This is a genomic window from Streptomyces sp. HP-A2021, from assembly GCF_022807935.1.
Classification (GTDB): domain Bacteria; phylum Actinomycetota; class Actinomycetes; order Streptomycetales; family Streptomycetaceae; genus Streptomyces; species Streptomyces afghaniensis.
Window position 1 is genome coordinate 6,369,453 of sequence record NZ_CP094344.1, and the last position, 55,053, is coordinate 6,424,505.

Consider the following 55,053-nt stretch of genomic DNA (forward strand, 5'->3'; position numbering starts at 1 on the left):
TTGGCGGCATTGGCGAGGGCGGACTCGGACTGGCCGGTCGTCACGGTGAGCGAGTCGCCGGTGGTGCCGCGGTCGCCGTTGTACGTCACCAGGCCCGCACGGCCCCAAGCGCCCGCGGCGAAACCGAGATCGGTCATCCGGATCTCCTGTGCCGCACCGGACCTCAGCGGGGTGAAGCCGTCCCAGAGCGCGAGGTGACGCAGTGGCTCCGACGGGTTCTCGTAGACCACCACGAGCGTCCAGCCACCCCACGCCCCGGCCGTCGATCTGCCCATGGCGATGTTGATCTGCGCCACGGTGTACAGGCCCGGCCCGCCCTCCCGCACCAGCCGTGTCACGTCGGCCGAGGCCTGGAAGGCGTCCATGCCGTCGGCCACGCGGTGTCCGACCGTGGTGTCCGCGACCAACTCCTTGTACTCTCCGCCGGGTTCGGCGACCAGCACGCGCCCGTTGTCCTGCGGCGGCTTCTGTTCGCCCACGCGCAGGTTGCCGCCCCAGTAGAGGCGCGCGTACGTCACCCGGGAGCCGTTGGGGAGGCGGACCTCCGCGCGGGAGGAGTTGTAGGTGTTGGGGTCGCGGTCGACGTCGACGTAGAACATGTCGAAGTCGCCGTTCACACCGGACCCGCCTGCCTGGGCGTCCGGGCACGCAGGCCTCTGGGCCGTGCGGCAGGTGATCGATGCGTTGGCCGCGCGCACGATGCCGCCGTGCTGCAGTGCGCGGTACCGCTCGGCGAAGGCGAGGCTCTCGGCCTCCGGTGCGGGCGCGGCGGCCGGCGCGGCGGCCGGGGAACCGCCGGCCGCCCACATGGCGGCAAGGGCCAGGACGCCCACGGTCGCGCGGCGGAACACGGGGCCCAGAGAATGGCGCATGACCGGTCGTTGCCCTTTCGGAACAGGTGGCCGTGGCGGCAGCGCCACGAGTGCGATGTGTCCGCGCTGAGGAGTGCGTCGGGCGGTTCGCAACTCTAGTCAACAATCGGACATAGTCGAAGAAATTCGGTGAAGTCTGACAAGTGTGTCGGAATCGTGAAACCGCAAGTCCTCGCCGGTTCCGGCCGCCGCCTTTGATGCCGGCCCGGCGCCTCCACCCGGGGGAGCCCGGTGCCTTACTCCGGGAGGGGCCGACGAGGGGACGCCCTGACATACCGTCTGATCAGGGTGGGCGCGGCGAATGGGGGAATTGTTAAATCCCGAAAAGCGTATGAGCGGTTGCGGGAAGGCACGGGCGCTTTCACGGTGGGCTCAAGATCCAACGCCGTCGAAAGGAATCTCCATGTGTGCTCTGCCCGCACGGCGCATCGCGTCCAGCGCCCTGTGCGCCGCCCTTCTGGTCGGTATCACCGGCCCCGTCGCCATGGCGGCCGACTCGGCCCGCGGGCACGCTCATGTGGCGCCCGACACCCGGCTTCCCGGCGCGGACAGGCGTCTCGCGCAGATCGAGAAACTCAACTGGGGCGAGCTCACCCCCGTCGCCGACCTGCTGAACGCCGTGCTCCGGAGCAACGGCCGACTGCCCGCGGCCGAGGCCAGGAAGCTCGGAGCCGAAGCGAAGGCCGCCCTGGCCGAGGCGGCCGGCAAGGACGCGCGAACCCCGGCGACGTCGACGGTCGTACTGTTGCCGGCTCCCGCCCTGCCGGCCCTGCCCGCCCTGGTGTCCGGGGTGCCCGAGCGGCGCGCCGCCGACCCCGTGACCGACCTGCTGGACCTCGTACTGGGGGCTGTCGACGGTCTCCTGCAGGCGATCACCTCTGGTGTCGGCGGCATCCTTCCCTCCGTCGACGACCTGCTGAACGGGGTGGACGATCTCCTCGACGCACTGCTCGGAGGCGACCTGCTGCTTCAGGACGAGCCCGCTTCGTCGACTGCGTCGACGTCGTCCAGCACATCGCCCAGCACGTCGTCGACGTCGGCACCCGCGGCCGTCACGTACCCCAAGGCCACGGTGCTGACGCCGCTGCTGTCGCCGCCCTCCTGAGCCTGTCCAGTCGTGGTGCCGGCCTCACGGAGCGGCGCCACGACTGTCGTTCCTTCCGCTCTTCTTTCCGCGCGGCTTCTCGTATTCCTCCGGTTCCTTTCCGTTCCGCGACCCGGTCTGTTAATAGATCTCGTATGAGGTATCGGCAATCTTGGGCGTCTCCGGTTTCCGCCCAGGCCAGGGCTCGTTAGGCACGGCGACAGAATCCCCTCCGGCGACGCGCGTTGCCGAAGAAAGGAACACGATGAAGTCTCTGAAGGCTGCCGCCGTCTTTGCCGGGTCCTTGATCGCCGCCGGTTCCGCCACACCCGCGTTCGCCCAGGACGCCATGGTCGCCCCGAGCGCTCCGGCCGCTCAGAGCGTTCCGGACGTGCAGGCCGCTCCGGTCGCCCAGAGTGCTCCGGTTGCTCAGGCTGCTCCGGTTCAGAGCGCGCCCGTCGCCCAGAGCGCTCCGGCTGTTCAGAGCGCCCCGGTTGCCCAGCCTGCCCCCGCCCCTCAGCCGGCCCCGGTCGCTCAGCCGGCCCCCGCCCCCCAGCCCGCTCCGGTTGCTCAGCCCGCTCCGCAGCCTGCTCCGGTCGCTCAGCCGGCCCCCGCCCCGCAGCCTGCTCCGGTTGCCCAGCCGGCCCCCGCTCCGCAGCCTGCTCCGGCCGCCGAGAACACCCGCGACCTGGCGTCCACCGACCTCACCGGCGGCGTGAGCACCAGGGTTCCCCTCGATGTGAGCGCTCAGGGCAAGGAGTCGCTGGTCCACACGGCGAAGAACGCCGCCTCCGCGGTCAACGACGCCAAGCCGGTGCACGGCAACCTGTGGTTCTAGAGCTGGGACCACGTCGTACGGAGGGTCGGTCCTCGGACAGTTCGAGGGCCGGCCCTCCGCGTGTGTCCGGCCGGTGACGCGACCCGCTCCCCGCCGGGACGGACGCCGGCGATCACTTGTCTGGCCGCGCGGCGGTGACCGCGCGGGACGTCCGGCGGTTACGGCTACGACACCGGAACCGGACGAGGAGTGGACATGGTCGTCAGCATCGGCGGAGGACCGCCGGGGGGCGGGGCGCCGGCCCCGGCGCAACCCGGACCGGCGGGCAGCACGCGGCGGGAGGTGACGCGCGGTCTGCGTGCCTTCGCCTTCGCCGCGGCCCTGGCGGCCCCGGTGGCCGCCGCCTTCCGGCTCCAGCGCCCCGGACCCGGGAACGCCCCGGGCGACACCGCTGTCGACCAGACCTACCGCAACCGCCGCATCCGGGTGACGTGGATCCCGTCGGGCGGTTCGGCCGAGCAGGGCCGGTGGCACGTCACGGTGGACGGCCGCCCTCTGCATCTGATGCGCCGGGCCGACGGCACCTGGCTGAGCATGGTCGACCACTACTGCTCGTACCGGTCACCGCTCGAGGCCGCCCGCGCCGCCGTCGACGAACTCGGCCCCGGCCGACGGCTGCGTGACCTGGATCCGGAACCAGCAGGCGCGGGGCACGTGCACACGGGGGACCGGCATGGCGTACGTGCGTAGGGATGCCGGCACGCTCACCAAGGCCGAGAAGCGGCGGTTCGTCAAGGCGCTGCTGGAGGTCAAACGGCGGGGCGAGTACGACGAGTTCGTGCGGATGCACGTCGAGTACTTCTCCTCCGACGGTGAACACGGCCTGCGCGCCGCGCACATGGCGCCCTCGTTCCTGCCCTGGCACCGCCGGTTCCTGCTCGATCTGGAGCGCGCGCTGCGCCGGGTGGACTCCTCGGTGACCGTGCCGTACTGGGACTGGACGCGCTACCGCACGACCACCTCCGCACCCTGGACGGCGGACCTCCTCGGCGGCAACGGACGCCGTTCCGACCACCAGGTGATGACGGGTCCGTTCGCCTACCGGGAGGGCAACTGGCCCATCAAGGTGGCCGTGACCGATGCGGTGTTCCTCACCCGGGACCTCGGCCGCCGTCGCTCCCCCATCGACCTGCCCACGAAGAGCGAACTGGAGTGGGCGCTGAAGGACCCCGTCTACGACGTGGCGCCCTGGGACTCGACGGTCACGCGGGGGTTCCGCAACAAACTGGAGGGCTGGGGCACCGGCGCGGGCGGCACGTCCTGGCGCAACCACAACCGCGTGCACGGCTGGGTCGGCGGTGACATGCTCGGCGGCGCCTCCGTCAACGACCCCGTGTTCTGGCTGCACCACGCCTTCGTCGACCTGCAGTGGTACCGCTGGCAGCGCCGGCACCGCGGGGCCCGTTACCTTCCCGCGGCACCACCGGGCACCGGCGACGGGCAGCACGGCCGGATCGTGGCACGGCACCAGAGCCTGCCTCCGTGGGACGTGACGCCGGACGTACTGGAGGACGTCGGCCGGATCTACCGGTACGCGTGAGGTGACGAGGACTCTCACGCCGAGGTTTCTCACCCCGGCATGGGAGAGCCCCGGCGTTCGGGGGGGCCGGGGCTCTCGGGGCAGACAGCAGACGTCAGTGGCGGTGGCCGCTCTTCTTGCTGCTCTTCTTGTGGTCGTCCTTCTTGTGGCCCTCGTTCTTGCAGGTGTTGCCGATAGCCGGGTTGAGCAGGCCGACGAACTGGACGGTGTTGCCGCACACGTTGATCGGCACGTGGACCGGCACCTGAACCACGTTTCCGGACAGGAAGCCGGGCGAGCCGATGGCAGCGCCCTTGGCGCCGGCGTCCGCCGCGGCGAGACCGGCGCCACTGAGCACCACAGCGCTCGTGCCGAGAGCGACAACGCCAACCTTCGCGATGCGAGACATCACGTTCTCCTTAGTGACTCGGTGAGTGCGGCAGCAGTACGCGCGACCGCACTGCCCGTTTCAACGCGAGGACCCCTGACCGGTAACGAGGTTTTTCTCCGGATCACCCTTTTTGAACTGGTGCTCCGCCGTACGGGCGTTGTTCCCGCACGACCCGTGCCCAGCCGGGTCGCGGCGAAGGCGGCCTCCCCCCTTGTCCGGCGCGCGACGCGGCAGGGCGGTCGCTCGGTGTCGGCGCAGCGGGGTCGCAGTGGGATTTTTTGGAAAGTTAAGCGATTGGGCGTTTTGCGTATAAAACCAACCAATCTTCGCCTACAGTCTGCGACTGACAGTGACCGGTCCATCACGGATTGTGTCGACTCGAGAACGGAGAGGTAATGCGCAACTTCCAGAAGGCCGCGGTCGTCATGGCCATGCTCGGCAGCGTCAGCTTCCTGGGTGCCGGCGTCGGCCACGCTTCGGACGGGGACAAGATCAAGCTCGACAACGACCAGAAGCAGGGCTGCACCCAGAACGACACGCAGACCGGGCTCATCCAGCTGGACGACGTCAACGTCTCGGTCGGCCTCCTCGGCTGGTCTCAGCAGGACAACAGCGAGAAGGAGTCGCTGGCCTGCTCCCAGAGCTTCGGCAAGCACTGATCAAGTGATCCAGGGCAGGCCCTGGGGTTCGACCACGTGTCCGAACCCCGGGGCCTGCCCTTGTTCTGTCGCCGGTCGCACGAGACCTGCACAACAACGACACAATGTGTTTTTTCAGGAAAGTTACGCGATTGGGCGTTTTGCCTATCAAAAGCCCCGAACATCGCCTACGCTTATGACTGCCAGTGACCAGTCCATCACGGATTGTGTCGACTCGAGAAACGGAGAGGTAATGCGCAACTACCAGAAGGCCGCGGTCGTCATGGCCATGCTCGGCAGCGTCAGCTTCCTGGGTGCCGGCGTCGGCCACGCCTCGGACGGGGGCAACAAGGTCAAGATCGACAACGACCAGAACCAGGCGTGCGCCCAGAACGACGCGCAGACCGGGCTCATCCAGCTCGACGACGTCAACGTTTCGGTCGGTGCCATCCTCGGCTGGTCCCAGCAGGACAACAGCGAGAAGGAGTCTCTGGCCTGCTCCCAGAGCTTCGGCAAGCACTGATCATCCGCAAGCGCTGATCAGATGATTTGAAGCAGGCCCCGGATCTCGACCATGTGTCCGAGCTCCGGGGCCCGCTTGTGTGACTTCCGTTCGATCCACAGGTCCGGAACGACTCCGCCGTTCACTCGCGGGGTCGACTCTGAAGGAGAAGCAGATGTTCAACTCGAAGAAGATCGCAGTGATGGCGGCAGCCGGAGTCCTGGGGGGCTTTGCTCTGATCGGCGGCGGAGTGGTCCAGGCCGCCGCCCAAGGCGGTCCCGGCAAGTGCGTCGATGGCGGCAAGGGCCACGTTTACTGTGTGCAGACGAGCACGTACAAGGTGACCGAGGGCAAGGACGGCGGCGTCCGCGTCAGTAACGAGTCGACGCAGACCTGTCCGGCCTCGCACGGTCAGGTCACGTGTGTCGACAGCGTCGTCCCCCCTCGGCGGTAGGTTCTGACGCCTCGTCGGTCGATGCGGGCGCGATCGGCTCGTGGGCAGGGACTGCCTTAGCGGTAGTTGCCGGAAGTGGCCAGCCGGGTTCGGCCATCCGATACAAGCAACACCGCGTTAAACGCGGATTTTTTCAAGAAACTTGCGCGAGTGGGCGTTTCGCCCGTTAGAAGCCGCACCAGGGTCACCTACAGTTGGCGACTGTCGGTGACCAACCCATCACGGGTTGTGTCCACTCAAGAACGGAGCAGTAATGCGCAACTACCAGAAGGCCGCGGTCGTCATGGCCATGCTCGGCAGCGTCAGCTTCCTGGGGGCCGGTGCCGGCCACGCTGCGGACGGGGACGAGAAGGTCAAGCTGGAGAACAAGCAGAACCAGTCGTGTGAGCAGAACGACTCGACCAAGGGCCTCATCAACATCGACGACGTCAACATCTCGCTCGGCATCCTCGGTTGGTCCGAGCAGGACAACAGCGAGCGCGAGTCCGTGACCTGCTCCCAGAACTTCATCCTCGGTGGCAAGTGATCACTGATCAGGTGATCTAGGCAGGCCCCGGGGCTCGAACCAGGTGGTCCGAGCCCCGGGGCCTGTCGTCTGGCTTCTTTGTCGGCCCAAGCGTCCGGAACGACCCCGCCGTCCAGTCACGGGGTCGACCGTAAAGGAAAAGTAGATGCTCAACTCGAAGAAGATCGCAGCTACAGCGGCAGCCGGAGTCCTGGGGAGCCTCGCTCTGATCGGGGCCGGTACCGCCCAGGCCGCCGCCCAGGGTGGCCCCGGCAAGTGCGTGGACGACGGCCGGGGACAGATTCGCTGCGTGCAAGGGGACACGTACAAGATCACGACCGCCAAGGACGGCACCGTCCGCTTCGCCAACGAGTCGACGCAGACCTGTCCGACTTCGCACAGCCAGGTCACCTGCGTCAGCAACGTCGTCGTCCCTGGCAAGCAGTCCTGAAGTTCAACGAGGCAGTCGAGGCGCCCTTGTTCACGTCGCCGTCCGTGGCGTGAATCCACCGCTCACAGCGGTGGCCGGCCGGGACCCGTTACCGGGTCCCGGCCATCTCCGTGTCTTCACCCGGACGGTGCGGAAACGGGGCGCGGCTCCGGACGGGCGTCAAGGCAGCCGTCGCACCGGTGCACCCGCGAGGAACGCACGGATGTCCTCGACCGCCTGCCCGTAGTACGTCGTGTAGTTGGCACGGGAGACGTAACCGAGGTGCGGGGTGGCGAGGAGGCGGGGGGCGGTGCGCATCGGGTGGCCGGCGGGCAGGGGCTCGATGTCGAAGACGTCGATGCCGGCGCCGGCGATCCGGCCCTCGTGCAGGACTGCGAGGAGGGCTTCCTGGTCGACGATGGCGGCGCGCGAGGTGTTGATCAGGTACGCGGTCGGCTTGAGGAGGGCGAGTTCGGCGGGGCCGAGCAGCCCGCGGGTGCGCTCGCTCAGCGCGAGGTGGATCGAGACGAAGTCGCTGCCGGCGAGGAGGTCCTCCCGGGAGGGGGCGAGTTCGACGCCGATCTCGTCGGTGCGCTCCTCGGTGAGGTTCTGACTCCACGCGCTGACGTGCATGCCGAAGGCGAGACCCACCCGGGCCACGCGGCTGCCGATCTTGCCCAGTCCGAGGAGCCCGAGGCGGCTGCCGTGCAGGTCGGCGCCGACGGTGGACTGCCAGGGGCCGCCGGAGCGCAGGGTGTTGCTCTCCTCGACGAGGCCACGGGCGAGGCCGAGCAGCAGCGCCCACGTCAGTTCCACGGGCGGGGTGGAGGAACTGGCGGTGCCGCACACGGTGACGCCGTGCTCCTCGGCGGCCGCGTAGTCGATGACCGAGTTGCGCATACCGGAGGCGACGATCAGTTTCAGCCGGGGCAGGCGGGCTATCAGCGACCCGGGGAAGGGCACGCGCTCCCGCAGCGTCACCACGATGTCGAAGTCGGCCAGGGCCGCGGCCAGGGCGTCCTCGCCGTCCAGGTGGGTGTCGAAGGAGACGACCTCCACCTCGTCGGCCACCGGCGACCAGTCGGCGACCTCGGTCGCCACCCTCTGAAAGTCGTCCAGCACAGCACAGCGCAGCCGCACGTCATGCCCCTTCCTCGGCCCACGATGGGTTTCCGACCATGATCGCGCTTGGGCGGCGCCGCGGGAAGCCTGTCCCGGTCACCCGACCGGTCGGTCGGCTTCCTTGTGGCCTCGGTGGTCGCGACGGCGGTACTGGCCGCGACCCCGGGCCTTCCTCTGCTGCACTCCACCCGTGCCGCGGTGCGCCGCCGCAAGCCGTGGCGGCCGTGGTCGCTCGTCGGGCACGGGGTGGTCACCTTAGCGGTCGAGGACGCGGGCGAGTTCGGTGAGCGCGGCGGTCAGGCGGGCGGTCGAGACTCCGCGCTCGCGTTGGTAGGCGAAGACGTCGGGCGCCAGCGGGGCCAGCAGGGTGTCAACCAGTGCGTCAGGGTCGCCCACGTCGGCCTCGCGGAGGAGAGCCAGGACGTGGGCGCGCCAGAAGCCGTATGCGCCGGTTGCGTACCGCCTGGCGCCGGTCTCGGCGCCGAGTGCCAGGTGGACATGCTGGTCGAGCAGCTCGGCCATGGCCGTGTAGAAGGCGGCCAGCCGTTCGTGCGGCGGCGCTCCCGGGCCCAGCGGCGGCGGGCCCTGGAGCAACTCGTGTTGCAGGGCCTTTTCGTGTTCGTCCAGCAACGCGGTGGCGATGGAGGCGACGTCCGGGTACCGCCGGTACAGCGTCCCCCGCCCCACGCCGGCGGCCCGGGCGATGTCCTCCATCGTGACGGTGCGCGGGTCCTTCGCGGCGAACAACTCTGACGCGGCGGAGAGCACTTTCTCCCGGTTGCGAGCGGCATCGGCACGTTCCTTGGTCACGGGGTCAGCCTAAGGCCCTCTCCGGAATAAGTGGACGGCCCGTCCAGTTGCTAGTCTTCGACCGTGCAACCGGACACCGTGTCCGTTTCACTTGACCCTTGGAGGCGCCCTCATGAGCTCCACCCTGCTGCACCTCGACGCGAGCCCACGCCGCCGTTCCTTCAGCCGCGAACTCGGCGACGCCGTCGCCGACGCCTGGCGAACGGTGCACCCGGACGGCGTTTACCTCCACCGCGACCTCGCGCTCGACCCCGTCCCGCACATCGACGAAGCGTGGACCGAGCTGTGTGACTACGTCCTGGAGCACCAGATCACCGACCCCCACCGGTACCGGGAGGCGGTCCGCACTCAGGCCCAGGCCGAGTCCTGGGCCGTCGTCGAGCCCCTGTTGGCCGAACTGGTCACCGCGGACGTGGTGTTGATGGCCACGCCTATGTACAACTTCTCGATTCCCGCCTCCCTCAAGGCGTGGATCGACCAGGTGACGTTCCCGAAGATGTCCTTGGCGCCTCGGCGTTTCGTCGTCGCGTATGCCCGCGGTGGCGCGTACGGACCCGGCACGCCACGACAGGCATACGACCACCAGGAGCGGTACCTGCGCGACTTCGTCCGTGGGCACTACGCCGTCGACGACGTCGCGTTCGTCGGCACCGAACTGGTCAACTCCCTCGTCGACCCTGCCCTGACGGCCCGCCGCGCTCAGCACGACGACTCCCGCGCGGCCGCCCTCGCCGCTGCCCGGACGCTGGGAGGCACTCTGTGAGCTGGCTGTTGCTGCTGGCCGCCGGTGCCGTGGAGGTGGCCTGGTCGCAGAGCATCAAGCCCACGGCGGGCTTCACCCGGCCGCTACCCACCCTGACCTGCTTCTTCCTCGCCGCCGTCGCCGTCTACCTGCTGTCGCTGGCGATGCAGGGCCTGCCGGTGGGCACGGCGTACGCGGTGTTCACCGGAATCGGCGCGATCGGCGCCATCACTCTCGGCATCACGGTCCACAAGGACCCGGTGAGCGTCGGCCGCGTCACCGCACTGGCGCTCATCGTTGCTGGAGTTGCCCTGGCGCGGGTCACATCCCCCGAGTAGGGACCCCCGCGCAAACCGAGGAAAGAAAAGGATCAAAATGCAACCTCATATGGCGAACGTGTACAAGGTCGCCGGACGTGGGTACCAGGCCCTGTCCACGATGGAAGAGTTCCTCCACGACAGTTCTGCTCCGAACGATGTCCTGGAACTCGTCAGACTGCGTGTCAGCCAGATCAACGGCTGCTCGGTACGCGTCGACTTACACTCACACCGGGCCAGCGACTCGGGCGAGACCAACGAACGACTGTGGTCGGTCGCCGCGTGGCGGGACACTCCCTTCTTCACCGACCGGGAACGGGCCGCGCTGGCGCTCGCTTAGGCGGTCACGCGGATAACGGACAACCCCAAGGGCGTCCCCGATGATGTCTGGGACACCGCCGCCCGTCACTTCTCCCCGGATGCGCTCGCCGCCCTCGTGATGGCCATCGCGTCGGTGAACGCCTGGAATCGCGTGAACGTTGCCACCGGCCTGGTAGCCGGCTCCTTCCGATAAGGCCCTGACACCCATCGCAGAACCACACCGGAAGAGGGGCGCCCACTTCGGCGGGCGCCCCTCGAAGCGACAGGGGCGCGTGAGCGACGGCGCGCATTTGGCGGGCCAAGCCCCAGGCAGGACTCGAACCTGTGGCCAGGCGCTTAGAAGGCGCTTGGTGCGTAGCGTGCCACGCCCTGGCTGACCTGCTCTTCTTATCGTGCAGCGCGCGTCATTGTATGGACTTCGACACGCATTCGACGCGGCTCGGACTACTCGTACGTCGTCGCTGCTTGCAGAGCTCGCGCGAAGAACGCCCAGTCACCGCCAGGCGGCAACTCCTGGCCGGTGTTGCGGTACCAGCCGTCCGCGTCATCCATCCAGGCGGCCAGAGCGCCCAGGAAACTCGGAAGGTCCGCGTTCTCCCATGAGCTTCCGTCTTCGGCGTGACTGCGACGCAAGGAGCGAACGAAGGCTGCCAGGTCTTCTCTGCTGTCGACGTGATCAGGAGAAGTGGTCATGCCTGGGGACCCTACTTGGCACGTCGAGCTGGAGGTCGCCGTGTTGGGGGGAGCTAGCGGTTGATCGGGATCTCGTAGACGATCTCGCAGTGGGCGGCAGGCACCACGATGTCCGCTGTCTCGACGGGGCGCCCGTCGTCGCTGTAGTACGTCCGCCGGATGTGCGTCACGAGTGCGGCCTTCTGGATACCGAGAAGTGACGCCTCCTCGGCGGTCGCCTGCCTCGGCTCCGGCTGTTCCACGGCGTGGCCGACAGTGACGCCGATCGCGGCCATGCGGTTCACGACTCCCGCCCCGGCGTGCGGCCCTCCCTCGGGGAGAACGACGAGCGTGCCGGCGGTGAGGTCGTACGGCTCCCAACTCGTCGACAGCTGCACCGGCCTGCCGTCTGCCAGAAACTCATACGCGGTCCGGACGCACAGGTCGCCCTCGGCGATGCCGAGCCGCGCAGCGATGTCTGCCGGAGCCGGCACTTTGGCTTCGGTCCGGCTCTCCCAATCTCCTTGCCTGCCCACCGCCTTCATGTCCGCTCGGAAGGGCGATCCGCTGGGCTGCTCCCGGGCCGATGACCGGACTACCCGGACCCGCTGTCGGGGCTCGGCGACGTACGTGCCCGAACCGGCGCGGCCCTCAAGCACACCCTGGGAAATCAGCAGCTCCTGAGCCCGGCGGACAACGTTCTCGCCCACGCCGCACTCCTGGCCGATCTGGGCGCGGGACGGCAGGCGGTCCCCTGGCTCCCATACGTGCTCCGCGATCCGCCGCCGGAGTTCGTCGGCGATACGGAGATAGGGCGGCTGCTCAGGCATATGGAAAATCTAGTCCACTAGCTCTAATCTAGTTAACTAGCTTCACTGAAAGTGATCGCCGGTGACGGAGGCTGCCCTGTGCCCGCTTCGGGAGTTAGCGCGGCAGCCATCGCTGCCCGACTGTCCGACCTCGGACTTCCCGCACGCGTGGAGGAGCACGACCGGTACACGTCGGTCCAAGCGGAGGTGCCGGAATCGCTCTCCGCCGACTTATGGCGGGAGGTCCTGGAAGTGGTGGTCGAGGCCGATCGGTTCGGGCTCCTCGCCACCAGCTTGAACGACCGCACTCTCTGGGCGGTCGTAAACAAAGCGGTCCCCACGACGGGCGATGTCGGGGGACCGAGCTATCAGCGATAGGAGCTGAGCAGCGTGCTCAACCGTATCCGCCGTGCCGCCTCGCTCGCCAGAGCGCGGTACTTCCCCAAGGGCAGGCACCGCCGCCCCTTACGGCCGTCCCGACCGCTGGAGACCCCCGTTCTCCCTGCGTCCGCTGACGCGTCGACGGTCCTCCTGGGCCGGTCTCCCGACACCACGAGCCACCGTCACCCGCTCGCGGGGGAGGACAACGCGCTCGTCCGCCCGTACGTGCTGGCTTGGGAGGGTCGAGTACGACCGCGCGAGGTGGTAGTCGCTTCGCACCTTCCCGCTGAAGCCTGGTCGTCCCTCGCAGGAGTCAGCTGATGACTCCTCGCCAACAGCCCGGCATCACCGAGGTTTCGGCTGTTCCCTACCGGTCGACCGCCTGCCGTATCGGCACCCATCTTGCTTGCGCGGAGTCCTCCCCGGTCCCTGCGCCCATCGACCTGCCGGTGGTCGTCGAGACATGCGCCTGCCCGTGTCACTCGGCGTCCCGCCACTCGACGCCCGCGGAGGTGGAGCGGTGAGCGGCTGGGCTCCTGGCGGCGCGCTGGCATCCAACGTCGAGGTCACGGCGACCACCGTGCAGCGCGGCGACGTCATCCAACTCGGCGGCACAGCATGCCGGGTGAGCGATCTCATCCAGCTACCCCAAGGCGGCAAGCGACTCCTCTTCGAGTCTGGCGAGCTGCTGACCATACACGCGCGAACCCGCCTCGCCGCCGTTCGTGTCCAGAGAAGGCGGTGATCGGGTCCGTGCCTTCACGCCATCAAGACATCGCCGAGGATCTCCGGCACCAAATCACGACCGGCCGCATCAAGCCCGGCGAACGTCTTCCGTCAGAAGCCGGCCTGGCCGACCGGTACAAGGTCAGCACGGTGACGCTGCGGAGAGCCCTCGCCGTGCTTCAGGCAGAAGGCCTCGTCGAGAAGATCCACGGCAGGGGGAACTTCGCTCGTCATCCATCCCGCAAGATCACCTATGTCGGCGGATGGGGGACGCTGGACCCGTGGACCGCCGCTGAAACGGCCCTGAGAGTCACCGTTCGCACGAACACGGTTCCGGCGCAAGGTCACCTGACGACCTTGCTGGCAGTGCCGACGGGCAGTCCTCTCGCCGAGTTCGTCTGCATCAGCCACGAGGGGGAGTCGCCGCACGGGTTGGCCCGCATCTATATCCCGCGCGACCTGGCACCGGCAGGAGTGCTGGACGACGACTCCTCGTGGCGGGAAACGGCCACGCGCTTTGCCGTTCTGAGCTCGCCGCCGGCGGTTGTCCGCGAAACCGTATCTGCCCGCCCACCATCACCGGACGAAGCATCGGCCCTCCGGATCGGCTCCGCCGTGGCAGTCCTCGCCATCACACGCATCGCGACCGACACGACCGGGAGAGTCGTCGAGGCCGCGCTTCTGGTGTTCCCGGGGGACCGCATTGACGCCGTCTTCACCACTCACCATGTGACCGACGAGAGGCAGAAGTAATGACGGTACCCAACAAACTGCGGCTACTCCCATGGTCAGGACGGGAGGGCAAGCCCTGCTACCTGAGCACCGACGCCAACGGCGGATACATGTCTCGCTTGGCGGACAACATCGAAGCGGTGCAACTAGGAACGGCAGTAGAGCTGCTGGAGCAGGCGTCGGACACCCTGGTCGACCCGGAGGCGAGCCCGGAAGACCTGCGACGGTTGGCGAAGGAACTGACGGGGGCTCTGCGGGACGTACTCCGCGTTGCGACCAGCCGCGGTCAACTCCTTGCGGTGAGCGAACCTCACCATTCCTAGGCAGCGGTCGCAAACCGTGCCTTCCTTGGTCATAAACACCCGCCCTCGTATGGGAGAAGTCCGGTTGTGCACCGGGCTTCTCCCTCCGTTGCGTCATGCGGGCAAGAGTCGGTGACACAGCTTGGCCTGCACCGGAGCAATTGCGATCAGAGTCGAGGAGCGCGCTCTGTCAGACCTGTGTCGCGAAGGGTTCCGTGAGGAAGTCAACTGACCCAGATGCCGTCGGGGGACAGCCGGCGCGCGAGTCGGCAACCGGCATCGCTGATTGGACCCGACCAAGACACGTCGCCTACCCCACAACCGAAGTCGTCGGCGAGTGCTTCGACGAGTGTGGAGCCGATGCCGCGGCCTCGGTATGAGCCTGCAGTCCAGATCAAATCGATACGCGGGCGAAGGGTTTCGTCGTCTTCGGTAAACCGCGATCCGTTGACCAGATCCCATCGGTGGTGCTCGCTGGTATCGGTGGCCACCAGGTAGCCGATGATGTACCCGTTCGCATTGAGGAGGAATGCTCGGTCGTTGTTGGGCGTCTCCTGAGGTTCGCCATGGTAAGACCACGAGTTGAAGTCGTAGTGGTTCTCCCTTTGAGGCATCCGCCCCACACGGGAAGCGAGCCTCCGCCAGGAGATGGGTGACTGGGGCGTCACCACAGCCAAGTCGTCAAGCCACATCAAACTCTTGGGCACGCGGATACCAAAGGCCCACGCTGCATGGTGAGCGGTGTGTGCTTTGCCGTCTTCTCGTTGATCTGCTAGGCGCATCCCGCAGGGGCAATCGTCCTTACCGATTGCTATGTCAACAGTGCGAAATTCAACTGGTTTCGCGCCACGGCTGAGGTCCTGGCCTCTGCTGCCGACCCATGGCCGGACAGGTGCATCTTCCGAGTCCATGAATCCGGTCCAGCGATCCACCCACCCGGGATACTGCTCCGGATACCTCTCTCGGATCAATTTCTGGACAGGCGAAACCGTCGGCCGAACCCAGATGCTTCCGGCTGTCGCCCTCCCATTGAGGCGCAATCCAGATTCGTTAGCCTTTCCTCGCAGGAACTTCAGAAATGCCTGTGGCGGTGAGTGGAAGTCGACACCGCGAACCAACTCCCGCTCACCGGGGGCAAGCCACTCGGCGAGGGGGAGCACTAGCCCATCGGCGAGGGTGCGAAGTTTGTCGTAGTCGTGATCAAGTTCGGCCGCGCGCAGCGCTTCGACCGTGTCCTCCACTTGGGAGAACGGAACAGATAGGGTGACCCAGCGCGAGCCGCCTCCCCATGAGAAGCCGCCCGGGTAGCCGTCATACCAGATGCGGTCGTGGAAAACGTTGCGCACGAAGTCGAGGGCTTCCCTGTACGCAGAGGGCAGTTCGGGATCCTGCCCGAGGGCGGTCGCGGCATCGACGAAGTTGTCTCGATCGACCTCAACGGTTGCGTACCACTGGTGGGCCCGGACGTTAATTCTCCGGGAGCGGGACGGGTGGGTTCCGGAGTCGAGATATGTGGTTCGCTCAGTCATGTGCTGCCCTCCGCAATTCAGTCAGATCAGTCACGTATGGCTGTTACGGCCGCTTTTTGAGCCTAGATGGGAAAATCGATCGCCAAGTCGTCAAACGAGGACGAAGACGTGGCATGACCAGGCGGCCACCTATTTGCAGCACCTGCGCTTTGCGCCGCTCGATACCGAGAAGACTGGTGCTATAAATGTGTGCCGGCCTGTGTGGCAGGACCACTCGCATATCAGGTTGCTCTTCATGCGGAGGTTGTCTGGGGTGCGACTCGGATCCTTCAAGCAACGAATGAACCTGTCGGAAATGTCAGGGAACAGCTCTGCAAGTGACTCGCCTGGCGGCGCTATCGAGCGAGCCACATTGTTGTTATTGATGCCCTGTCGATGGCATGCGTGACAACCGGAACCGCTGATGGCCCTGTTCCGGATAGCTGTCTCCCAGGAGTGCCCGCACTTGGCGCACTCCCACTCTGCTACATCAGACGAGGAGGGCGAGCATAGGCTTAGGTCATACTCAGGGCGGGTGATATTGTTTCTGAACTCAACCAGGAGCTCGGGATTCCGTTCCGCCGTGGATTCAAATCGTACCCGTCCCTTAATTACTGCCCAAGCCTCTACGGCCTGTCCAAGAGCTATCGCTCTTTGCTTAATATTGAGAGGTTCGAATGGCAATCCACGAGCCAGCAAAATAGGTCGAAGAGCAGATGCCCAAGTCCACGGATTGATGCCATCTTTGGTGGAGTCGATAACCTCTACATACTTGCCCGGAATGGCGGGGAGATCTTGTGCGCGAGCTCGTATATAGTCCAAATCCCTGAGAAGGATACTTTTCCTGGCGTCATTTTCTCTGTGTTTATCAGTGCTGTGTGTGCGGAACGGGTCTAGGTCCACGTAAACTTGCACTTCGGGGATGAAGAGATCCACTCGGGGGCGGCGCCCTGACAGGCCGCGTGCATGTTCTATGGCGTAGTCGCACACTACGTCGGTTCCTGTTGCTGCTATCAGTAGAGATCGCACCTCAAGCTCGAAACGAGACCTACCTGCTGAGGTGCACTTGGGACACCCGGAGCCATAGGTTCGGGACAGGACATTAGCTTCCCATTCGTGCCCGCGACTGCATCTCCAGAGACATCGGTCATTGCTTCGGATGCGCAGGCGTTCGGGGCCAGCTCCTGGTGTCGTTAGATTCTCCACAAAGGATTTGCTGATCTGCGGGTAACGCTCCTTTAGTGACTCACCTTGTTTGGGCGTTCTGCGGCGTGCGGCAATTCGACGGTCATAACATTTGCGGCATCCAGATCCGCTTCGGTTCCTGTGAGAGATAACGCGAGAGGCGACGGAAGCTATCCAGGTGTGCCCGCAAGTTGAGCACAGCCATGTGCACTTATCGGCAGAGCCTGGTCTGAGCATGGTTAGATCGTGATCGGGAGTTGTCTCATTGCTGAGGAACTCCGAGGCGACCTCGCCGAGTGCATCGTGTGCTGTAGGAGAGGTGCTCTTTGGGCTACGTCTCCAGCTTCCGCGTCTTGCTGCAAAGCAGGCGGGGCATCCCGTTTTGCCGGACACGCGATTCTGGGGAACCGCTACCCATTCATTGGTGCAGGAGTGGCAGCGCCAGCGACACTTATAGTTACTGTGCGGCTTGAGTTGTGAAGCGGTAAGCTCGTTCTCTAAATTGGCGACAAATTCTAGTGCCAGTTCAGGGTGTAGATCTGCCAGTGACGCGCCCGGACGCGCTATCCTGCGCGCGTTGACTGTCCGTAAGCGTCCGCACTTGGGGCATCCGCTGCCCGCGCCTGTGCGGCTTCGGGTGTTTGGTGTCGTGCTCCACTGGTTGTCGCATTGTCTGCAGCGCCATTGGCACATCTTGTTGGAGCTGGCGTGGATGTCGGATGCGGTGCGTCCTGGGTGGCCGTCGATTGCAGTGAGTTCTGCCGCGACGTCTGGGAAGCGGTCCTGCAGGGATGCGCCAGGCGGCGGTGTCCTCCAGGTCGCCCGCCGGCACTTGGGGCATCCGCTACCTGCGCCTGTGCGGCTTCGGGTGTTTGGTGTCGTGCTCCACTGGTTGTCGCATTGCCCGCAGCGCCATTGGCACATCTTGTTGGAGCTGGCGTGGATGTCGGATGCGGTGCGTCCTGGGTAGCCGTCGATTGCCGTGAGTTCTGCCGCGACCTCTGGGAAGCGGTCCTGCAGGGATGCGCCAGGCGGCGGTGTCTGCCAGGCTTTTTGTGACGTCACCCGTTTGCATTCTGAGCAGCCGCGACCGCCCGGTTTGGTCCGATCGACCACTCGACCGCGCCATCGATGGCCGCATCTGCCGCAGGCCCATACCACCGTCCGGCCGCTGCCGGTTGTGAGGGAATCTCGATCAACCGATGCCGGTTCAACAACGCTGATCTCTGCGAAGACATCCGGATGCGTATCGCGCAACAGGCGGCGTAAAGCCACATCTTCCCCCTGATTTAGCCCAGGGCTCATGTTACAGAGCTACCGCCTGCTGCACCGGCATTGTCCAAAGGCCGAGCCAGACGTAAGTAGCGTCCCTGCGAGCTGGCTGTGTCGGAGAAACGGGAGCCAGTGAGCAGTTACAGCCTCTCCCGATGAGGACGGCCTTGGCGACTGACGTCGTGATTCAGCACTCGGTGCCGCGCGTCACCCATCCCCAGGGTCCGGGATCGAGTCGAGCAGCGCGTAAGCATCCTCCTCAACCTCCGCCCGGCCCATACCTACGTCCATCTTGATGGCCTGCAACTCGGGCAGCTCCAGCCACTCCAACTGCTCCAGTGTGTATGGTCCATCGGTCTCACCAAACGCTGTCAGCAGCCTGGCTGAGAGCCGCCCCACCTCGACCTCGGCCCCACGCTTCTCGCACATGGCTCGCGCCATCTGCTGGATGACCGACACGTCCTCCTCGCGAACATCCCGCAGCACTGCGAGGAGGGACCGCAGATGCTCAGGCACCGTGTCGTCCGGCCGCACCCCGCACCACTGTTCGGCGACCATTTCCGCCACCCGGCGCACGGGCACCTCCAGGGCTCTGGCCAGGTACGGGTAGAGGCTCGGCTTGGGCGGGTCCTCGATCTCGTCCCACCGCACTTTGTTCCACCAGGTCACCGATCGCTTGAAGTCACAGTCGGAAGCCATCTCCTGGTACGTCTTGCCGGCCTTCGCGTTGAGCCGGGTGACCCGCTCACTGAATACGTTTCCCATGACGGGAGCATCATCTGTGAAACATAGGCTGTCAACTCTCGTTGATATCAATCCGCACTTCTGGTAGGGGCGTTGACCCTCTTGTGTGCTGCTCCGGACGCTGCTGCCCCTGGGCCGCGGCCATCGGCCGCTATTCGGCTGCCCTCACGGGGCTGTGCTGTCAGAATCCGTGGGATGAGCTGCACTCCCGAGCTGCCGTGGCCTGTACCCGACGAGCGATTCCGCCACTGGGCCAGCCAGTTCGCTGACATGCACGACCTGGTCCGTGACCTCGTTATCCCGTCGGGCCTGCCCCGGGCTGCGGAAAGCGTCCTGACCACGGCACGCGAGCTGATCCGCATGAGCTATTACCGCTACGAGTTCATGATGATCGGCGCTGCGACCTCCGTCATCGCCATCGAGACCGCGCTCACCGACCGCTACGGCAAGGGCACTCTGGCTGGCCACCTGGGGAAGGCCCGAGCTGACGGACTTCTCACCGAGGAGCAGTACGACCTCCTCGATAGCTGCGGGCGGCCGATCCGGAACAGGTACGCGCACGGGGATCTCACGCATGCCGTGCTGACCCCGCCCCTAGCCATCGGGATGGTCCGGACGTCGATCACGATCCTCGCCGAGTTGCACGCCAAGCCCCGTCCCGGAACCACGGCCGCGAGCGAATGAGCGTTTTCAGCGTGGCCGCCGATGGGGTGACGGCGGCGAGGTGTGCGCCCCCTTTGTGCGCTGGTTGCCACCTTGTGTGACTCGCCTGGGAGCAGCACGGTTTAGGCAGATGCTGCTCGTTGCTGTGCTGCAGGACCACCAGGGGAGGGCGGTACGTCGTGGGTTCAGCCCGTCAATGGGCACGTGAGACCTTCGGGGACATAGCCGGTGAACTGGCGGACATCATCCCGGCCTGCCTTCTCCGGGCTCATGATCGGGCCCGCACCGGGCACGAGGGCGTCCACACTCAGACGCTCGAAGCCTACGGACATGGCCTCTACGCGGTGCAATACGAGGAATTGGCCGCCGGCATCTCCGGGCTTGGGGAACCTGTGCGCCTGCAAGGACGCACGATGATGCTCGTCCGCGGCCACCTGATCTACCCCCTCCGCTACGCGAAGAAAGACGTACCCGTCACGGCTGCACGTCTCCGTCGGGCCACAGGGTTTCGAGCAGACCTGATCCGCCGCCACGGCCCTCCTCCCAGGCAACCGGCATTCGACCTGGACTGGGGAGAACTCGATGACTCCGAGGTACACCCAGACCTGGAGCTGCTTCCCGAAGACGTGCAGCTCGTTCTCGTCGCCTACGCCTGCTCCATGGAGGCGGGTGTCATGCGCATTGAGTGGGGTTCCGCAGAGTTGCGCCGCGAGGACCGGTACTTGATCTGGCACCGTCACGAGCCGCTGCCAACCAAAGACTGACCCGGAGCCGTTGGAGGGACACAAGCGTCAACTGCTCACAACGCTAGTTCTCCGGGTGCAGGCATAAACCCATCTAGTGTGGCAGATCAACTCCGGTTGCCCAGGCCAGAGTGGGGTGGGGGTGGTCACCCGTGGGTGCCGACCGTCAGCGTTGGTCGGCTTCGGACGGCCCAGGGACGGCCCAGCGGAGATCATTGGTCGCTTGTCCGCCACTCATCGAGCCGGACCTTGACCTGGTGGTTGTGGGCGGCGTGCCAGAGGACCTCCCCGCTCACCAAGGCCCCGAGGGCCGGGAGGTTCATCCCGCGCGGCATGGCCGTGATCTCCGCCAGCGCGATGGCGTTCGGCACGCCGTCTATACGTATGAAGACTCCGAAGGGCTGGCGACCGATGACCTCGCCGGTGATCCGGGCCTCTACTGGTAGAGCCGCGACGGTTGCCTCCCAGCTCTCCCGCACCAAGGCCGCAGCCGGCACTTCAGGGCCTGTGGGCCAGGCGTACTCATCCATCGGTAGATCATGACGTCCTGGGGCCGGTGCTTAGAAGATGCGGGCACGCCGTGGTAGGGCGGTCGGATCGTCCTGTGCCGCTACCGTGCCGGACCGCCGAGCGCTGCTGCCGTCCGCCTTCGTTGCCGTCAGCGTTGCCGTCACGGCCATCGTTGGCGACATTGTGTGAGCACCGCTTTAGGAGTTCGATCGGAGGCCAGTCCTGGTGCCGTAGGCCGTTGTCGCGACGACCGTTTCGGCGTGCGTAGGTCCACGCTTGTCCGGAGACGTTGATGTCAGGCTCAGGGGTCGTCACGACGGCTGTCGGTGCTGCCTTCCAAAAATTGCGATAGATCAGCAGGGGTCCGAGATACCCTCCCGCGATGACCTCACCTGACCAGCTCCTCGTGGCCCCCAGTTTCGCCCTGCCGGACCCGCCTGCCACTGACCGCTTCCGCCTGGAGCCCCTCGGCCCTCAACACAATGTTGCCGACCACGCCGCCTGGACCTCCAGCATCGCCCACATTCGGGCCAATCCCGACTTCGCCGGCCGCTCCTGGCCGCCGCCAGAGGGCATGACCCTGGAGGCCAACCTCGACGACCTGCGTCAGCACGCGGAGGACTTCGACCGGCGCGTCGGCTTCACCTACACCGTCCTGTCGGTCCCGGGGGATGAAGTCATCGGCTGTGTCTACGTATACGGCTCACGTCAGGAGCCTGGTGTGACGGACGTCCGTTCCTGGGTCCGGGCGGACCATGCTTCGCTCGATGCCGAGGTCTATCTCGTCGTCAGCGACTGGCTGGCCCGCGACTGGCCCTTCGAGCGCGTCGCGTACGCGCCTCGCTGAGCCACGCGATCCGTGCCGCGCGGGACTTGAACCCCGGACCTCTTCGTCCCGAAGCAACTTGGGTGCGCCCTAGACCTCGGGGCCGTGCGGCTCTCACCTGCTGCGATGGCCCGCAGGTGTGCGCGGTTGTCCGCCGCTGTCCGTCGGCGTTGTCACGCAGTTAGACACTCACACGGCAAGCTGGCGGGAGCTTCAGTCGCCTGCGAACCACAAGTAGCTGCCTGGGGTAGCCGCGCACTGCTCCAGCATCACTGCGAGATCGTCCAGCGCAGCGAGCTGACGCTCATCAGCGCAACTCCTCCTCAAGCCGCGGATCTCCTGGAGGGCGGTCGCGGCCTCTTGTTCGTTCATCAACGTGTCCCCGTACGGATCGACGGCGGTGAACCTTCCGGGCACTCCAAGGAGTTGGAGCGAGCCGAGTGCATCGGCCAGTGCGTCGCCATGCCCGTGGGAGCTCCGCAGGAGCGTTGCGCGGGACTTGCGCCAGCTGTTGCGTGCCGGCCGTGCCGAGTGCAGCTCCAGATCAATCCCCATGCTTCATGATGACGCGCTGCGCTGCTGCACAGCCACAACTGACCAACGGCGGCCGTGACCTGCTGCCGTCTAATCGATCAACGTCCTGACCTGCTGCTGAGCTGTCGGCAGTTGTCGACGTTGGTCATCGTTGAGCGCCCTTCCACGGCCCGAGGACGGCCCGGGAGGGCGCTCGTGCGTGAGTACCTCAAAGGAGTTCGATCGGAGGGCGCGCGCGATGACAGTTGGACTTGCGGGATGGGAGGCTTTCATTTCCAGTTGTCGCGTCGCTACGAAGAGAACCAGGCGCCGAATAGAGAGCCACGATAGGTACCGGCGAACCTCTCGTACATATCGAGAGCTTGGTCCTCTGTGAGCGTGCAGATGTAGTCGCATACTGCACGGGAACGCTTTGTTTCCTCACTCTCTCGAGTTGCGGCGCGATCTTCTGTGATTCCTTTAACAATGGATTGAAGGGGGGCGGGCGTCCGGAAACTGGGGCTTCGTGGCACTCGCACGTCTTCCTCATTCCCGGGGCGTACCGGACGCCTTTCCCCGCCGCTAAGCCAGTTTTGTACCATCCAATACAAATCCGCGATCATTCTCCTTTGCCCCTCTTGCAGTACTGCAAGCGAAGGACTCTCGATCACATAGAACCAAGTTAGCTCTTTAAGGACCTCGACCTCGTATTGGACATCTGAATCTATAGAGATCTGGGGGGAGTCAGTCCAAATGCTAACTGCATCCACGCAACGCTTTATCACGTCGGAGATGAAGTGGTGTATCTCGTATCGATCGCTCCGTGATCCAGTGAATGGACCTCCTGGGTAATGAGCTATCCTCTTGAAAGCTTCTGAGAACTCGTAAGTGCTAAATTCAGGGTAGCCGCTAAGCCGCCTACCCGCGTGCGCCATGATGGCGCCCTCATCTCGCGTCAGGCTGTCCAGCGGAATCATTCCTGAGCGGAAGTAATCATCTAGATCATGAGTGGCAAACGCGATATCATCCGCCCAGTCCATGACTATGGCATTCGCGCTCCTTATTTCTCCTTGGCTGCCGCGCCGCGCGAAATCGAGATCCGCCTTCTCCGTCTCGAAGGCACCCCACTTTCTGCCTACACTTCGATCCGTCCAGGGTGCCCCTGCGCCTGCGGGATCTACGGGGCGCAGTCGAGGATATTTTAGAACGCCGTTGAGCGTAGCGCGAGTTAGGTCCAACCCTCGGCTATGGGGAGGCTGCCGTCGAACAGATAGTTTGGTCAGAATGCGAAATGTTTGCGCATTGCCCTCAAATCCTCCATGGTCCTTCAGGAGTTCATTGAGCACTTCCTCTGCGGTATGCCCGAAAGGAGGGTGGCCAAGGTCGTGAGCAAGCCCGGCAGCCTCCACTATGTCGGCATCAAGCCCGACCGCCTCGGCGAGTTCCCTTTGGCGGGGAGGACGGGCGAGTCGGTTGGCTATCCTCTTGCCTATCTGGGCGACTTTCAAGCTGTGAGTCAGCCGGTTGTGAAGTAGTCTCCTCTCGTTCACTGCTGACGTTTGCGTGACTCCCGCGAGTCTGCGAAATGCCGATGAGTAGAGAATCCGATCCCTGTCCTTTTCAAAGGGTCTCCGGCCGAATTCATCTTGCACACCTTGGACTCCCTCATAGGCTCTGTCGGTGGGGTTTGGCAGTTCGTGCTCGTCGTAAAAATTGGGCATCTCTTCTACTGCTTTCGAGGCATGTGACTCTTCGTCTACAGGGGCAACTTACGATGAGCGCATATAACATCGGCCAGGCGTAGAAGCCCAATAGAGGCCGGTCTAAGTGTGCGCTTTGGTGAACGCGCCGTACGCTTCCACCTTACGCCGACCGAGGTAGCCTCGCGAGTGGGAGTTTCTTGCTTAGCTCGCGGATTCGAAGGTCGGTGGAGTGGCTTTGGGCTGGAGTTTCAATGGCCGAGTCAAGGCCGTAGGGCGCCCTCCGCCCCGTGCGGGTAGCACTTCGTCTTGAGATCGTTGTGCCTCAGCCGACGAAAGCCAGCCACGATGGCGGGCACGCCGACGGATCAGGCGCGCGTGTGCCTCGCTGGACCCCCACTGGCCTCAACCATGCTGCCGGTTCTTTGCCGTCGGGCTGAGTCAGGCTCTCTGTGTGGTGGGTGGGCTGGAAGTGAAGGCTCGGTCGTCGCGTAGGAGAGCCCACAGCACACTGGTGCGGCGGCGTGCGAGGGCGATGACGGCTTGGACGTGTTTGCAGCCTTCGCCGCGTTTCTTGAGGTAGTACTCCCGGTTCGGGCCGTCGCGGACGATGCTGGTCTGCGCGGAGAGGTAGAAGACTCTGCGCAGGCGGCGGCTGTAGCGCTTGGGCCGGTGCAGGTTGCCGGTGCGGCGGCCGGAATCGCGTGGGACAGGGACCAGGCCTGCGGCTGACGCCAGATGGCCGGCGTCGGCGTAGGCGGTCATGTCGCCCGCGGCGACGACGAACTCGGCTCCGAGAACGGGGCCCATGCCGGGCAGAGACTCGATGATCTCGGCCTGTGGATGGGTGCGGAAGGTGTCGCGGATCTGCCGGTCGATGCGCTTGATCCGGTCGTCCAGGGCCAGAATCTGCATCGCCAGGTCGGCGATGATCTGTGCGGCGGTGTCCTCGCCGGGCAGCGAGGTCTGCTGGGCCTGGGCGGCTGTCACGGCCGCGACGGCCACGTTGTCCGCGTCGCGGACACCCCGATTGGCCAGCCAGGCCGTCAGGCGAGTCAAGCCGCGTCGGCGGAGGGCGGCCGGGGTCTGGTAGCCGGTCAGCAACACCAGCGCGCCCTTGCGGGCCGAGTAGTCGAAGGCGCGCTCCAGAGCGGGGAACATGCCGGTGAGCACGTCGCGGAGCCGGTTGACCGTTCGCACCCGGTCGGTGATCAGGTCGGTGCGGTGGGCGGTCAGGAGCGCGAGGTCAGCGGCGAGCTGCGCGGGCACGTCGAGGGGTGCGAAGTCCCGGCGGTGGCGGGCGGTTTCGGCGATGACGTAGGCGTCGCGGGCATCTGTCTTGGCTTCGCCCCGGTAGGCGCCGGCCATGCGGTTGACGGTGCGGCCGGGGACGTAGACGGCCTTTTGGCCGTGGGCGGCCAGCAGCGCCAGCAAGAGGGCGGAGGACCTGCTGGAGATGTCCACCGCCCAGTGCACCTCGTCGGCCAGGTCCAAAATCTCGCCGAGCGCGGTCAGGATCGCCGTCTCGTCATTTTCGATCTTCTTCGACCACAGGGTCGCGCCGGTCTCGTCGACCACTGCGGCCCAGTGATGGCCCTTGCCCGCGTCGATACCGACCCATATACGGGCCCGCTGTTTGCTCACGCGTCCCTCCCGCAGCCGAGTTCCGTCCGTCGGCCCGTAGGACACCCCGTCGTCAGCTCCGTAAACAGCGACGCGTTCCGCGTATTTCAATCAGCGACCAGGGCGCCCCGGAGGGCCGGACGGCCACTCCAGCCGAGCCACGGTCGGCAAGCTGCTTTGAAGCCACATCCAGCCCTCCCGGGCCACCGAACAACTTACGGAGCTGCTTTGGGGCGAGTGATCATGGCCCCGTAAGCTTCCGGCGCGTCGGGCAGTCTGTGGACCTGCCCGTTAAAGCACGACGTTGGGGCCATGATCTTCGAGGCTCGCCCCAAAGTGGCTGCCTAAAGCCGTGGAGCCGACCGCCCCAGCCACAGAGAGTTTCTCCCACCTCATGCCCGCAGCCGCCGAGCGCGCCGCCGGGCGCGGCCAGCCGGGGCGAAGACAGGAGGCAGGCCGCGCCGCAGAGGCGGCGCGCGCCCGCGCCTGCGCGGGCCTTGATGAAGTAGAGAAGGTTTTATCCCGCTGGGATTAGGCGCTTGCCGTCGTGGCTCCGTACGTGGGGGCCGTTGCAGTCCAAGGCGTCCAGGAGCCTGACTGCGAAGACCTCGGACATGCGCTCGCTGACCTCGTCGGGTGTCAGCCAGGAGACAGCAGTGGACTCGCTGGAGGTGCGTTCCGTGCCGCCGGACGGCTTGCAGCGGAAGACCAGGGCCACGATGCCGCGAGTCAGGTTCTTGTAGACGCCGGTCAGTTCGTCTACCTCGACGTGGATACCCGTCTCCTCCAGGACCTCGCGGGCCACGCCGGCCTCGGGGGTCTCGTTGAGTTCAAGGATGCCGCCGGGGAGTTGCCAGGTGCCGTTGTCGGCTCGGCGGATCGCCAGGAGGCGGCCGTCCTCGCGCACCACTACTCCGGCCACGGATACGGAGTGCAGGGGGGACGGTGTCGCTTCCTGTGGTTGACTCATGTAGAGGAGCATAGGAGGCAGGGAAGGACTATGGGAACTGCTGCTGGAGGGGTCGGTTCCGGGCCTCGGTACGTACAGATCGCGGAAGAGATCGTGCAGCAGATCCGGGCGGGGGTTCTCAAGCCTGGCGACATGGTGCCGAGTGAGTCTGAGCTGGTGGACCGCTACGGCGTGTCCGGCGGGACGATCCGTAAGGCCATGGTCGAGGTGCGGGCGAGTGGGCTGGTCGAGACCCGGCACGGCAAGGGCTCGATCGTGAAGAACCGGCCGCCGGTGCGGCACCGCTCCTCCGATCGCTTCCGACGCTCGCTCCGGCAGGGAGGGCAGGCGGCCTACCTCGCGGAGTCCGCCCAGTCCGGCGCCACCGCCAAGGTCAGCGTCCTCTACATCGGGCCTATGGAAGCGCCCGAGGATGCCGCCGAACGTCTGGGTGTCCCCGCCGGCTCGCAGGTTCTGGCCCGTCGTCGCCTCTACTTCCGCAACGGCACCCCGGTCGAGACCGCCTCCTCCTACCTCCCCTGGGAGGTCGTGAAGGAGATCCCGGAGCTGTTCGCCGAGAACCCCGGTGGCGGTGGCATCTACGCCCGACTCGAAGAGCACGGGCATGAGTTCGCGGAGTTCGTCGAGACGCTGCAAGCGCGGCCGGCCTCCAAGGCGGAGGCCTCGGAGCTGGCGCTGAGCCCGGGTGCGCCGGTGGTTCACCTGGTCCGTGAGGCCCGTACGACCGCGGGGCTCGTGGTCGAGGTCTGCGACACGCTCATGGCCGCTGACCAGTTCGTTTTCGAGTATCGGATTCCCGCCGCCGACTGACGCCCGCTCAACTTCCCGCAACCCGTCACGAGTTCTTCTTCGTGGCGGGTTGACTCATGTATAGGAGTGATGCACTCTTCTTCATGTCACTCATGTACATGAGTGACGAAGTCCAGCATCTATAGAGGAGTGATCTCTGTGCGTCAGATCCCCGTCGACACCGCCGGTGCGGTCGTGATGGTTGCCAAGTCCCCGCAGGTCAAGGTCCGTGACCGTCGGACCGGTGAGGTCGCGACCGACATGGAGACCGGGGCGAAGCTGATGACGGTCGACGTGATGTTCGCGGCCAACGAGGAGGTGGAGATCCTGTCCGTCACCGTCCCGGAGCCCGGGATCACCGGCGAGCTGTCCATGGGCACGCCGGTCGCGCTCACCGGCCTGATCGCCCGGCCCTGGGAGAACGACTTCAACGGCCAGAAGCGGCACGGCATCGCGTTCCGCGCGGTCGCGGTCACCTCGCTCGCCGACGCCGCCGCAGGGTCCAAGGCGGCCTGATCATGACCGCCTTCACGGTCACCCTGGTGCTGGTCGCCGCCGCCGTAGGACTCCTGCGGTGGCGGCGCCCCGCCTGGTACTGGTTGACCTTCGGGGTCACGCTGGCCGTGGTGCGGGTCCTGGCCCGGTACGGCTCGGTCATGGACGCGTGTGGGCTGACCGTTCCGCCTGCGCGGTGGCGGCTCGCCCTGGCCCGTGCCACCAACCGGCCGTTACCGGAGTCCCGTTCCCCGCGCATCCTGCGGCTGCGTCCGACTCGTACCGGCCTGGTCCTGCGGCTCAAGCTCCGGCCCGGGCAGGACGCCTTCGACCTCGCTGCCGCCTCGGACCGGCTCCGGCACTCGTTCTCGATGTACGGCGTGACCTCGCGTGAGCTGTGCTCTGGCGTCGTAGAGGTGCGGATGACCGGCTACGACGTGCTCAAGCGGGTGCAGATGCCGGCCGAGACCGAGACCCGGCCGATGCGTGTGCCGGCCGCTCTGCGGCAGGACGGCTCAGTGCACTACCGCGACTACCGGGCGATACCCCACGCCCTCACCCTCGGGGCCACGGAGTCCGGCAAGTCCGTCTACCAGCGCAACCTGGTCGCCGGACTCGCTCCGATGGACGTCGCCCTCGTCGGCATCGACTGCAAGCAAGGGGTCGAGCTGTTCCCGCTGGCCCGCCGGTTCTCCGCGCTGGCCGACGATCCCGACGCCGCCGCCGAAGTGCTCGATGCGCTCGTGGTTCGGATGGAGCGCACCTATCAGCTCATTCGGGCCCAGCAGCGGATCGCCGCTGACGTGCCCGATGCGGAGATCGCCGCCGACATCTGGAACCTGCCGACCGATCTGCGTCCTGTCCCGGTCGTGGTCCTGGTCGACGAGGTTGCCGAACTCGCCCTGTACGCCAATAAGGAGGAGGAGAAGCGCCGGGACCGCATCATCACTGCCCTGGTCCGCCTCGCTCAGCTCGGCCGCGCGGCCGGCATCTACCTCGAAATCTGTGGACAGCGCTTCGGCTCCGAACTCGGCAAGGGCATCACCATGCTCCGCGCCCAGCTCACCGGCCGTACCGCCCACCGCGTCAACGACGAGACCTCCGCCACCATGGCCTTTGGTGACATCGCTCCGGACGCCGTCCTCGCCGCCATCCAAATCCCGGCCGAGCAGCGCGGGCTCGCCATCGCGGGCGACTCCTCCGGAGGGTGGCACCGCATTCGGGCTCCGCATACGTCGCTCCGGCAGGCCGTGAACATCTGCAACCGGCACGCCGACCGGACTCCGGACCTGCCCGAGCTGGCTCCGTACCGGCCCGCCCTCTCTGGCCCCGCCGACGCTCTTGTGCAGCCGACTGAGCCTTCCCCGGTCACCGCCTGACCTCTCGCACCCCCACCGGTCGGCGTGACCGCCTTCGCGCCAAGTCCCTACCCCTGCCATGCCTGAAAAGGGAGAACCCGCCATGTGCCCCAGCTGCGAGGACTTCGCCCGGACCGTGCTCCTGCTCGGCCAACTCACCCTCTACGCGGACATGGCTGGCGCCGACCTCGACTTCGTGGAAGCCGTCAGCCCGTCCCTCGCCGTCTCGCTGCCCGAGCCGCCGCCCGGGATGTTTCCGGACGGCTACGACTCCGACGGTGGTCCCGCCTCCGCGGGTGACTGCTGATGGGTGCCCGCCACGGTCTCCGTGTCGACGCGGTCCTGGTCCAGGCCGTGATCGCCGGTGCGCTGTCCTTCGCTCACCTGCACGACTTGGCCGCTGCTGCCGGGCAGGACGGCTGGAAGGCGTGGGCCTACCCGGTCAGTGTCGACCTGCTTCTCGTGGCTGCCTGGCGGCGCTTGCGCAGTGAGGGGCCGTCCCGGCTGGCCTGGTGCTGGTTCCTCGTCGCTTTGTTCGCCTCTCTCGGCGCCAACGTGGCCACCGCCGGGTTCCTCGACCTGAACGACCCGCCCGCCCTCCTCCGCCTCGGCATCGCCGGTTGGCCTGCGGTCGCCTTCCTCGGCGGCACGCTCCTTGCTCACTCGGCGGCTGTGGAGTCGGAGCCGTTTCCGCCGGCCCCTGTCGCGGACACGTCGGGCGCTGAGCCCCCGGCCGAGCAGCCACTACCGGACGCCCGACGCCCTTCGGTCACGGAAGCCATGCCCGAGCCTGATGCGGCCCCAGCCCTCGCCACGGCACCCGTCCCTCCGGCTCCGGATCCCGCCGCGGACCCGGCCCCTCAAGTGCCCGCTGTCCTGGTCGACCACGCTCGCAAGGTCGCTGACGAGTACCGCGCCCGTACCGGCGCCCCGATCGACACCGACACCCTGCGCTCCCGCCTTGGCGTCCCGTCCCACCTCGCCGACGCCATCGCGGCCCGTCTCGCCTGACCGCCGCCGGTGTCCGCTCCGGCTCTCCCGCCCCAACCACGGCCCGAAAGGGGACCCACTGACATGCCCGCCCGCGACCAGTTCCACTCCGTGATGCGCATCGGCCCGGTGCAGATCGGCACCCACCGCGACCGCAGCGGCCAGACCAAGCATGCCGCCGTGTGCACCTCCGACAACTGCGGCTGGTCCTCCGACTACTCCAGTCAGTCCGCCGCCCAGCTCGCGGCCCGCACTCACCGCTGCCGCGTCCGCTAGGAGGCCACCGTCATGCAGGTCCCGCTCTGGCTCGCACTGCTCGTCGTCGGCTACCTCGGCGTCAAGCTCATCCGGCCGCCCGCCTGGCTCATCGCCGTAATCCTGCTCGGCGGGTTCCTCCTCGCCGACAGCGTCCTCGCCCCGGCCATCAACGCCCTCGTCAAGTAGCCCGCCCGCGAGAGGAGCCCTCGATGTTCCGCCCGAAGATCCCCACCATGCCCACGCCGACGGGCATGGGCACCATGCCCGCTGTCGTCGAGCCGACCACCGTCATCCCGAACGTAGAGACCCCGCCGGCCGCCCCGACGACTCCGACGCCGTCCCGGCCCACGGTCCAGCTCACCCCCGGCACCGCGCTCGCCCTCGTCGGCGGCGGTACGACCGTCGTCCTGGTCCTCGGCGCCGTCCTGGTCTCGCTGCTCCTGGCGGTCGCCATCACCGGCGCCTCCGTCGCCGTCTGCGCGGTCGTCCTGCGCTCCCTGCTCGCCTCCGAAGCCAAGCGACGCTGACCGGCCCCCGGGCGGCCTCGATACCGCCAAGCATCCGCCGCCCGGGCGCCGTCCCTGTCCGATCCGATGAACCGGAAGGAACACCCAGCATGGCCCACCGCGCCTCACCCGCGACACCGAGTGCGCCCACGCCAGACACATTGCTCGACTCGGTCACCCTCGGAGACGTGCTCCGGGTGGCCTCGGCCTCCGACTATGCCCGCTGGAAAGACCAGGTCCGCCGCACCGGCGGCTGCTCCGACCCCATCCACCTCACCGGCTGGGTCCTCCAGAAGGACAAGACCACCGGCGAGACCCTGCACCACTACTCCACCGCGAACGAGCCGGGCGGACGCCTCCGTCTCGCCTGCGGCAACCGCCGCGCATCCCGTTGCCCGGCCTGCGCCTGGACGTACGCGGGGGACACCTACCACCTCATCCGCGCCGGACTCGCCGGAGACGACCGACGCGACATCCCCGCCACCGTCCGCGACCACCCGCGCGTCTTCGCCACCCTCACGGCTCCGTCGTTCGGCCCGGTCCACAACCGCCCCGATCACGGCACCTGCCGCTGCGGCACCTCACACGCGTCCGACGCCCCAGAGCTGGGCACTGCCCTCGACCCGGAGACGTACGACTACGCGGGCGCCGTGCTGTTCAACAACCATGCCGGACAGCTCTGGCAGCGCTTCACCACCCGACTCCGCCGCGAACTCGCAGCCCGCGCCGGCCTGCCCCGCCGGGAACTCGCCGACCACCTTCGGGTCTCGTACGGCAAGGTCGCCGAGTTCCAGAAGCGCGGCGCCCTGCACTTCCACGCCGTCGTACGCCTCGACGGCCCGGAGGGGCCCGGGACGCCACCGCCCGCTTGGGCCACGGTCGACCTCCTCACGGACGCGCTCCTCGCCGCCGCCGCGCATTCGTACACGTCGGTCTCGGTCCCGGCTGCCGGTGACCAGCCCACCCGGACGTTCCGATGGGGCCAGCAACTCGACGTGCGCCCGGTAAAGGCCTTCGGTGACGGCTCCGACATCACGGAACAGACCGTCGCCTCGTACGTGGCCAAGTACGCCACCAAAGCCGCCGAGAACACCGGAACCCTGGACCGCCGCATCGGCGAACTCTCCGAACTCGACCGCCACCAGGTTCCCGACCACACCCGGCGGCTCATCACCGCGTGCCGTGACCTGGACAGCCTCTACCCGGACCGGCGCCTGTGGGCCTGGGCACACATGCTCGGCTTCCGCGGGCACTTCTCGTCCAAGTCGCGCACCTACTCCACCACCCTCGGCGCACTCCGCCAGGAACGCGCCGACTACCGCTCCGCCCAAGAACGAGACGCCCTTGGCCTCGACGACCGCGAGCCGGACACCGTTCTGGTGCTGACGGACTGGCAGTACGCCGGCCACGGCCACTCGCCGGGTGAAGCCGCCCTCGCCGCGACCATCGCCCGCGACCTCAAGACCAACCGCGAGACCGCCCGCGATGCCCTCCTGACCGAAGGGAGTACGGAATGACCACGGCCATCCGGTCACGCACCATGCTCACCCTCGCGGAGGTCTGCGAGGAGCTGAGCATCTCGCGCTCGACCTTTTACGACTGGCGAGCGAAGCGTCGCGCACCGCGCTGTATCAAGCTCCCGAACGGCGACCTCAGAATCCGGCGGAGCGACCTCGACCACTGGCTCGACGACCGGGAGGACGCCGCCTGATGGAGACGACCTACGACGTCAAGGTCTACAAGATCCTCACCTATAAGGGAGCCCGGAAGACCACATACACCGTGCGCTGGGTGGTCGCGGGGAAGCGCTGGCGTGAGCCCTTCGGCACCGTCGCCCTCGCCGAGGGCTTCCGCTCCGAACTCATCCGGGCAACTGGCAAGGGCGAGGCGTTCGTCATTGACACCGGGCTCCCGGTGTCCCACCGCTCCAAGTCGGCTGCCATGAGCTGGTACAAGTTCGCCGTCGAGTACGTGGACGCCCGCTGGGCACAACTCGGCGGCAACAGCCGCAAGAACATGGCCAAGACCCTGACGGCGACCACCATCGCGCTACTGAGGGCCAAGCCCACTCAGTTCGCGCCTGCGGCCGTGCGCACCGCTCTTCGTGAGTGGGCGTTCAACACGAACCGACGCCCCGACGCACCCCGAGACGTGGCGGCCATCCTCCGATGGGTTGAGCGGAACTCCCTGCCTGTCTCGGCCTGGGAGGACCCGGAGAAGGTCGACCAGGTCCTGCGCGCCATCGACACGCGGCTCGACGGCAAGCAGGCGGCGGCCTGGTCCCGCAAGCGCAACCGCCGGATCCTCAACGTCGCCATGAAGTACGCCGTCCGGCGGCGCATCCTGCGGACCAACCCCTTGCCCAAGGGGAAGGAGTCGACAGCCGCCGTGAAGACCACGAACGCCGTGGACAAGCGGTCTCTGCTGAACCCGGAGCAGGCAGCGGCCATCCTCGACTGGATACGGCGCCGGCCGCGCGGTGGCGAGCGACTTCACGCCTTCTTCGCCACGCTGTACTACTGCGGCCCACGGCCCGAGGAAGCCGTAGCCATGCGCGTGGAGGACGTGACCCTGCCCGAGCCCGACGCTGACGACCAGTGGTGCGAGCTGTTGATCCACACCGCGACCCCCGAGGTCGGAAAGCAGTGGACGGACACGGGGGAGATCCACGAACAACGCGACCTGAAAGGCCGTGCGGAGGGGGAGACCCGCACTGTCCCCGGACATCCCGCCTTGACGCGCATCTTGCGGCAGCACATCGAGGGCGAACAGCTCAAGCCGGGTGACCTGCTGTTCCAAGGCGAGTCGGGCGGCATCCTCGCCGGTTCCGTCATACGTCGGGCATGGCGCAGCGCGCGTAAGGCCGTACTGCCCCCGCACGTCTTCGAGTCACCCACCGGACGGCGCGTCTACGACAACCGGAACACGCGCCTGACGAAGTGGCTGAACGACGGGATCCCACCCGCCCAGGTGGCCGAATGGGCCGGAAACAGCGTTGCCGTGCTCCTGGCGACCTACGCCCGCTGCGTTGAGGGCCAGCTGCCCGACCTGAAGAGGCGGCTCGAAGCTGCCGGAGATCTTCCTGAGCGGCCGTCCGCCGACTGACCTCGCGGCCCGCAGAAACTTCGACACGTATTCGACACGGCCACCCGCAAAAACCCGGTAACAGCCGGACAGCCCCGGAGCCCGCCCTTGATCATCAAGAGGGCGTCCGGGGCTTCGGCGGATCGGCCGACACCCACCCTGACCAGCAAAAAGCCCTCCCCAAGGGGAGGGCGGAGACTTGCGCCCCCGGCAGGACTCGAACCTGCGGCCAAGCGCTTAGAAGGCGCCTGCTCTATCCACTGAGCTACGGGGGCCGGTGTGGTGGCCTCTGTCGTGGTGCCCTGGTGTGGGCCGATCCGTGACGTTGCCGGGGACAAGGATAGGGCTCCCGCGTCCTTGTCCCTGTTGCTTCGCCTCCGTGGCTCGATGTGGAGGTTCGGTGAAGCGGTCCTGATAATCGCAGGCAGGTACGAATCGTGCACCGCTTTTGGCGTCAGAGGCATCGGGTGTTGTGCACTCGTTATGCCTGGAGTGAGCCCATGTCCCAGTAGTCCCTTCCATCCCTTGTGTCCCGTCGGCGCGCAGACATGCTCATATGCTTCAGAATTCCCCTAAAATTGGGCATTCTTCACATGTGGTGACCTTGGACGTACGGCCCCAGCTGCTCGACGCACTCTCCGCCCTGCGCGACCGTGTCGCCGCCGCACGCTTCCCGCTGCCCCTGGCGGGGGCCCCACGCGCGCGTGCCAGCCGCGACGAACTGCTCGCCCAGCTCGACGACTACTTGGTGCCCCGGCTGAGAGACCCCGAAGCGCCACTTCTGGCCGTCGTGGGGGGCTCCACCGGAGCCGGGAAGTCCACGCTGGTGAACTCCCTCGTGGGGCGGCGGGTGAGCGAGGCCGGGGTACTGCGGCCGACGACACGGACCCCCGTGCTGGTCTGCCATCCGGAGGACCATCACTGGTTCAGCGGCATGCGGGTGCTGCCCGATCTCACACGCGTGTGGGTGCCGCAGCAGGACGCCACGGAGGATCTGCTGCTCCCGGGTGAGAACCCCGCGCGCGTGCTGCGGGTCGAGACCGCCGAAACGCTGCCGCCCGGCCTCGCCCTCCTCGACGCCCCCGACATCGATTCCCTGGTCTCCGACAACCGCGTCCTGGCCGCCGAGCTCATCTGCGCGGCCGACATCTGGATCATGGTCACCACGGCCGCCCGCTACGCCGACGCCGTGCCCTGGCACATGCTGCGCACCGCCAAGGAGTACGACGTCACCCTCGTCACCGTTCTGGACAGGGTGCCCCACCAGGTGGTCGCCGAGGTGTCGCGGCAGTACGGGGCCCTGCTCACCAAGGCCGGACTCGGGCAGGTGCCCCGGTTCACCGTGCCCGAACTGCCGGAGTCGGCCTGGGGCGGCGGGCTGCTGCCGGCCAGCGCCGTGGCCCAGCTGCGCACCTGGCTGGTCCACCAGGCCCAGGACCCGGCGGCCAGGCAGCAGGTCATGGCCCGCACCGCGCGCGGGGTCCTCGACTCCCTCAAGTCCCGGATGCCCGAGCTGGCCGGCGCCGCCGCCGCACAGTACGCCGCCGCACTGCGGCTCACCGCCACCGTCGAGGGGGCGTACGACAGCGAGCACACGCGCGTGCGGGGCCGGTTGCAGGCCGGGGCGGTGCTCGCGGGAGACGCACTCAAGCGGTGGCGCGCCTTCCCCCTGGACTGCACCGCCGGTGAACTCCTCGACGCGCTCGTGGAGAGCCTGAGCGCGCTCCTGCTGTGCGCCGTCACCGCCGCCGACGAGCGTATCGACGACGCCTGGCGGCGCGAACCCGCGGCGGCCGCACCCGGGCTCGCCGACCGCGAACCCGCCGCGGAGAGCGCCGAGCACCGGATCGGTCTCGCCGTACGGCGGTGGCGGCGGGAGCTCGAGGAGTACGCCGAGGACGAGGTGCGCGAGCTCGACCGGAACCTCTCGCCCGACCCCGAGCTGGTCGCCGCCCTGGTCGCCACCTCCCTGCTGGGCGGCCGCCGGGGCCGGATGGCGGGGGAGGGGCTCGCCGAGCGGATCGGCGCCCACGGCGCGCTGCGACTGCGCGACCGGGCCGGACGGCTGCTCGCCGAGCACGTCGACCGGGTGCTGCACGTCGAACGCGAGCGCCGGCTCGCCCCGCTCGACGCCCTCGACGTCCACGCCGAGCCCCAGGCCGAACTCATCGCCGCTCTGTCCGTACTTCAGAAGGAGAGGTGACCGGTGACCGCCGTCACTGGCCAGGACCACACCGAGCGCGCCGGCCAGCCGGGCGACGCGCACAAGGCGGCAGCCGCCGCGAACCCGTCGGCGAAGGCCCCGCGGAACGCCTCCGAGGCCGAGAGCACGGACGGCACCCACGCGCGCGTGCCGGACGGAGACTCCTCCGCCCCTACGGACTCCCCGGGCTCCACAAGCTCCCAGGGCTCCGCACTCTCCCAGGGCACCTGGGACGACGGGCTCATCGCACGGCGGGTCGACGAGACCACCGGAGGAAACCAGTACGCCGTGCTGGACAGCCGCCCCGCCGCCCCGCCGACGGTGTCCCCGCTGGTGTACGACGGGCCGCTGCGCTCCCGGCTGGAGGCCCTGCGCGAACTGGTGGGGCTCTCCCGCACCCGGCTCGACAGCCGGACGCTGGCGGAGGCGGGCCGGGTGCTCGACGAGGCGTCCGCGCGGCGCAGGCTCTCCGGGCAGCACACCGTCGTCGCCATCGCGGGCGCCACGGGCAGCGGCAAGTCACAGCTGTTCAACGCGCTCGCCGGGGTGGCCATCTCGGAGACGGGGGTACGCCGCCCCACCACCGCCGCTCCCATCGCGTGCAGTTGGAGCGACGGGGCCGCCAGCCTCATCGAACGGCTAGGCATCCCGCCCCGGCTGCGCCGGCGTCCGCTGCCGACCGGGGACGGAGACTCCCAGCTGCACGGACTCGTCCTCGTCGACCTGCCCGACCACGACTCCGCGGCCGTACAGCACCGCGAGCACGTGGACCGCATCCTGGCGCTCGTCGACGCGGTCATCTGGGTCGTCGACCCGGAGAAGTACGCCGACGCCGTCCTCCACGAGCGCTATCTGCGGCCGATGGCGGCCCACGCGGAGGTCATGTTCGTCGTCCTCAACCAGATCGACCGGCTGCCCGGGGAAGCCGCCGAGCAGGTCCTCGACGATCTGCGACGGCTCCTCGACGAGGACGGCATCGCCCTCGGCGAGTACGGCGAACCGGGTACGACCGTGCTCGCGCTGTCCGCGCTCACCGGGGACGGCGTCGGCGAACTGCGCGAGGTGCTCGGCCAGTTCGTCGCGGAGCGCGCGGCGCCGGCCCGCCGTATCTCGGCCGACGTGGACATCGCGGCGGCGCGGCTGTGGCCCGTCTACGCCACGCAGCGGCGGACCGGACTCAGCGAACAGGCCCGGGAGGAGTTCGCGGACCGGCTCGCGGACGCCGTGGGCGCCACGGCGGCGGGCGAGGCCGCCGAGCGCGCGTGGCTGCGCAACGCCAACCGTGCCTGCGGCACGCCCTGGCTGCGGTTGTGGCGCTGGTACCAGGACCGCGGCGAACCGACCACGGGGCGGCTCCCCTCGCGCACACAGGCCGACGAGGAGGCCACCGCCCGGCAGCGGGTCGAGCAGGCCGTACGGACGGTGGCCGACCGGGCCTCGGCGGGCTTGCCGGCGCCCTGGGCGCAGGCGGTGCGTGAGGCCGCCGTCCGCGGCTCCAAGGGGCTGCCCGAGGCGCTGGACGAGCTGAGCGTGCGCGCCGGAGTGCCGACGGGGCGGCCGCCGCGGCCGGGGTGGTGGCCGGTAGCCGTGCTGTGCCAGGCGGCCATGACGATCCTGCAGTTCCTGGGCGGGCTGTGGTTGCTGGGACAGATCGTCGGCGTCATGTCGCCGAACCTGGGCGTGCCGGTGCTGCTGATGGTGATCGGCATCGTCGGCGGGCCGCTCATCGAGTGGAGCTGCCGGATGGCGGCGCGGGGACCGGCCCGGCGTTACGGGCTGGAGGCGGAACGCCGGTTGCGAGAGGCGGCGGCCGGGTGCGGGAGGGCCCGCGTGCTGGATCCGGTGGCGGCGGAGCTGCTGCGGTACCGGGAGGTTCGGGAGCAGTACGGGAGGGTGGTGGGGGCGGGGAGGTGACGCTTGGGCAGGGACGGTGATTCCGGGGGCGTGGCGGTTGTGACGGGCCGCGGACGTCCCTCGGCGTCACCCGTCCGGGTGGCGGCGTTGTCCACAGGCGGGCGGTGATCCACAGCGCTCAGCGGGCTCGGCCCGGCGGCGGCAGTCTGGCAGACACAGCCGTACGGGACGGGCCCGTACGCATGTCGGCCCGGTGTCGCAGTCCGGGCGAGGGAGGGGTTCGCGATGAACGAGACGATGGTCTGCGCGGTCGGCAGGGTGGCGACACAGCCGGTGTACCGGGAGATGGCGTCCGGCCCGTCGGCGAGGTTCCGGCTGGCGGTGACCGCGCGCTACTGGGACCGCGAGAAGAACATGTGGACGGACGGGCACACCAACTTCTTCACGGTGTGGGCCAACCGCCAGCTCGCCACCAACACGGCGGCGTCACTGACGGTCGGCGAGCCCGTGATCGTCCAGGGCAGGCTGAAGGTACGGACCGACGTGCGCGAGGGGCAGAGCTGGACCTCGGCGGACATCGACGCGGTAGCGATCGGGCACGACCTGGCCTGGGGCACCTCGGCGTTCCGCCGCGGAGGCAAACCTGAGGCGGCGCCGGCACCGGCACAGCCGGAACCCAACTGGGAGACACCGCAGGAGGGTTCGTCGGTGCCGACGGGCGCTCCCGCTCAACAGCCTCCGGAACCAGTCGCATTGACGTGACGTCAATCACCCGCCCGCCTGGCCCGAAGTGCGGCTTATCGGCGAGTGCGCACCGAAAAATCGGGGGTGGACTTGTCGATAAGCCCTGCTCACAAGGGGTCTTGGCGATAACGATTCCGAGTCGGATCACTCCTCCGACCGTCTCACCGGCGAGCGGCGTCCGCCGCGTACCTAGGATGCCGGGCATGGCTCTCGGGGCTCTTGCGGCCTGTGAGGCTTGTGATTCTGCAGGTGGGACCGTACCCCCCCACGTCGACGGGTCCTGCTCGAAGGGGAATTTGGTGTTTGCTTCGTTCTCTGCGGTGTTCGTACGCAGGCGAGGGGCTGCCCGCCTCGGTGCCGCGACGCTCGTGTCCGGGCTCGTCGCCGCGGGCGTGCTGGCCGGTGCCGGCCAGGCGACCGCCGAGGAGACGACGCGGAGTCAGGGCGGAGCGACCGCGACGACAGCCGGGCTCAAGACGTACGGCACCGCGGTGATACACGGCGCCACCGGGGAACAGCAGGTGTCGGCGGGCCTGTTCGAGATGTCCGTCGAGGGCGGCGGCATGCTCCAGACGTACTGCGTCGACCTGCACAATCCGACGCAGCGGGACGCCAAGTACCACGAGACGCCCTGGAGCGGCACGTCTCTGGGCGCCAACAAGGACGCCGGCCGGATCCGCTGGATCCTTCAGAACTCCTACCCGCAGGTGAACGACCTCGCGGCGCTGGCACGGAAGGCGGGCGTCCGCGGCGCGCTGACCGAGCAGGACGCGGCGGCCGGCACACAGGTGGCGATCTGGCGTTACTCGGACGACGTGGCCGTCGACGCCCTCGACCCGCAGGCCGAGCAGCTCGCGGACTACCTGGAGAAGAACGCGCGGAGCCGGCCCGAGCCCCGGGCCTCGCTCACTCTCGATCCGCCGGCGGTCTCCGGCCGGCCGGGGGAGCGGCTGGGCCCGGTGACGGTGCACACGAACGCCGGCAGCGTGACGGTGAGCCCACCCGCGGACGCCGCCACGAGCGGGGTCCGGATCGTCGACAAGCAGGGCAAGGCCGTGACGTCCACGTCGGACGGCGGGCAGGTGTTCTTCGAGGTGCCCGAGGACGCGGCGGCCGGCATGGCGGAGCTGACCGTGCAGGCCTCGACGACCGTGCCGGTCGGCCGTGCCTTCGCCTCCGAGAGCCGGAGCCAGACGCAGATCCTGGCCGGTTCCAGCGAGTCGACGGTGTCGGCGACGGCGGGGGCGACCTGGGCGAAGAAGGGCGCGATCCCGGCACTGTCGGCGGCGAAGAACTGCGCCGAGGGCGGCGTGGACATCATCGCGTCCAACAAGGGCGACGAGCCGTTCACGTTCGAACTGCAGGGCTTGGAGCACACCATCGCCGCGGGCGAGTCCCGGACGGTGACGGTTCCGCTCCAGGAGGACCAGGCGTACGACTTCACGATCCACGGCCCGGGCGGCTTCACCCAGCGATTCAGCGGCATGCTGGACTGCCGGACCCAGGGCAGCGAGACGGGCACGGCCACGCAGACCCTCAGCGAACCGAGCCCGGCCTCGGTGGGCGGCACGGCGACGGACACCAACCTCGCCGAAACCGGCAGCTCGGGCGTCACCCCCCTCATCGCCGGCATCGCCATCACCCTGGTCCTGATCGGCGGAACGACCCTGATCGTGCTCCGCGGCAGGGAGACACCGACGGGGGACTGACGGTCATGCTCCGCGGAAGGCCACTGCCAGGGCAGGCCCTCGCTACGCTCACCCCATGAAGATCACGGTACGGGCGGCGGTCCAGGCGGATCTGGCGGTGCTGCTCGGCCTCTACGGCGAACTGAACCCGGACGACGCGCCGTTGCCCCGGGCGTCCGCGGAAGCCGTCTGGGCGGCGATATCCGGGCAGCAGGGGCGGACCGTCCTGGTCGCCGAGGCCGACGGTGTCGTGGCCGGGACGGCGGACTGCATCGTGATGCCGAACCTCACCCGCGGCGGTCGGGCCATCCTGTTCGTGGAGAACGTGGTGGTGGCCGGCTGCTTCCAGCGGCGGGGCGTCGGGCGTCGGCTGATGGACGCGGCCGTGCGGCTGGGCGAGTCGGCCGGCTGCTACAAGGTGCAGTTGCTGGCGGCGGACGACGAGTACGTCCACAGTTTCTACGAAGCGTGCGGCTTCAAGGCGTTGGCGCAAGGGTTTCGCCGCTACGTTGAGTAGCCACGCGCATTCCCGACGGGAACCGAACCGATCCCCCCGACGTGTATCCGGGCAAGGGGTGGTGCCTCGCGCTGCGATCAGATCAAGATCGTGGCAAGGGCGGTGCGGATGTCAGTGCCGGAAGGGATACTTGCGGCGACGGATGACCACGGGGGAGGTCACAGTGACACACCTGCCGACGAGCAGCACACCACCAACAGGCCCGGGCCTGCCCACCCTCCCGGCGGTACCGGCCCAACCAGCACAGGCGCCACCGAGGCCACCGGCCCAAGCCCCTCACGGCCCTGCGGAACCCCAGCCCCGCCGTACCGCCTTCGCCGAGGGACTGGACCAACTCCGCGCCGCCGCCACCACAGAGCCCGGCCGCCTCCGTATCATCGGCGCCCTTCTCGCACTCCTCGTCGTCGCCTTCGGCGCCGTCACCGCCTGGCAGATGACCGACCGCGCGGCCGCTGCCGACGACGTCCTCACCAGCAGTCAGCCCCTCAGCTCGGACGCGGCCGACATCTACCGCTCCCTCGCGGACGCCAACACCGCTGCCTCCAGCGGCTTCCTCGCCGGCGGTCAGGAGTCGGCCGCCTCCCGCGACCGCTACGAGAAGGACATCCGCACGGCCGCGGAGAAACTCGTCAACGCCGCCGCCAACTCGGACCCGGACTCCCCGTCCGCGGCGACCATCGCCAAGCTCAACAGACTCCTCCCGGAGTACAAGGGCCTGGTCGAGCGCGCCCGCACGTACAACCGCCAGGGCTTCCCGGTCGGCGGCGCCTACCTCCGCTACGCCAACGAGAAGATGCAGGAGCAGATGCTCCCGGCAGCGGAGGAGCTGTACAAGAAGGAGAACCAGCGCCTGCGCGCGGACTACGCGGACGCCACGCCCTATCCCTGGGCCGCCATCGCCCTGGGCGTCCTCGCCCTGACCGTCCTCGCCTGGGCCCAGCACCGCAACTACCAGCGCACGAACCGCGTTCTGAACCACGGCCTGGTCGCCGCCACGGCCACCGCGACCGTGGTCCTCCTGTGGCTGGTCGTCGGCCACAGCGTCGCCCGCGCGGGGCTGAACGACTCCTACGACCACGGCGTCCGCTCCCTGAACGTGTTGCACGACGCCCGTATCGCCTCCCTCAAGGCACGGGGCAACGAGAACCTGACCCTGGTGGCCCGCGGCGCCGAGACGAAGAAGGTCGGCCAAGAGACCTTCGACGCCTACGACTACGACTTCCGCACGGACATGAGCGCCCTGGGCAAACACCTGGCGGCCGCGGAGAAGCTCGCCGACGACGCATCGGGCGAAACCCCCGTCACCGCCGCCGTGGGCAACATGACGGAGTGGAAGAAGCGCCACACCGCGGCCCGCGAGCAGGACGAGAACGGCAACTACCAGCAGGCGCTGGACAAGGTCATCGGCACCGGGACGACGACCGGCGAGTGCTTCGACAGCGTCGACGCGAACCTGCGCACGGCACTCGCGCACGAGGAAACCGAGTTCAAGCGCGCGGCCGATGACGGCCGGGACGCCCTGACGGGCCTGTCGGCGGGCGCGGCCGTCCTCGCGGTGCTGGGCGCGGCGGGCGCGGTGCTCGGCATCGGCCGCAGGCTGTCGGAGTACCGATGAACGGGACACGGGTGAAAGGGGGCGCGACCATGCGAGCACGACGTCTGCGGGCCAGTCTGAAGGGCTGGGGCGGGGTGGCCGCGATGGCGGTCGTCTGTGCCCTGGTGGCCGTCTTCGCACTGTGCGTCCCGCTGTCCGGGCCGAGGACCGTGGACGGCCAGGCCGTCGCCCAGTCGGCCCGGGTCAAGGCCGAGAAGGCAGCAGAGGACTGCGAGGCCCCCGAGAAGCAGACCCTGTCGCCCTCCTCCGCCGACGGCGACACCATCCAGGCGATCAAGAACCGCCAGGGCGGGAAGCGCAAGCTGATCGTCGGTGTCGACCAGAACAGCTACCGCTGGGGCTACCGCGACCCCAACAGCGGCAAGCGCGGGGAGCTGGAGGGCTTCGACATCGACCTGGTCCACCGCATCGCCGAGGACATACTCGGTGACCGGAACGCGGTCCAGTTCAAGGCGATCCCCACCAACGAGCGCATTCCGGCGATCCGGGACGGCCGCGTGGACATGGTCGTCCGCACGATGACGATCAACTGTGAGCGCATCGAGGACGTCGCCTTCTCCGCGCCGTACTTCAAGACGGGACAGCAGGTCCTGGCCCCCAAGTCCTCGCCCGTCAAGGGCTACGACGACACGCTCGCCGGCAAGCGGGTCTGCACGGCCACGGGCTCCACGGCGTACTCCACGCTGGAGGCGGACAAGAAGAGCGGCAAACTCCCCGCCACCACCGACATCTCCAAGACCGTCCCGAACCAACTCGACTGCCTGGTCAGGCTCCAGCTCGGCGAGGCCGACGCGGTGGTCACCGACGGCGCGCTCGCCGCGAGCCAGGCGGCACAGGATCCGACGGTCGAGCTCAAGGGCGATGCCTTCACTGCCGAGTACTACGGCGTGGCGATGAAGGAGGACGCCGACGATCTGGTACGCCGGGTCAACCAGATCCTGGTGGACTACCGCAAGGACACCGCCACCGGCTGGCAGGCGTCGTACGGCAAATGGCTGTCGGCGACACTGGGCAAGAATCCGGAGAAGTCGGAACCACCGGCACCGCAGTACCTGCGCACGACCTGACAACCGCACCGACCCCCCAACCGGCACAACCGCAGCGAGAGGTGATCGATGGGCGTCACGGGATCCACCGGGCCGGTGATGGACCGGGACGAGGTGGACCGTGCGCTGGCGCGGCTCGGCGCGGAGCACGAGGCGATCGAGACCTCGCTCCTCGCCCTCCAGGACCACGCGGGCCGCAGACTCCTGGAGGGCGCCGAGCTCACCGGCGTCACCCAGGAGCGCTGGACGTCCACGGAGGCGTCGATCACGTTGCTGTGGACGTACTTCGACGCGTACACGGACGCCCTGCGCACCGCCCGGGAGATCCGCTCCCGCCGCCGCTGGTCCAGCCGCGAGGACCTGGTGGAGCTGACGGAGCTGCTGAACGGCGAGTCGGTCACGGTCGCGGGCAGCGCCACGGCGACGGCCAACGCCCCGACCCTGCACGGCACGGGGAGCAAACTCAGCGAACGCTACTCGCTCGCCACCCTCGTCGACCGGATGAACGAGCTGTACGCGACGAGCCTGGACATGGTCGTCGCGGCCGACGCCGTCTGGTCGGCGCTGCCGGCCCGGATCGACCTGCTGGCGGCCGAGCTCCAGCGCACCCGCCGGCTGGCGCACTCGGTCGGGGTGCGCCCCGGCGAGCACCCGGCGGGCGACGACCTGGAGCGCATCACCCGCACGCTCACGAAGCTGCGCGAGCAGGTGGTGTCGGACCCGCTGGCGTTCTGGCTGGCCGCGGAGGGCAGTTCGGCTCCGGGCGGCGGCAGACCGGACACGACGGTGTACGACCGGGAGGCGCGCGCCCTGGAGGACGTACGCCGGGAGATCGACGCGGTTCTGACGGTGCGGCAGGACGCCGAGATGCGGATCGTCCGGCTGCGGGACGTCCTCAGCCGCGCGGACCGTACGCTCGCCGAGGCGCGCACCGCCCGCGGCGAGGTCCTCGCGAAGATCGCGGCGACGGAGGTGCCGGTCGTCAGCGGACCGCCGACCGCGTTGCAGGAGCAGCTGGCGGCGGCCGCGGAGTACCGCAGACAGGCCCAGTGGCACCGCCTGTCCCCGCTCCTGGAGTCGCTGGAGCAGAAGGCGGAGGACGAACTGCTGCGCGCCCGCGAGTCGTTGACCGCGGTCACGGCGCCCCTGGCGGTCCGCGCCGAACTGCGCGGCCGACTCGACGCGTACAAGGCGAAGGTCGCCCGGCACGGCTTCGCCGAGGACACGCTGCTGGTGGAGCGGTACGAGAAGGCCCGCCGCATGTTGTGGAGCGCCCCCTGCGACCTGCGCGCCGCCGAACAGGCCGTGCTGCGCTACCAGCAGGCAGCGGCGGAACTGCTCGGCGGCCCGCGGGTGCCGGACCAGGGCGTGCCGGAGGACGACCGGAGGGGGCCCGGCGCATGAGCGACAAGGGGGAGTCCGTGAGTCAGGCACCGAACCAGCCACCGAACGAACCGCCGAGCCAGTCACCGGGCCAGGCACCGGGCGGAACACGGGGCGAGCCGCAGCGCACCTGCCAGCGCCCCGCCTGCGGCGGCAGCTACGAGGACGTGGGCGGCGGCGAACTGTACTGCGACACCTGCGGCCTCGCCCCGGTCGTCGCCGCTGGGGGTCCCCCCTCTGAGGGAGGCATGGTCGGATCGCCCCCCACCGGCATCACCGCCGGCGGCAAGGGCGGCTCACACGGCTCGGGCGGCTCGGGGCGCAGCGGCAGCTCCCGCAGTTCCCGTACGTCGTCCCAGTCGTCGAAGTCCCGCCGCTCGGTGTCGGGACGCCTCTCGCGCTCCCTGTCGGGCAAGGCGACGGGCCGCTCGGTGTCGGTGCGCAGCTCCGGCTCGGCCGCCGGTTCCTCCTCCCGGGGCCGGCTGGGCGCCGGGCTGGTCCAGGTGCCGCCGATCCCGCGGCCCGACCCGCGCGAAATGGTCCTGGACAACCCGGAAGTGCCCGAGCGGAAGCGGTTCTGCTCGCGCTCCGACTGCGGCGCCCAGGTGGGCCGCGCCCGCGGCGACCGGCCGGGGCGTACGGAAGGCTTCTGCACCAAGTGCGGCCATCCGTACTCGTTCGTGCCGAAGCTGAAGGCCGGGGACGTCGTGCACGGCCAGTACGAGGTGGTCGGCTGCCTCGCGCACGGCGGCCTGGGCTGGGTCTACCTGGCCGTCGACCGGGCCGTCTCCGACCGCTGGGTGGTCCTCAAGGGCCTGCTGGACACCGGCGACCAGGACGCGATGGCCGCGGCGATCTCCGAGCGGCGCTTCCTCGCGGAGATCGAGCACGCCAACATCGTGCGGATCTACAACTTCGTCGAGCACCTGGACCAGCGCACGGGCTCCCTCGACGGCTACATCGTCATGGAGTACGTCGGCGGCAAGTCGCTGAAGGAGATCGCCAACGCCCGCCGCACCCCGCACGGCAGGCGCGACCCGCTGCCGGTGGAGCAGGCCTGCGCGTACGGGCTGGAGGCCCTGGAGGCGCTCGGCCATCTGCACAGCCGCAACCTGCTCTACTGCGACTTCAAGGTCGACAACGCGATCCAGACCGAGGACCAGCTCAAGCTGATCGACATGGGCGCGGTGCGCAGGATGGACGACGAGGAGTCGGCCATCTACGGCACGGTCGGGTACCAGGCGCCGGAGGTCGCCGAGGCCGGCCCGTCGGTGGCGAGCGACCTCTACACCGTCGCCCGCACCCTCGCCGTCCTGACCTTCGACTTCCAGGGGTACACGAACGTCTACGTCGACTCCCTGCCGGACCCGGACAACATCGAGGTGTTCCGGCAGTACGAGTCGTTCTACCGCCTCCTGGTCCGCGCCACGGACCCCGACCCGGCCCGCCGGTTCGCCTCCGCGCAGGAGATGACCGAGCAGCTGACGGGCGTCCTGCGGGAGGTCGTCTCCCTCCAGTCGGGCCGCGCCCGGCCCGCCCTCTCCACACTGTTCGGGCCCGAGCTGCGGGTCACGGACACTGAGTTGTTCCCGAAGCTGGACGGTGAGGTGTCCCGGCTCGGGGCGAGGGTGGTGCGCAAGCGGCGCAACTCCGCGACGGCGGCGGCGCTGCCCGCCGTCCCCTCCCAGCCCCACGCCGCCCGGCTCGCCGCCGGGCCCGGAGGAGCCGCGACAGGGCCGGGCCCCGGCGGCGCGCAGGGCCTCCCCGCCCCGCACAGCCTCGTCAAAGCCGTCGACACCCCCGCCGCCGCCCTCGCCCTGCCCGTCCCGCGCGTCGACCCGTCCGACCCCAACGCCGGTTTCCTGGCGGGCCTGATGACCTCCGCCCCGGCCGAACTGCTCGGCGCCCTCGCGGCCGCTCCGGCCCCGTCGATCGAGACGCAGCTGCGGCAGATCCGGGCCTGGCTGGAGACCGGCGATCCGGCCGCCGCGCTGGAGGCGCTGGCCAGACTGGAGGGGGAGCGGCCCGACGACTGGCGGGTGGTCTGGTACCGGGGCGTGGCCGCGCTGGTGACGGGCGACGACGAGGGCGCCGCACTCGCCTTCGACGCGATCTACGACGCCTTCCCCGGCGAGATCGCGCCCAAGCTGGCGCTGGGCCTGTGCGCGGAGGTACTGGGCCAGCTCGACAACGCCGCCGAGTACTACCGGCTGGTGTGGTCGACCGACCCGAGCTATGTGAGCGCCGCGTTCGGGCTGGCCCGCGTGCAGTTGGCGACGGGGGACCGGCGCAGCGCCGTACGGACGCTGGAGTCGGTCCCGGAGTCCTCCATCCACTACACGGCCGCGCGCGTGGCCGCCGTCCGGGCGCGGCTTCGGCAGCGCACGGCGACCGCGTCCGACGTACCGTTCCTGGCGGACCTCACGGCCGCAGCGGCGCAGGTCGAGGCCCTGGACGCCTACGGTCTGGATCCGGCGCGCCGCGAGCAGTTGTCGGCCGAAGTCCTCGGCTGCGCGCTGGACTGGGTACTCTCCGGGGGCCAGGGTTCCGCCCCTCCCGCCGCCGGAGGACGGACGCTGCTCGGCAGCGGCCTGGACGAGCGGGGCCTGCGTTTCGGCCTGGAGCGCTCGTACCGCACGCTGGCCCGGCTGGCGCGGGGCGGCGAGGAGAGGATCGACCTGGTGGAACGTGCCAATCGTTACCGCCCCCGGACGTGGGTGTAGTTGATGTCGCAGATGCCCCAGTTGTCCGCCTGCCCGAGTTGCGAGGAACCCCTCGAATCGGGTGACCGTTTCTGCGGCGCGTGCGGATACGACCTGTCCGCCGTGCCGGCACGGCCTCAGGACAACCCGACCATCACCATGAACGGCTCGGTGCCCGCGCAGGGCGTACCGGCCGGTGCGTATCCCGAGCCGCCGTCGGTGCCACCCGCCGGCGCGGCCTGGCCCGCCCCGGGACCGGACGCACCCCCGCCCCCCGGTGCCCCGCCGGCCGCGGGGGTCCGCTTCGACCATCCGCCCCAGGCCGAGGAGCACCCGGCCCCGCCCGGCGGCTTCGCGCCACAGCCCGCGGAATATCCGGCACAGTCCGAGACCTACCAGGCACAGCAGCCCGACGAGTACCTCCTCCAGGCACCGGACCCACGGGTGTCCGCCGACCCGGCGGCGCAGGCCGCGGGCGCCGGCGGCAAGGTCTGCGTGGCCTGCCGGGCCGGCCGCGTGGACGACGACGGCTACTGCGAGAACTGCGGCCACGCCCAGCCGCGCGAACGGGACCACATGGAGCAGGAGTCCGGCCCGGTGGCCGCGGTCAGCGACCGCGGCCTGCGCCACCACCGCAACGAGGACGCGTTCGCCATCGGCAGCACCGCGCTGCCGGACGGCTCACCCGCCTCCGTGGCGATCGTCTGCGACGGCGTCTCCTCGGCGACCCGCCCCGACGACGCCTCGATGGCGGCGTCGAAGGCGGCGAGCGAGGCACTGCTGGCCGCCCTGCCGCGCGGCACGCACCCGCAGCAGGCGATGCACGACGCGATCATCGCCGCCTCGCGCGCGGTCAACTCACTGGCCGCGGAACCCGCCACGGCCCGCGAGCACGCCCCGCACCAGAACGCCCCCGCGTGCACCATCGTCGGCGCCGTCGTCACATCCGGCCTGCTGATCGTCGGCTGGGTCGGCGACAGCCGCGCCTACTGGGTCCCGGTCGACCGGAGCGCACCCCCCGCCCGGCTCACCGAGGACGACTCGTGGGCGGCGCAGATGGTCGCCGCGGGCCTGATGAGCGAGGCCGAGGCCTACGCCGACGAGCGCGCCCACGCGATCACCGGCTGGCTCGGCGCGGACGCCTACGAACTGGAACCGCACACCGCCGCGTTCAAGCCCGACCGGCCCGGCGTGGTCGTGGTCTGCACGGACGGCCTGTGGAACTACGCGGAGGCGGCCGACGAGATGGCCAGGGTCGTCCCGCTCGACGCAGCCGCGCATCCGCTGCACAGCGCCCGGGTGCTCGTCGGCCACGCCCTGGACGGCGGGGGCCACGACAACGTAACAGTGGCCCTCGTGCCGTTCCCGGCCGTCTCCCAGGGGGCAGGATCGGCCTGAGGCCGCGTTACGGGGGCGGCTCAGCGGACCGGAGGGGACCGGTCCGCCTACCGTCATCACCCCGCTCCGGTGGGGGCTTTCGAGGGGGATCGAAGCAGGCATGGCCAATTTCTCGAAGTCGAACGTGCCCCAGTTCTCGGTGGACGTGTATCAGAACGAGTACCTGCCGGAGGGCGCCGGTGAGGTCAACGCCATCGTCACGGTGACGGCGACCGGCGGCGGCACGATCGGCAGCGCGGTCTCGGCACCCCACCTCTTCTCGCCCGGCCAGAGCCCGTCCGCCGCCGTGGCGATCATGGTCGACTGCTCCGGGTCGATGGACTACCCGGCGACCAAGATGCGCAACGCCCGCGACGCCACGGCCGCCGCGATCGACACCCTGCGCGACGGCGTGCACTTCGCCGTGATCGGCGGCACGCACGTGGCCAAGGAGGTCTACCCGGGCGGCGGGAACCTCGCGGTCGCCGACGCCACCACCCGCGAGCAGGCCAAACGGGCGCTGCGCTCGCTCAGCGCGGGCGGCGGCACGGCCATCGGCACCTGGCTGAAACTGGCCGACCGCCTGCTGTCCTCCGCGGACGTCGCCATCCGGCACGGCATCCTGCTCACCGACGGCCGCAACGAACACGAGTCGCCCCAGGACCTGAAGGCCGCGCTCGACGCGTGCGCGGGGCGCTTCACCTGTGACGCGCGCGGCGTGGGCACCGACTGGGAAGTGAAAGAAGTCACAGGGATCGCCTCCGCCCTGCTCGGCACCGCCGACATCGTCGCCGATCCGGCCGGGCTCGCCGCCGACTTCACGCAGATGATGGAGACGGCGATGGGCAAGGAGGTCGCGGACGTCTCCCTGCGGCTGTGGACCCCGGTCGACACCACTGTGAAGTTCGTCAAGCAGGTCGCGCCCACGGTCGAGGAACTGACCGGCCGGCGCACCGAGGCGGGCCCCCGGGCGGGCGACTACCCCCTGGGTTCCTGGGGTGACGAGTCCCGTGACTACCACGTCTGCGTCGAGGTCCCGGCCGCGAACATCGGGCAGGAGATGCTGGCGGCCCGGATCTCGCTGGTCATTCCGCAGCCCGACGGCACCGTCCAGAACCTCGGCGCGCAGGGCCTGGTCCGTGCCGTGTGGACGGACGACATGGTCGCCTCGACGTCGATCAACCCTCAGGTCGCCCACTACACCGGGCAGGCGGAACTGGCGCAAGTCATCCAACAAGGGCTGGATCTCCGTAAGTCGGGAGATATGGATGGAGCAACGGCCAAACTGGGCCGGGCTGTTCAGCTCGCGAGTGCCTCCGGGAACGCCGATACTGCGAAACTGCTTGCGAAGGTGGTGGACGTGGTCGATGCCGCGACCGGTACTGTGCGACTGAAGGCGAAGGTCGAAGAGGCCGACGAGATGACGCTCGAGACCCGGTCCACCAAGACCGTTCGCGTGAAGAAGTGACCTAGAAGAGATCGAAGGAGGGACGCGCCGACATGCCGACCTGCCCGAACGGACACCAGTCGGGTTCCGACGACTGGTGCGAGGTCTGCGGTCACCGCATGGCGGGTGCCGTGCCTCCGCCTCCTCCCCCGCCGCCCCCGCCCGGCGGCTACGGCTTCCCGCCCCCGGCCGGCCCCGGGGGCCCTGGCGGCCCTCCCGGCGGCCCCGGTGGCCCTCCCGGTGGGCGTCCTCCGCACCTGTCCGCCGTACCGAACGCCGAGCCGGAGCTCTGCCCGCAGTGCCGTACGCCCCGTGAGGGCGGCGCGCCGTTCTGCGAGGAGTGCCGGTGGAACTTCCTGACGAACACGGCGACTTCGTACACCCCCGCCGCACCGCCCCCGCCGCCGCCCGGCCCGGGCGTGCGCTTCCAGCCGCCGGGCCAGCCCGGTCAGTCCGGTCCTCCTGGCCCTCCCGGCCCGCCCGGTCCGTCGTACGGCGGCGGTGACTCGTACGAGTACCAGGGCTCCCGCCCGTCGCAGGTGAACCGCCCGGCCGAGCCGATCCCGCCGTTCGGCAGCGACCCCTCGGGCCACCCCGGCCCCGGCGGCCGTCCCGGTCCTGGTGGTCCCGGCGGTCCTCCTGGTCCGCCCGGATTCGGGGGCCCCGACCCCTCGCGGCCGGTCCCGCCTCCGCCCGGCCCCGGCGGTCCCGGCGGTCCCGGCGGTCCCGGCGGTCCCGGCGGTCCCGGCGGTCCTGGCGGCGCTCCGCAGGGCTTCCAGCAGTCCGCCCCGCCGGCTCCGCCCGGGTTCCCGCAGGAGACCCAGCGCCCGCAGCAGGGCGGCCAGTCCTTCGGCGGTGGCGGTGACGACTGGGTGATCTCCCCGCCGTCGTCCCCCGGCCCGGGCGGCGGCCCTGGCGGGCCCGGTGGCCCTGGCGGCCCCGGTGGCGGTCAGGGCGGTGGCTACGGCTATCCGCAGCCCGGTGCCACCCAGGCCCCGCCTGGCCCCCCTGGCGGTCCGAGCGGCGGCTACGGCTACCCGCAGCCCGGCGCGACCCAGGCCCCGCCCGGCCCCGGCGGCTTCCCGCAGCAGCCCCAGGCTCCGCAGGGACCCGCGACCTGGACCGCGACCATCGGCCCGGACCGTGACTACTTCATGGCGATGATGCAGCGCTCCGGCCCCGAGGCCGCGGGCCTGAACCTGCCCGCGTACTCGCCCGAGCAGCAGCGCACGCTCACCGGCAACCAGATCACGATCGGACGCCGCCGGCACTCCACCGGCGACACCCCCGACATCGATCTCTCCGTGCCGCCGGAGGACCCGGGCGTCTCGCACCAGCACGCGGTGCTGGTCCAGCAGCCCGACGGCACCTGGGCGGTCGTCGACCAGAACTCGACGAACGGCACGACGGTCAACGGCTCGGAGGACCCGATCCAGCCGTTCGTCCCCGTGCCCCTCCAGGACGGCGATCGGGTGCACGTGGGCGCCTGGACGACGATCACGATCCGCCGCGGCTGAGCCCCGGTCAGCAGCCTCGTCAGGGTGGGAGGGGCCAGGCGTACGGCCCCTCCGGGTCGTCCAGCCAGGCCCACTCCCGGTCCCCGCTGACCGTGATGCCGTAGCGCTCGCGTTGCGGCCTGCCCTCCTGCTGCCACAGTGAGTGCGCCTCCTGCGGGTCGAGGCTGCCGCGGGTCAGGGCCAGCAGGAAGCGGAACAGGTCGTCCTCCCTGGCCCGGCGCGGTACGCCGCCCAGTTGGAGCGGCTCGCCCCCGGGCCGGCTCCCGCCGCGCAGCGGCACGAAGTAGGCGGGCGTGTGCAGGAAGTGCCCCTCGGCGTGGCCGGCGTCGGCCACGGTGAGCACCACCAGGCCGGTGGCGAGCGGCATCAGGATCCGGCCACCGGGGCGGCTCTGGGCGAGCCAGGCGCGCGGCACGGTGCTCAGCGCGCAGGTGGCGATGATCCGGTCGAACGGCGCGCGTTCGGGCACGCCCCGGGCGCCGTCGCCGGTGACGACGACCGGCTGGTACCCGGCCGCGGCCAGGTGCCGGCGGGCCGACTCGGTGATCTCGGGGTCGAGATCGACGGTGGTGACGCGGTCGTCGCCCAGCCGGTGGGCGAGCAGCGCGGCGTTGTAGCCGGTGCCGGCGCCGATCTCCAGGACCGTGTTCCCGTCCTCGACGCGCAGCGCGGCCAGCATGTCCGCCATCAGGGACGGCTGGCTGCTGGAGGAGAGCAGTTCGCCGTCGCGCAGCCGGGTCGCCAGCGGGGTGTCCTCGTAGGCGCCCCGTATCCACCGCTCACGCGCCTGCGGGTCGGGGCTCTCGCCCCACCGGCGTTCGTAGCCGCCGGCGACGCCGACGTAGTAGTACGGCACGAAGAGGTGGCGCGGAACCGCCGCGAACGCCTCCCGCCACACCGGGTCGGCGGCCCAGGCCCCGCCCGCGTCGATCCGGCGCACCAGTGCCGCCCGCGCGGAGGCGGCGAGATCGTCCTGTTCCCTGTCGGGTGCATGCCCGCCCATACCCCCACAGTAAGGGCACAGGGGCAGGTCCTAGGCCTTGAGTCCTATGCCCCCGTGTCTGAGAGCATGGAGGGCGTGAGAGAGATTCGGCGCGGCACGCTTCAGGAGCAGACCTTCTACGAGCAGGTCGGCGGGGAGGAGACCTTCCGTCGGCTCGTCCACCGTTTCTACGAGGGAGTCGCCGAGGACCCACTGCTGCGGCCCATGTACCCCGAGGAGGACCTGGGCCCTGCCGAGGAGCGCCTCACGCTCTTCCTCATCCAGTACTGGGGCGGCCCCACGACGTACAGCGACAACCGCGGCCACCCGCGCCTGCGGATGCGGCACGCGCCCTTCACGGTCGACCGTGCGGCGCACGACGCCTGGCTGAAGCACATGCGGGTCGCCGTCGAGGAACTCGGGCTCTCCGAGGAGCACGAGCAGACGTTGTGGAACTACCTGACGTACGCGGCGGCGTCGATGGTGAACGCCCCGGGCTGACACACAGGGGCGTGGTGACGGTCAGCGGACGCTGACGTCCAGCGCCCCGAGCCCGGCCTGCCGTACGGCGACCGAACCGTAGGGCGTGCGCAGCCTGAGCCACGCGCCCGACGCGAACAGCGCCGGCGGCACCCCGGGTCGCAGGAAGCCGAGCGACTGCGCCGCGTGCACGGCCCGGACCGGGAGCCGGGTGTCGCCGACCGTACGGGACCAGATGTCCCGCCCGATCCGGTCCAGCTCGGCCCTTGTACGCCGCTCGTCCGGCAACTCCTGCGTACGGGACCGGAACTCGGCGACGGCGGCGGCCACGAGGGACCGCAGCGCCTCGGGTGCCGGCAGCCCCGGCTCGGGCCGCCAGCCGCCGCGCGGCGGCAGCACGCCCGCCCAGGGCGGCCCGGTCACCGAGCCCGGCACGACGGCCGTGGCGCCCTGCTCGTCCACCGACTCCAGCAGCTCACCGGCGGACACGGTCACGTCCAGCGTGACGTCGAGCCCGTCCTCGTACGGCTTCGCCAGCCGTACCGCGCGTACGGCCAGCACCTCGAAGGACGGCGGCCGGCCGAACACGGCGAGCGCGGTGCCGGCCGCCTGGAGGCGCACCGCGGCCCCGCGGTCGTAGTGGAGCAGCCGGGAGAGGAAGGCCGCGAGGTCCGCCGCCTCCCCCTCGTCGGCGAGGTGGAGCACCGTCATGCGGCGACGGCCTCCTCCTCGTCGTCGTCCGTGTACTCCCGGAGGAACTCGCGTTCCTCCGAGGTGAGGCGGCGCGGGCGCTGTGCCTCGAAGTCGAACGGCACGATCACCGTCGAGGCCCGGACGTAGACCACGTCGTCGTCCTTCACCTCGTAGGTGAGGGTGAAGGACGCCGCCCTGATCTCCGTGACCCACAGCTCGATGTCCACCGGGTGGTGCCGGTGGACCAGCTGCCGCTTGTAGTCGATCTCATGGCGTGCCACCACGGACCCCTGCTTGAAGTCCTTCTCCGGGCGGAACAGGAAGTCGATACGGGCCTCCTCCAGGTAGCGGAGGAACACCACGTTGTTGACGTGGCCGTACGCGTCCATGTCCGCCCAGCGCAGCGGGCAGCGGTAGATGTGCCGCAAGATCAGCCCCGGGTCAGCTTCTTGTAGGTGGCGCGGTGCGGACGCGCGGCGTCCGGGCCGAGCCGCTCGATCTTGTTCTTCTCGTACGACTCGAAGTTGCCCTCGAACCAGAACCACTTGGACTCGCCCTCGTAGGCGAGGATGTGCGTGGCGACCCGGTCCAGGAACCACCGGTCGTGGGAGACGACCACGGCCGCACCCGGGAACTCCAGCAGCGCGTTCTCCAGGCTGCTCAGGGTCTCGACGTCGAGGTCGTTCGTCGGCTCGTCGAGGAGCAGCAGGTTGCCGCCCTGCTTGAGGGTGAGCGCGAGGTTCAGGCGGTTGCGCTCACCGCCGGAGAGCACACCGGCCGGCTTCTGCTGGTCCGGGCCCTTGAACCCGAAGGCGGAGACGTACGCGCGCGACGGCATCTCGACCTGGCCCACATTGATGTAGTCCAGCTCGTCGCTGACGACGGCCCACAGGGTCTTCTT

General features: G+C 69.0%; 60 protein-coding genes and 1 tRNA gene (2 of these 61 running past the window's edge). 43 read left to right on the forward strand and 18 right to left on the reverse strand.

Going from position 1 to position 55,053, the window contains the following annotated elements:
- Window positions 1-872, reverse strand: partial view of a hypothetical protein gene (locus MQE23_RS28785; protein WP_037667365.1) — the 5' portion only. The gene continues 214 nt to the left of window position 1, outside the view; only the first 872 of its 1,086 coding nucleotides appear in the window; it begins with the start codon at window positions 870-872; the stop codon falls past the left edge of the window.
- Window positions 873-1,275: 403 nt separating this feature from the next.
- Here MQE23_RS28785 and MQE23_RS28790 point away from each other — a divergent pair, with 403 nt between their 5' ends.
- The 4 genes from MQE23_RS28790 (at window position 1,276) to MQE23_RS28805 (ending at window position 4,334) form a co-directional block, all read left to right on the forward strand.
- On the forward strand, window positions 1,276-1,977 hold the full coding sequence (locus MQE23_RS28790; protein ID WP_020270407.1) for a hypothetical protein: 702 nt from the start codon (window positions 1,276-1,278) through the stop codon (window positions 1,975-1,977).
- Window positions 1,978-2,221: 244 nt separating this feature from the next.
- Window positions 2,222-2,794 carry a hypothetical protein gene (locus tag MQE23_RS28795; RefSeq protein WP_243380655.1) on the forward strand — a complete coding sequence of 191 codons (573 nt, stop codon included), beginning with the start codon at window positions 2,222-2,224 and terminating at the stop codon, window positions 2,792-2,794.
- 195 nt (window positions 2,795-2,989) lie between these two features.
- Window positions 2,990-3,484, forward strand: coding sequence for a tyrosinase cofactor (locus MQE23_RS28800; protein ID WP_243380656.1), 495 nt, complete (start codon window positions 2,990-2,992; stop codon window positions 3,482-3,484).
- On the forward strand, window positions 3,468-4,334 hold the full coding sequence (locus tag MQE23_RS28805) for a tyrosinase family protein (RefSeq protein ID WP_037667351.1): 867 nt from the start codon (window positions 3,468-3,470) through the stop codon (window positions 4,332-4,334). Before MQE23_RS28800 ends, MQE23_RS28805 begins: the two co-directional genes overlap by 17 nt.
- Window positions 4,335-4,428: 94 nt before the next feature.
- Here MQE23_RS28805 and MQE23_RS28810 read toward each other — a convergent pair whose 3' ends face one another.
- Window positions 4,429-4,722, reverse strand: a complete 294-nt coding sequence (locus tag MQE23_RS28810; RefSeq protein ID WP_037667349.1) for a chaplin — start codon at window positions 4,720-4,722, stop codon at window positions 4,429-4,431.
- 377 nt (window positions 4,723-5,099) lie between these two features.
- Here MQE23_RS28810 and MQE23_RS28815 point away from each other — a divergent pair, with 377 nt between their 5' ends.
- From MQE23_RS28815 to MQE23_RS28835, 5 genes are all read left to right on the forward strand, one after another.
- Window positions 5,100-5,363: a hypothetical protein gene (locus MQE23_RS28815; RefSeq protein ID WP_020270402.1), complete on the forward strand. Its 264-nt coding sequence runs from the start codon at window positions 5,100-5,102 to the stop codon at window positions 5,361-5,363.
- Between the two features lie 232 nt (window positions 5,364-5,595).
- Window positions 5,596-5,865, forward strand: a complete 270-nt coding sequence (locus tag MQE23_RS28820) for a hypothetical protein (protein WP_020270401.1) — start codon at window positions 5,596-5,598, stop codon at window positions 5,863-5,865.
- Between the two features lie 154 nt (window positions 5,866-6,019).
- Window positions 6,020-6,298, forward strand: a complete 279-nt coding sequence (locus tag MQE23_RS28825) for a hypothetical protein (RefSeq protein ID WP_243380657.1) — start codon at window positions 6,020-6,022, stop codon at window positions 6,296-6,298.
- A gap of 253 nt (window positions 6,299-6,551) precedes the next feature.
- Window positions 6,552-6,824: a hypothetical protein gene (locus tag MQE23_RS28830; RefSeq protein WP_020270398.1), complete on the forward strand. Its 273-nt coding sequence runs from the start codon at window positions 6,552-6,554 to the stop codon at window positions 6,822-6,824.
- Window positions 6,825-6,969: 145 nt separating this feature from the next.
- Window positions 6,970-7,254 carry a hypothetical protein gene (locus MQE23_RS28835; RefSeq protein WP_020270397.1) on the forward strand — a complete coding sequence of 95 codons (285 nt, stop codon included), beginning with the start codon at window positions 6,970-6,972 and terminating at the stop codon, window positions 7,252-7,254.
- Window positions 7,255-7,413: 159 nt separating this feature from the next.
- Here the strand turns inward: MQE23_RS28835 and MQE23_RS28840 are convergent, their stop codons facing one another.
- Window positions 7,414-8,373, reverse strand: a complete 960-nt coding sequence (locus tag MQE23_RS28840) for a D-2-hydroxyacid dehydrogenase family protein (protein ID WP_243380659.1) — start codon at window positions 8,371-8,373, stop codon at window positions 7,414-7,416.
- Window positions 8,374-8,610: 237 nt separating this feature from the next.
- Complete coding sequence (locus tag MQE23_RS28845) at window positions 8,611-9,165, reverse strand: TetR/AcrR family transcriptional regulator (protein ID WP_020270395.1); 555 nt, start codon at window positions 9,163-9,165, stop codon at window positions 8,611-8,613.
- A 112-nt stretch (window positions 9,166-9,277) separates the two neighbouring features.
- Between MQE23_RS28845 and MQE23_RS28850 the strand changes: the two genes are divergently transcribed.
- From MQE23_RS28850 to MQE23_RS28860, 3 genes are read left to right on the forward strand one after another with little or no spacing between them, the layout of a single operon-like run.
- Window positions 9,278-9,928, forward strand: a complete 651-nt coding sequence (locus tag MQE23_RS28850; protein WP_020270394.1) for an NAD(P)H-dependent oxidoreductase — start codon at window positions 9,278-9,280, stop codon at window positions 9,926-9,928.
- On the forward strand, window positions 9,925-10,245 hold the full coding sequence (locus MQE23_RS28855) for a multidrug efflux SMR transporter (protein WP_020270393.1): 321 nt from the start codon (window positions 9,925-9,927) through the stop codon (window positions 10,243-10,245). Before MQE23_RS28850 ends, MQE23_RS28855 begins: the two co-directional genes overlap by 4 nt.
- A 49-nt stretch (window positions 10,246-10,294) precedes the next feature.
- Entirely contained in the window at window positions 10,295-10,564 is a 270-nt protein-coding gene (locus MQE23_RS28860) for a carboxymuconolactone decarboxylase family protein (protein WP_243380660.1), read from the forward strand.
- 425 nt (window positions 10,565-10,989) lie between these two features.
- On the opposite strand, the gene MQE23_RS28865 is transcribed toward MQE23_RS28860, so the two are convergent.
- Entirely contained in the window at window positions 10,990-11,238 is a 249-nt protein-coding gene (locus MQE23_RS28865) for a hypothetical protein (RefSeq protein ID WP_243380661.1), read from the reverse strand.
- 53 nt (window positions 11,239-11,291) lie between these two features.
- Window positions 11,292-12,047 (reverse strand): GntR family transcriptional regulator, encoded by a 756-nt coding sequence (locus MQE23_RS28870; RefSeq protein ID WP_243380662.1) that lies wholly within the window; start codon window positions 12,045-12,047, stop codon window positions 11,292-11,294.
- Window positions 12,048-12,125: 78 nt separating this feature from the next.
- Here MQE23_RS28870 and MQE23_RS28875 point away from each other — a divergent pair, with 78 nt between their 5' ends.
- From MQE23_RS28875 to MQE23_RS28890, 4 genes are all read left to right on the forward strand, one after another.
- Entirely contained in the window at window positions 12,126-12,404 is a 279-nt protein-coding gene (locus MQE23_RS28875) for a hypothetical protein (RefSeq protein WP_243382794.1), read from the forward strand.
- A gap of 523 nt (window positions 12,405-12,927) precedes the next feature.
- Window positions 12,928-13,152, forward strand: a complete 225-nt coding sequence (locus MQE23_RS28880) for a hypothetical protein (RefSeq protein WP_243380663.1) — start codon at window positions 12,928-12,930, stop codon at window positions 13,150-13,152.
- Entirely contained in the window at window positions 13,149-13,886 is a 738-nt protein-coding gene (locus MQE23_RS28885) for a GntR family transcriptional regulator (RefSeq protein ID WP_243380664.1), read from the forward strand. Before MQE23_RS28880 ends, MQE23_RS28885 begins: the two co-directional genes overlap by 4 nt.
- Window positions 13,886-14,188, forward strand: a complete 303-nt coding sequence (locus MQE23_RS28890) for a hypothetical protein (protein ID WP_243380665.1) — start codon at window positions 13,886-13,888, stop codon at window positions 14,186-14,188. The genes MQE23_RS28885 and MQE23_RS28890 overlap by 1 nt, the downstream gene beginning before the upstream one ends.
- Window positions 14,189-14,391: 203 nt before the next feature.
- On the opposite strand, the gene MQE23_RS28895 is transcribed toward MQE23_RS28890, so the two are convergent.
- Together MQE23_RS28895 and MQE23_RS28900 are read right to left on the reverse strand one after the other, a co-directional pair.
- Window positions 14,392-15,696 carry a GNAT family N-acetyltransferase gene (locus MQE23_RS28895; RefSeq protein WP_243380666.1) on the reverse strand — a complete coding sequence of 435 codons (1,305 nt, stop codon included), beginning with the start codon at window positions 15,694-15,696 and terminating at the stop codon, window positions 14,392-14,394.
- Window positions 15,697-18,339: 2,643 nt separating this feature from the next.
- Window positions 18,340-18,897 (reverse strand): hypothetical protein, encoded by a 558-nt coding sequence (locus MQE23_RS28900; protein WP_243380667.1) that lies wholly within the window; start codon window positions 18,895-18,897, stop codon window positions 18,340-18,342.
- Window positions 18,898-19,071: 174 nt separating this feature from the next.
- On the opposite strand from MQE23_RS28900, the gene MQE23_RS28905 reads away from it, so the two are divergent.
- A complete protein-coding gene (locus tag MQE23_RS28905; RefSeq protein ID WP_243380668.1) occupies window positions 19,072-19,560 on the forward strand; it encodes a hypothetical protein in 489 nt (162 codons plus the stop codon).
- 158 nt (window positions 19,561-19,718) lie between these two features.
- A complete protein-coding gene (locus MQE23_RS28910) occupies window positions 19,719-20,303 on the forward strand; it encodes a hypothetical protein (RefSeq protein ID WP_243380669.1) in 585 nt (194 codons plus the stop codon).
- Between the two features lie 191 nt (window positions 20,304-20,494).
- Here MQE23_RS28910 and MQE23_RS28915 read toward each other — a convergent pair whose 3' ends face one another.
- Window positions 20,495-20,812, reverse strand: a complete 318-nt coding sequence (locus MQE23_RS28915; protein ID WP_243380670.1) for a hypothetical protein — start codon at window positions 20,810-20,812, stop codon at window positions 20,495-20,497.
- 362 nt (window positions 20,813-21,174) lie between these two features.
- On the opposite strand from MQE23_RS28915, the gene MQE23_RS28920 reads away from it, so the two are divergent.
- Window positions 21,175-21,639 (forward strand): N-acetyltransferase, encoded by a 465-nt coding sequence (locus tag MQE23_RS28920; RefSeq protein WP_243380671.1) that lies wholly within the window; start codon window positions 21,175-21,177, stop codon window positions 21,637-21,639.
- A 192-nt stretch (window positions 21,640-21,831) separates the two neighbouring features.
- Here the strand turns inward: MQE23_RS28920 and MQE23_RS28925 are convergent, their stop codons facing one another.
- The 4 genes from MQE23_RS28925 to MQE23_RS28940 all read right to left on the reverse strand — a co-directional run bounded on the left by MQE23_RS28925 (window position 21,832) and on the right by MQE23_RS28940 (window position 26,436).
- Complete coding sequence (locus tag MQE23_RS28925; protein WP_243380672.1) at window positions 21,832-22,173, reverse strand: hypothetical protein; 342 nt, start codon at window positions 22,171-22,173, stop codon at window positions 21,832-21,834.
- 269 nt (window positions 22,174-22,442) lie between these two features.
- Window positions 22,443-23,852, reverse strand: a complete 1,410-nt coding sequence (dgt, locus tag MQE23_RS28930) for a dGTP triphosphohydrolase (RefSeq protein WP_243380673.1) — start codon at window positions 23,850-23,852, stop codon at window positions 22,443-22,445.
- A gap of 420 nt (window positions 23,853-24,272) precedes the next feature.
- Window positions 24,273-25,475, reverse strand: coding sequence for an IS110 family transposase (locus tag MQE23_RS28935; RefSeq protein WP_243380674.1), 1,203 nt, complete (start codon window positions 25,473-25,475; stop codon window positions 24,273-24,275).
- A 496-nt stretch (window positions 25,476-25,971) separates the two neighbouring features.
- A complete protein-coding gene (locus MQE23_RS28940; protein WP_243380675.1) occupies window positions 25,972-26,436 on the reverse strand; it encodes an NUDIX domain-containing protein in 465 nt (154 codons plus the stop codon).
- Window positions 26,437-26,454: 18 nt separating this feature from the next.
- On the opposite strand from MQE23_RS28940, the gene MQE23_RS28945 reads away from it, so the two are divergent.
- The 11 genes from MQE23_RS28945 to MQE23_RS28995 all read left to right on the forward strand — a co-directional run bounded on the left by MQE23_RS28945 (window position 26,455) and on the right by MQE23_RS28995 (window position 33,925).
- Window positions 26,455-27,234 carry a GntR family transcriptional regulator gene (locus tag MQE23_RS28945; RefSeq protein ID WP_243380676.1) on the forward strand — a complete coding sequence of 260 codons (780 nt, stop codon included), beginning with the start codon at window positions 26,455-26,457 and terminating at the stop codon, window positions 27,232-27,234.
- Between the two features lie 138 nt (window positions 27,235-27,372).
- A complete protein-coding gene (locus MQE23_RS28950; RefSeq protein ID WP_215121316.1) occupies window positions 27,373-27,729 on the forward strand; it encodes a hypothetical protein in 357 nt (118 codons plus the stop codon).
- A gap of 2 nt (window positions 27,730-27,731) precedes the next feature.
- The gene (locus tag MQE23_RS28955; RefSeq protein WP_243380677.1) at window positions 27,732-29,087 is read left to right on the forward strand and encodes an FtsK/SpoIIIE domain-containing protein; all 1,356 of its coding nucleotides are present in this window, start codon (window positions 27,732-27,734) and stop codon (window positions 29,085-29,087) included.
- Window positions 29,088-29,169: 82 nt separating this feature from the next.
- Window positions 29,170-29,373 (forward strand): hypothetical protein, encoded by a 204-nt coding sequence (locus MQE23_RS28960; RefSeq protein ID WP_243380678.1) that lies wholly within the window; start codon window positions 29,170-29,172, stop codon window positions 29,371-29,373.
- Window positions 29,373-30,077 (forward strand): DUF2637 domain-containing protein, encoded by a 705-nt coding sequence (locus MQE23_RS28965; protein WP_243380679.1) that lies wholly within the window; start codon window positions 29,373-29,375, stop codon window positions 30,075-30,077. The genes MQE23_RS28960 and MQE23_RS28965 overlap by 1 nt, the downstream gene beginning before the upstream one ends.
- Window positions 30,078-30,140: 63 nt before the next feature.
- Window positions 30,141-30,332 (forward strand): mobile element transfer protein, encoded by a 192-nt coding sequence (locus MQE23_RS28970; protein WP_243380680.1) that lies wholly within the window; start codon window positions 30,141-30,143, stop codon window positions 30,330-30,332.
- Window positions 30,333-30,344: 12 nt separating this feature from the next.
- On the forward strand, window positions 30,345-30,500 hold the full coding sequence (locus tag MQE23_RS28975; RefSeq protein ID WP_243380681.1) for a hypothetical protein: 156 nt from the start codon (window positions 30,345-30,347) through the stop codon (window positions 30,498-30,500).
- Between the two features lie 23 nt (window positions 30,501-30,523).
- A complete protein-coding gene (locus MQE23_RS28980) occupies window positions 30,524-30,841 on the forward strand; it encodes a SpdD-like protein (RefSeq protein WP_243380682.1) in 318 nt (105 codons plus the stop codon).
- 89 nt (window positions 30,842-30,930) lie between these two features.
- Window positions 30,931-32,337 (forward strand): replication initiator protein RepSA, encoded by a 1,407-nt coding sequence (gene repSA / locus MQE23_RS28985; protein ID WP_243380684.1) that lies wholly within the window; start codon window positions 30,931-30,933, stop codon window positions 32,335-32,337.
- Window positions 32,334-32,531, forward strand: a complete 198-nt coding sequence (locus MQE23_RS28990; RefSeq protein ID WP_243380685.1) for a helix-turn-helix domain-containing protein — start codon at window positions 32,334-32,336, stop codon at window positions 32,529-32,531. Before repSA ends, MQE23_RS28990 begins: the two co-directional genes overlap by 4 nt.
- A complete protein-coding gene (locus tag MQE23_RS28995) occupies window positions 32,531-33,925 on the forward strand; it encodes a site-specific integrase (RefSeq protein WP_243380686.1) in 1,395 nt (464 codons plus the stop codon). The genes MQE23_RS28990 and MQE23_RS28995 overlap by 1 nt, the downstream gene beginning before the upstream one ends.
- Before the next feature lie 181 nt (window positions 33,926-34,106).
- Here the strand turns inward: MQE23_RS28995 and MQE23_RS29000 are convergent.
- Window positions 34,107-34,179 (reverse strand) — tRNA-Arg (locus MQE23_RS29000).
- Between the two features lie 320 nt (window positions 34,180-34,499).
- On the opposite strand from MQE23_RS29000, the gene MQE23_RS29005 reads away from it, so the two are divergent.
- From MQE23_RS29005 to MQE23_RS29060, 12 genes are all read left to right on the forward strand, one after another.
- Window positions 34,500-36,107, forward strand: coding sequence for a dynamin family protein (locus tag MQE23_RS29005; RefSeq protein ID WP_243380688.1), 1,608 nt, complete (start codon window positions 34,500-34,502; stop codon window positions 36,105-36,107).
- Window positions 36,108-36,110: 3 nt separating this feature from the next.
- Window positions 36,111-38,021, forward strand: a complete 1,911-nt coding sequence (locus tag MQE23_RS29010; RefSeq protein ID WP_243380689.1) for a YfjP family GTPase — start codon at window positions 36,111-36,113, stop codon at window positions 38,019-38,021.
- A gap of 225 nt (window positions 38,022-38,246) precedes the next feature.
- Entirely contained in the window at window positions 38,247-38,723 is a 477-nt protein-coding gene (locus MQE23_RS29015; RefSeq protein ID WP_020274458.1) for a single-stranded DNA-binding protein, read from the forward strand.
- Between the two features lie 281 nt (window positions 38,724-39,004).
- Window positions 39,005-40,414 carry a Cys-Gln thioester bond-forming surface protein gene (locus MQE23_RS29020; protein WP_243380690.1) on the forward strand — a complete coding sequence of 470 codons (1,410 nt, stop codon included), beginning with the start codon at window positions 39,005-39,007 and terminating at the stop codon, window positions 40,412-40,414.
- Window positions 40,415-40,469: 55 nt separating this feature from the next.
- Complete coding sequence (locus MQE23_RS29025) at window positions 40,470-40,910, forward strand: GNAT family N-acetyltransferase (protein ID WP_020274456.1); 441 nt, start codon at window positions 40,470-40,472, stop codon at window positions 40,908-40,910.
- Between the two features lie 163 nt (window positions 40,911-41,073).
- Complete coding sequence (locus tag MQE23_RS29030) at window positions 41,074-42,525, forward strand: hypothetical protein (RefSeq protein ID WP_243380691.1); 1,452 nt, start codon at window positions 41,074-41,076, stop codon at window positions 42,523-42,525.
- Between the two features lie 29 nt (window positions 42,526-42,554).
- Window positions 42,555-43,592: a glutamate ABC transporter substrate-binding protein gene (locus MQE23_RS29035; protein ID WP_020274454.1), complete on the forward strand. Its 1,038-nt coding sequence runs from the start codon at window positions 42,555-42,557 to the stop codon at window positions 43,590-43,592.
- 48 nt (window positions 43,593-43,640) lie between these two features.
- Entirely contained in the window at window positions 43,641-44,975 is a 1,335-nt protein-coding gene (locus MQE23_RS29040; protein WP_020274453.1) for a hypothetical protein, read from the forward strand.
- Window positions 44,976-45,121: 146 nt separating this feature from the next.
- Complete coding sequence (locus MQE23_RS29045) at window positions 45,122-47,677, forward strand: serine/threonine-protein kinase (RefSeq protein WP_243382796.1); 2,556 nt, start codon at window positions 45,122-45,124, stop codon at window positions 47,675-47,677.
- A gap of 3 nt (window positions 47,678-47,680) precedes the next feature.
- Entirely contained in the window at window positions 47,681-49,054 is a 1,374-nt protein-coding gene (locus tag MQE23_RS29050; protein ID WP_243380693.1) for a PP2C family serine/threonine-protein phosphatase, read from the forward strand.
- A 100-nt stretch (window positions 49,055-49,154) separates the two neighbouring features.
- Window positions 49,155-50,501 (forward strand): VWA domain-containing protein, encoded by a 1,347-nt coding sequence (locus MQE23_RS29055; RefSeq protein WP_020274449.1) that lies wholly within the window; start codon window positions 49,155-49,157, stop codon window positions 50,499-50,501.
- Between the two features lie 32 nt (window positions 50,502-50,533).
- Window positions 50,534-51,997 (forward strand): FHA domain-containing protein, encoded by a 1,464-nt coding sequence (locus MQE23_RS29060; protein ID WP_243380694.1) that lies wholly within the window; start codon window positions 50,534-50,536, stop codon window positions 51,995-51,997.
- Window positions 51,998-52,016: 19 nt separating this feature from the next.
- On the opposite strand, the gene MQE23_RS29065 is transcribed toward MQE23_RS29060, so the two are convergent.
- Window positions 52,017-53,000 (reverse strand): methyltransferase domain-containing protein, encoded by a 984-nt coding sequence (locus MQE23_RS29065; protein ID WP_243380695.1) that lies wholly within the window; start codon window positions 52,998-53,000, stop codon window positions 52,017-52,019.
- A gap of 66 nt (window positions 53,001-53,066) precedes the next feature.
- On the opposite strand from MQE23_RS29065, the gene MQE23_RS29070 reads away from it, so the two are divergent.
- Window positions 53,067-53,480 (forward strand): globin, encoded by a 414-nt coding sequence (locus MQE23_RS29070; RefSeq protein WP_020275394.1) that lies wholly within the window; start codon window positions 53,067-53,069, stop codon window positions 53,478-53,480.
- 21 nt (window positions 53,481-53,501) lie between these two features.
- Here the strand turns inward: MQE23_RS29070 and MQE23_RS29075 are convergent, their stop codons facing one another.
- The 3 genes in view from MQE23_RS29075 to ettA are tightly spaced (at most 2 nt apart) and all read right to left on the reverse strand, a layout consistent with a single transcriptional unit that may run on beyond the window.
- Window positions 53,502-54,170 carry a hypothetical protein gene (locus tag MQE23_RS29075; RefSeq protein ID WP_020275395.1) on the reverse strand — a complete coding sequence of 223 codons (669 nt, stop codon included), beginning with the start codon at window positions 54,168-54,170 and terminating at the stop codon, window positions 53,502-53,504.
- Window positions 54,167-54,580 (reverse strand): thioesterase family protein, encoded by a 414-nt coding sequence (locus MQE23_RS29080; RefSeq protein WP_243380696.1) that lies wholly within the window; start codon window positions 54,578-54,580, stop codon window positions 54,167-54,169. The genes MQE23_RS29075 and MQE23_RS29080 overlap by 4 nt, the downstream gene beginning before the upstream one ends.
- A gap of 2 nt (window positions 54,581-54,582) precedes the next feature.
- A protein-coding gene (ettA, locus tag MQE23_RS29085) for an energy-dependent translational throttle protein EttA (protein ID WP_037671811.1) crosses the window boundary here: on the reverse strand, window positions 54,583-55,053 show its 3' portion. 1,194 nt of this gene lie beyond the right edge of the window; 471 of the gene's 1,665 nt are visible here — the last part of the coding sequence; the start codon falls outside the window, past its right edge; it ends in the stop codon at window positions 54,583-54,585.

Coding starts and splice junctions, on each gene's coding strand:
- MQE23_RS28795 (WP_243380655.1), top strand. CDS start 2,222: ATGAAGTCTCTGAAGGCTGCCGCCGTCTTTGCCGGGTCCTTGATCGCC.
- MQE23_RS28970 (WP_243380680.1), top strand. CDS start 30,141: ATGCCCGCCCGCGACCAGTTCCACTCCGTGATGCGCATCGGCCCGGTG.
- MQE23_RS28835 (WP_020270397.1), top strand. CDS start 6,970: ATGCTCAACTCGAAGAAGATCGCAGCTACAGCGGCAGCCGGAGTCCTG.
- MQE23_RS28990 (WP_243380685.1), top strand. CDS start 32,334: ATGACCACGGCCATCCGGTCACGCACCATGCTCACCCTCGCGGAGGTC.
- MQE23_RS28945 (WP_243380676.1), top strand. CDS start 26,455: ATGGGAACTGCTGCTGGAGGGGTCGGTTCCGGGCCTCGGTACGTACAG.
- MQE23_RS28905 (WP_243380668.1), top strand. CDS start 19,072: ATGAGCTGCACTCCCGAGCTGCCGTGGCCTGTACCCGACGAGCGATTC.
- MQE23_RS28800 (WP_243380656.1), top strand. CDS start 2,990: ATGGTCGTCAGCATCGGCGGAGGACCGCCGGGGGGCGGGGCGCCGGCC.
- MQE23_RS28920 (WP_243380671.1), top strand. CDS start 21,175: ATGACCTCACCTGACCAGCTCCTCGTGGCCCCCAGTTTCGCCCTGCCG.
- MQE23_RS29075 (WP_020275395.1), bottom strand. CDS start 54,170: ATGACGGTGCTCCACCTCGCCGACGAGGGGGAGGCGGCGGACCTCGCG.
- MQE23_RS28965 (WP_243380679.1), top strand. CDS start 29,373: ATGGGTGCCCGCCACGGTCTCCGTGTCGACGCGGTCCTGGTCCAGGCC.
- MQE23_RS28790 (WP_020270407.1), top strand. CDS start 1,276: ATGTGTGCTCTGCCCGCACGGCGCATCGCGTCCAGCGCCCTGTGCGCC.
- MQE23_RS28860 (WP_243380660.1), top strand. CDS start 10,295: ATGGCGAACGTGTACAAGGTCGCCGGACGTGGGTACCAGGCCCTGTCC.
- MQE23_RS28940 (WP_243380675.1), bottom strand. CDS start 26,436: ATGCTCCTCTACATGAGTCAACCACAGGAAGCGACACCGTCCCCCCTG.
- MQE23_RS28820 (WP_020270401.1), top strand. CDS start 5,596: ATGCGCAACTACCAGAAGGCCGCGGTCGTCATGGCCATGCTCGGCAGC.
- MQE23_RS28865 (WP_243380661.1), bottom strand. CDS start 11,238: ATGACCACTTCTCCTGATCACGTCGACAGCAGAGAAGACCTGGCAGCC.
- MQE23_RS28830 (WP_020270398.1), top strand. CDS start 6,552: ATGCGCAACTACCAGAAGGCCGCGGTCGTCATGGCCATGCTCGGCAGC.
- MQE23_RS28810 (WP_037667349.1), bottom strand. CDS start 4,722: ATGTCTCGCATCGCGAAGGTTGGCGTTGTCGCTCTCGGCACGAGCGCT.
- MQE23_RS28925 (WP_243380672.1), bottom strand. CDS start 22,173: ATGGGGATTGATCTGGAGCTGCACTCGGCACGGCCGGCACGCAACAGC.
- MQE23_RS29025 (WP_020274456.1), top strand. CDS start 40,470: ATGAAGATCACGGTACGGGCGGCGGTCCAGGCGGATCTGGCGGTGCTG.
- MQE23_RS28955 (WP_243380677.1), top strand. CDS start 27,732: ATGACCGCCTTCACGGTCACCCTGGTGCTGGTCGCCGCCGCCGTAGGA.
- MQE23_RS28980 (WP_243380682.1), top strand. CDS start 30,524: ATGTTCCGCCCGAAGATCCCCACCATGCCCACGCCGACGGGCATGGGC.
- MQE23_RS29070 (WP_020275394.1), top strand. CDS start 53,067: ATGGAGGGCGTGAGAGAGATTCGGCGCGGCACGCTTCAGGAGCAGACC.
- MQE23_RS28960 (WP_243380678.1), top strand. CDS start 29,170: ATGTGCCCCAGCTGCGAGGACTTCGCCCGGACCGTGCTCCTGCTCGGC.
- MQE23_RS29055 (WP_020274449.1), top strand. CDS start 49,155: ATGGCCAATTTCTCGAAGTCGAACGTGCCCCAGTTCTCGGTGGACGTG.
- MQE23_RS28815 (WP_020270402.1), top strand. CDS start 5,100: ATGCGCAACTTCCAGAAGGCCGCGGTCGTCATGGCCATGCTCGGCAGC.
- MQE23_RS28895 (WP_243380666.1), bottom strand. CDS start 15,696: ATGACTGAGCGAACCACATATCTCGACTCCGGAACCCACCCGTCCCGC.
- MQE23_RS28995 (WP_243380686.1), top strand. CDS start 32,531: ATGGAGACGACCTACGACGTCAAGGTCTACAAGATCCTCACCTATAAG.
- MQE23_RS28890 (WP_243380665.1), top strand. CDS start 13,886: ATGACGGTACCCAACAAACTGCGGCTACTCCCATGGTCAGGACGGGAG.
- MQE23_RS28825 (WP_243380657.1), top strand. CDS start 6,020: ATGTTCAACTCGAAGAAGATCGCAGTGATGGCGGCAGCCGGAGTCCTG.
- MQE23_RS29065 (WP_243380695.1), bottom strand. CDS start 53,000: ATGGGCGGGCATGCACCCGACAGGGAACAGGACGATCTCGCCGCCTCC.
- MQE23_RS28850 (WP_020270394.1), top strand. CDS start 9,278: ATGAGCTCCACCCTGCTGCACCTCGACGCGAGCCCACGCCGCCGTTCC.
- MQE23_RS29035 (WP_020274454.1), top strand. CDS start 42,555: ATGCGAGCACGACGTCTGCGGGCCAGTCTGAAGGGCTGGGGCGGGGTG.
- MQE23_RS29050 (WP_243380693.1), top strand. CDS start 47,681: ATGTCGCAGATGCCCCAGTTGTCCGCCTGCCCGAGTTGCGAGGAACCC.
- MQE23_RS29015 (WP_020274458.1), top strand. CDS start 38,247: ATGAACGAGACGATGGTCTGCGCGGTCGGCAGGGTGGCGACACAGCCG.
- MQE23_RS28900 (WP_243380667.1), bottom strand. CDS start 18,897: ATGGGAAACGTATTCAGTGAGCGGGTCACCCGGCTCAACGCGAAGGCC.
- MQE23_RS29040 (WP_020274453.1), top strand. CDS start 43,641: ATGGGCGTCACGGGATCCACCGGGCCGGTGATGGACCGGGACGAGGTG.
- MQE23_RS28975 (WP_243380681.1), top strand. CDS start 30,345: ATGCAGGTCCCGCTCTGGCTCGCACTGCTCGTCGTCGGCTACCTCGGC.
- MQE23_RS28870 (WP_243380662.1), bottom strand. CDS start 12,047: ATGCCTGAGCAGCCGCCCTATCTCCGTATCGCCGACGAACTCCGGCGG.
- MQE23_RS28805 (WP_037667351.1), top strand. CDS start 3,468: ATGGCGTACGTGCGTAGGGATGCCGGCACGCTCACCAAGGCCGAGAAG.
- dgt (WP_243380673.1), bottom strand. CDS start 23,852: ATGCCCAATTTTTACGACGAGCACGAACTGCCAAACCCCACCGACAGA.
- repSA (WP_243380684.1), top strand. CDS start 30,931: ATGGCCCACCGCGCCTCACCCGCGACACCGAGTGCGCCCACGCCAGAC.
- MQE23_RS28915 (WP_243380670.1), bottom strand. CDS start 20,812: ATGGATGAGTACGCCTGGCCCACAGGCCCTGAAGTGCCGGCTGCGGCC.
- MQE23_RS29060 (WP_243380694.1), top strand. CDS start 50,534: ATGCCGACCTGCCCGAACGGACACCAGTCGGGTTCCGACGACTGGTGC.